Source organism: Oleiagrimonas sp. MCCC 1A03011, assembly GCF_003267965.1.
Lineage (GTDB): Bacteria > Pseudomonadota > Gammaproteobacteria > Xanthomonadales > Rhodanobacteraceae > Oleiagrimonas > Oleiagrimonas citrea.
On the sequence record NZ_MSPY01000004.1, the window covers coordinates 1 to 55503 of the forward strand.

General features: G+C 66.3%; 56 protein-coding genes, 2 tRNA genes and 1 pseudogene (1 of these 59 only partly in view). 26 read left to right on the forward strand and 33 right to left on the reverse strand.

The features are described from left to right. Window positions 1-59: 59 nt before the first annotated feature. From BTJ49_RS09275 to murJ, 7 genes are all read right to left on the reverse strand, one after another. Window positions 60-1109 (reverse strand): site-specific integrase, encoded by a 1050-nt coding sequence (locus BTJ49_RS09275; RefSeq protein WP_113065124.1) that lies wholly within the window; start codon window positions 1107-1109, stop codon window positions 60-62. Window positions 1110-1242: 133 nt separating this feature from the next. Beyond that, window positions 1243-1318: transfer RNA gene (locus BTJ49_RS09280), tRNA-Thr, on the reverse strand. Window positions 1319-1396: 78 nt separating this feature from the next. Further along, entirely contained in the window at window positions 1397-2341 is a 945-nt protein-coding gene (ispH, locus tag BTJ49_RS09285; protein WP_113065125.1) for a 4-hydroxy-3-methylbut-2-enyl diphosphate reductase, read from the reverse strand. Window positions 2342-2451: 110 nt separating this feature from the next. After that, a complete protein-coding gene (gene lspA, locus BTJ49_RS09290; RefSeq protein WP_113065126.1) occupies window positions 2452-2952 on the reverse strand; it encodes a signal peptidase II in 501 nt (166 codons plus the stop codon). A 79-nt stretch (window positions 2953-3031) separates the two neighbouring features. Continuing rightward, window positions 3032-5896: an isoleucine--tRNA ligase gene (ileS, locus tag BTJ49_RS09295; RefSeq protein ID WP_113065127.1), complete on the reverse strand. Its 2865-nt coding sequence runs from the start codon at window positions 5894-5896 to the stop codon at window positions 3032-3034. A gap of 137 nt (window positions 5897-6033) precedes the next feature. Further along, the gene (locus BTJ49_RS09300; RefSeq protein ID WP_113065128.1) at window positions 6034-6984 is read right to left on the reverse strand and encodes a bifunctional riboflavin kinase/FAD synthetase; all 951 of its coding nucleotides are present in this window, start codon (window positions 6982-6984) and stop codon (window positions 6034-6036) included. A 67-nt stretch (window positions 6985-7051) separates the two neighbouring features. Further along, on the reverse strand, window positions 7052-8659 hold the full coding sequence (murJ, locus tag BTJ49_RS09305) for a murein biosynthesis integral membrane protein MurJ (RefSeq protein ID WP_113065129.1): 1608 nt from the start codon (window positions 8657-8659) through the stop codon (window positions 7052-7054). Between the two features lie 113 nt (window positions 8660-8772). Here murJ and rpsT point away from each other — a divergent pair, with 113 nt between their 5' ends. Next, window positions 8773-9036 (forward strand): 30S ribosomal protein S20, encoded by a 264-nt coding sequence (gene rpsT / locus BTJ49_RS09310; protein ID WP_113065130.1) that lies wholly within the window; start codon window positions 8773-8775, stop codon window positions 9034-9036. 98 nt (window positions 9037-9134) lie between these two features. Here rpsT and cgtA read toward each other — a convergent pair whose 3' ends face one another. From cgtA to BTJ49_RS09330, 4 genes are all read right to left on the reverse strand, one after another. Then, window positions 9135-10220: an Obg family GTPase CgtA gene (gene cgtA / locus BTJ49_RS09315; protein ID WP_113065131.1), complete on the reverse strand. Its 1086-nt coding sequence runs from the start codon at window positions 10218-10220 to the stop codon at window positions 9135-9137. Window positions 10221-10466: 246 nt separating this feature from the next. Next, window positions 10467-10724 carry a 50S ribosomal protein L27 gene (gene rpmA, locus BTJ49_RS09320; RefSeq protein WP_113065132.1) on the reverse strand — a complete coding sequence of 86 codons (258 nt, stop codon included), beginning with the start codon at window positions 10722-10724 and terminating at the stop codon, window positions 10467-10469. Window positions 10725-10739: 15 nt separating this feature from the next. Beyond that, window positions 10740-11060, reverse strand: coding sequence for a 50S ribosomal protein L21 (gene rplU / locus BTJ49_RS09325; RefSeq protein ID WP_113065133.1), 321 nt, complete (start codon window positions 11058-11060; stop codon window positions 10740-10742). A 176-nt stretch (window positions 11061-11236) separates the two neighbouring features. Then, complete coding sequence (locus tag BTJ49_RS09330; RefSeq protein WP_113065134.1) at window positions 11237-11755, reverse strand: DUF2059 domain-containing protein; 519 nt, start codon at window positions 11753-11755, stop codon at window positions 11237-11239. Window positions 11756-11884: 129 nt separating this feature from the next. Between BTJ49_RS09330 and uvrA the strand changes: the two genes are divergently transcribed. From uvrA to BTJ49_RS09350, 4 genes are all read left to right on the forward strand, one after another. Then, window positions 11885-14776: an excinuclease ABC subunit UvrA gene (gene uvrA / locus BTJ49_RS09335; protein ID WP_113065371.1), complete on the forward strand. Its 2892-nt coding sequence runs from the start codon at window positions 11885-11887 to the stop codon at window positions 14774-14776. After that, the gene (locus tag BTJ49_RS09340; protein ID WP_343125526.1) at window positions 14773-15189 is read left to right on the forward strand and encodes a thioesterase family protein; all 417 of its coding nucleotides are present in this window, start codon (window positions 14773-14775) and stop codon (window positions 15187-15189) included. The genes uvrA and BTJ49_RS09340 overlap by 4 nt, the downstream gene beginning before the upstream one ends. Before the next feature lie 123 nt (window positions 15190-15312). Then, window positions 15313-16755: a DUF4139 domain-containing protein gene (locus BTJ49_RS09345; protein ID WP_113065135.1), complete on the forward strand. Its 1443-nt coding sequence runs from the start codon at window positions 15313-15315 to the stop codon at window positions 16753-16755. Between the two features lie 31 nt (window positions 16756-16786). After that, window positions 16787-17542 carry an enoyl-CoA hydratase/isomerase family protein gene (locus BTJ49_RS09350; RefSeq protein ID WP_113065136.1) on the forward strand — a complete coding sequence of 252 codons (756 nt, stop codon included), beginning with the start codon at window positions 16787-16789 and terminating at the stop codon, window positions 17540-17542. A 62-nt stretch (window positions 17543-17604) separates the two neighbouring features. On the opposite strand, the gene BTJ49_RS09355 is transcribed toward BTJ49_RS09350, so the two are convergent. From BTJ49_RS09355 to BTJ49_RS09370, 3 genes and pseudogenes are all read right to left on the reverse strand, one after another. Beyond that, complete coding sequence (locus BTJ49_RS09355) at window positions 17605-18453, reverse strand: sulfurtransferase (RefSeq protein WP_113065137.1); 849 nt, start codon at window positions 18451-18453, stop codon at window positions 17605-17607. Next, window positions 18450-19252: pseudogene (locus BTJ49_RS09360) on the reverse strand (CoA pyrophosphatase). The gene BTJ49_RS09355 and the pseudogene BTJ49_RS09360 overlap by 4 nt, the downstream one beginning before the upstream one ends. A gap of 44 nt (window positions 19253-19296) precedes the next feature. Next, window positions 19297-20010 (reverse strand): FKBP-type peptidyl-prolyl cis-trans isomerase, encoded by a 714-nt coding sequence (locus BTJ49_RS09370; protein ID WP_113065139.1) that lies wholly within the window; start codon window positions 20008-20010, stop codon window positions 19297-19299. Window positions 20011-20166: 156 nt separating this feature from the next. Here BTJ49_RS09370 and BTJ49_RS09375 point away from each other — a divergent pair, with 156 nt between their 5' ends. After that, a complete protein-coding gene (locus tag BTJ49_RS09375) occupies window positions 20167-20949 on the forward strand; it encodes an enoyl-CoA hydratase-related protein (protein ID WP_113065140.1) in 783 nt (260 codons plus the stop codon). 27 nt (window positions 20950-20976) lie between these two features. Here the strand turns inward: BTJ49_RS09375 and BTJ49_RS09380 are convergent, their stop codons facing one another. The 6 genes from BTJ49_RS09380 to BTJ49_RS09405 all read right to left on the reverse strand — a co-directional run bounded on the left by BTJ49_RS09380 (window position 20977) and on the right by BTJ49_RS09405 (window position 28058). Beyond that, window positions 20977-21594 carry a class I SAM-dependent methyltransferase gene (locus BTJ49_RS09380; RefSeq protein ID WP_206098390.1) on the reverse strand — a complete coding sequence of 206 codons (618 nt, stop codon included), beginning with the start codon at window positions 21592-21594 and terminating at the stop codon, window positions 20977-20979. Window positions 21595-21613: 19 nt separating this feature from the next. Next, window positions 21614-22519, reverse strand: coding sequence for a DUF1684 domain-containing protein (locus tag BTJ49_RS09385; RefSeq protein WP_113065141.1), 906 nt, complete (start codon window positions 22517-22519; stop codon window positions 21614-21616). 181 nt (window positions 22520-22700) lie between these two features. Continuing rightward, a complete protein-coding gene (gene mutL / locus BTJ49_RS09390) occupies window positions 22701-24530 on the reverse strand; it encodes a DNA mismatch repair endonuclease MutL (protein WP_113065142.1) in 1830 nt (609 codons plus the stop codon). Window positions 24531-24590: 60 nt separating this feature from the next. Beyond that, the gene (locus BTJ49_RS09395; protein WP_113065143.1) at window positions 24591-25988 is read right to left on the reverse strand and encodes an N-acetylmuramoyl-L-alanine amidase; all 1398 of its coding nucleotides are present in this window, start codon (window positions 25986-25988) and stop codon (window positions 24591-24593) included. 143 nt (window positions 25989-26131) lie between these two features. Next, window positions 26132-26611 carry a tRNA (adenosine(37)-N6)-threonylcarbamoyltransferase complex ATPase subunit type 1 TsaE gene (tsaE, locus tag BTJ49_RS09400; RefSeq protein ID WP_113065144.1) on the reverse strand — a complete coding sequence of 160 codons (480 nt, stop codon included), beginning with the start codon at window positions 26609-26611 and terminating at the stop codon, window positions 26132-26134. Continuing rightward, complete coding sequence (locus BTJ49_RS09405) at window positions 26595-28058, reverse strand: NAD(P)H-hydrate dehydratase (protein ID WP_240601796.1); 1464 nt, start codon at window positions 28056-28058, stop codon at window positions 26595-26597. The genes tsaE and BTJ49_RS09405 overlap by 17 nt, the downstream gene beginning before the upstream one ends. Window positions 28059-28161: 103 nt before the next feature. Between BTJ49_RS09405 and queG the strand changes: the two genes are divergently transcribed. Beyond that, the gene (gene queG / locus BTJ49_RS09410) at window positions 28162-29256 is read left to right on the forward strand and encodes a tRNA epoxyqueuosine(34) reductase QueG (protein ID WP_113065374.1); all 1095 of its coding nucleotides are present in this window, start codon (window positions 28162-28164) and stop codon (window positions 29254-29256) included. A 1-nt stretch (window position 29257) separates the two neighbouring features. Here the strand turns inward: queG and BTJ49_RS09415 are convergent, their stop codons facing one another. The 6 genes from BTJ49_RS09415 to pcnB form a co-directional block, all read right to left on the reverse strand. Further along, window positions 29258-29596, reverse strand: a complete 339-nt coding sequence (locus BTJ49_RS09415) for a hypothetical protein (protein WP_113065146.1) — start codon at window positions 29594-29596, stop codon at window positions 29258-29260. A 102-nt stretch (window positions 29597-29698) separates the two neighbouring features. After that, window positions 29699-30079 carry an aspartate 1-decarboxylase gene (panD, locus tag BTJ49_RS09420; protein WP_113065147.1) on the reverse strand — a complete coding sequence of 127 codons (381 nt, stop codon included), beginning with the start codon at window positions 30077-30079 and terminating at the stop codon, window positions 29699-29701. An 83-nt stretch (window positions 30080-30162) separates the two neighbouring features. Next, window positions 30163-31008 (reverse strand): pantoate--beta-alanine ligase, encoded by an 846-nt coding sequence (gene panC, locus BTJ49_RS09425; protein WP_113065148.1) that lies wholly within the window; start codon window positions 31006-31008, stop codon window positions 30163-30165. A gap of 18 nt (window positions 31009-31026) precedes the next feature. Next, a complete protein-coding gene (gene panB, locus BTJ49_RS09430) occupies window positions 31027-31848 on the reverse strand; it encodes a 3-methyl-2-oxobutanoate hydroxymethyltransferase (protein ID WP_113065149.1) in 822 nt (273 codons plus the stop codon). Window positions 31849-31945: 97 nt separating this feature from the next. Next, a complete protein-coding gene (folK, locus tag BTJ49_RS09435; RefSeq protein WP_193568359.1) occupies window positions 31946-32434 on the reverse strand; it encodes a 2-amino-4-hydroxy-6-hydroxymethyldihydropteridine diphosphokinase in 489 nt (162 codons plus the stop codon). 2 nt (window positions 32435-32436) lie between these two features. After that, window positions 32437-33795, reverse strand: a complete 1359-nt coding sequence (pcnB, locus tag BTJ49_RS09440) for a polynucleotide adenylyltransferase PcnB (protein ID WP_113065151.1) — start codon at window positions 33793-33795, stop codon at window positions 32437-32439. 82 nt (window positions 33796-33877) lie between these two features. Between pcnB and BTJ49_RS09445 the strand changes: the two genes are divergently transcribed. Beyond that, a tRNA-Glu gene (locus BTJ49_RS09445) sits at window positions 33878-33953 on the forward strand. A gap of 150 nt (window positions 33954-34103) precedes the next feature. Next, window positions 34104-34427 carry a ferredoxin FdxA gene (gene fdxA, locus BTJ49_RS09450; RefSeq protein WP_113065152.1) on the forward strand — a complete coding sequence of 108 codons (324 nt, stop codon included), beginning with the start codon at window positions 34104-34106 and terminating at the stop codon, window positions 34425-34427. Window positions 34428-34512: 85 nt separating this feature from the next. Here fdxA and BTJ49_RS09455 read toward each other — a convergent pair whose 3' ends face one another. Next, window positions 34513-35079, reverse strand: coding sequence for a hypothetical protein (locus BTJ49_RS09455; RefSeq protein WP_113065153.1), 567 nt, complete (start codon window positions 35077-35079; stop codon window positions 34513-34515). A gap of 23 nt (window positions 35080-35102) precedes the next feature. Further along, window positions 35103-35996, reverse strand: coding sequence for a 4-hydroxy-tetrahydrodipicolinate synthase (gene dapA, locus BTJ49_RS09460; protein ID WP_113065375.1), 894 nt, complete (start codon window positions 35994-35996; stop codon window positions 35103-35105). Window positions 35997-36198: 202 nt separating this feature from the next. Here dapA and BTJ49_RS09465 point away from each other — a divergent pair, with 202 nt between their 5' ends. From BTJ49_RS09465 to BTJ49_RS09500, 8 genes are all read left to right on the forward strand, one after another. Continuing rightward, a complete protein-coding gene (locus BTJ49_RS09465) occupies window positions 36199-36678 on the forward strand; it encodes an ACT domain-containing protein (RefSeq protein WP_240151558.1) in 480 nt (159 codons plus the stop codon). 28 nt (window positions 36679-36706) lie between these two features. Further along, complete coding sequence (locus BTJ49_RS09470; protein WP_113065155.1) at window positions 36707-37168, forward strand: peroxiredoxin; 462 nt, start codon at window positions 36707-36709, stop codon at window positions 37166-37168. A gap of 94 nt (window positions 37169-37262) precedes the next feature. Beyond that, the gene (locus tag BTJ49_RS09475; RefSeq protein WP_113065376.1) at window positions 37263-38642 is read left to right on the forward strand and encodes a PhoH family protein; all 1380 of its coding nucleotides are present in this window, start codon (window positions 37263-37265) and stop codon (window positions 38640-38642) included. A 429-nt stretch (window positions 38643-39071) separates the two neighbouring features. Next, a complete protein-coding gene (locus tag BTJ49_RS09480) occupies window positions 39072-40004 on the forward strand; it encodes an aspartyl/asparaginyl beta-hydroxylase domain-containing protein (protein WP_113065156.1) in 933 nt (310 codons plus the stop codon). Window positions 40005-40036: 32 nt separating this feature from the next. Continuing rightward, the gene (locus BTJ49_RS09485; RefSeq protein WP_206098391.1) at window positions 40037-40468 is read left to right on the forward strand and encodes a GNAT family N-acetyltransferase; all 432 of its coding nucleotides are present in this window, start codon (window positions 40037-40039) and stop codon (window positions 40466-40468) included. Window positions 40469-40471: 3 nt separating this feature from the next. Next, window positions 40472-40963 carry a VOC family protein gene (locus BTJ49_RS09490; protein WP_343125527.1) on the forward strand — a complete coding sequence of 164 codons (492 nt, stop codon included), beginning with the start codon at window positions 40472-40474 and terminating at the stop codon, window positions 40961-40963. After that, window positions 40960-41481: a hypothetical protein gene (locus BTJ49_RS09495; protein WP_113065158.1), complete on the forward strand. Its 522-nt coding sequence runs from the start codon at window positions 40960-40962 to the stop codon at window positions 41479-41481. The genes BTJ49_RS09490 and BTJ49_RS09495 overlap by 4 nt, the downstream gene beginning before the upstream one ends. 85 nt (window positions 41482-41566) lie before the next feature. Then, window positions 41567-42463, forward strand: a complete 897-nt coding sequence (locus BTJ49_RS09500) for a prohibitin family protein (RefSeq protein WP_113065159.1) — start codon at window positions 41567-41569, stop codon at window positions 42461-42463. Window positions 42464-42690: 227 nt separating this feature from the next. Here BTJ49_RS09500 and BTJ49_RS09505 read toward each other — a convergent pair whose 3' ends face one another. Beyond that, window positions 42691-43761, reverse strand: coding sequence for an aldehyde reductase (locus BTJ49_RS09505; RefSeq protein WP_113065160.1), 1071 nt, complete (start codon window positions 43759-43761; stop codon window positions 42691-42693). A 109-nt stretch (window positions 43762-43870) separates the two neighbouring features. Between BTJ49_RS09505 and BTJ49_RS09510 the strand changes: the two genes are divergently transcribed. Beyond that, window positions 43871-44467 (forward strand): TetR/AcrR family transcriptional regulator, encoded by a 597-nt coding sequence (locus BTJ49_RS09510; protein WP_113065161.1) that lies wholly within the window; start codon window positions 43871-43873, stop codon window positions 44465-44467. An 89-nt stretch (window positions 44468-44556) separates the two neighbouring features. Here the strand turns inward: BTJ49_RS09510 and BTJ49_RS15515 are convergent, their stop codons facing one another. Further along, window positions 44557-44814 carry a hypothetical protein gene (locus BTJ49_RS15515; protein ID WP_146742313.1) on the reverse strand — a complete coding sequence of 86 codons (258 nt, stop codon included), beginning with the start codon at window positions 44812-44814 and terminating at the stop codon, window positions 44557-44559. Window positions 44815-44912: 98 nt separating this feature from the next. Here BTJ49_RS15515 and BTJ49_RS09520 point away from each other — a divergent pair, with 98 nt between their 5' ends. From BTJ49_RS09520 to BTJ49_RS09540, 4 genes are all read left to right on the forward strand, one after another. Further along, window positions 44913-45266: a metalloregulator ArsR/SmtB family transcription factor gene (locus tag BTJ49_RS09520; protein WP_113065163.1), complete on the forward strand. Its 354-nt coding sequence runs from the start codon at window positions 44913-44915 to the stop codon at window positions 45264-45266. Continuing rightward, complete coding sequence (locus tag BTJ49_RS09525) at window positions 45253-45753, forward strand: SRPBCC family protein (RefSeq protein WP_113065164.1); 501 nt, start codon at window positions 45253-45255, stop codon at window positions 45751-45753. Before BTJ49_RS09520 ends, BTJ49_RS09525 begins: the two co-directional genes overlap by 14 nt. A 401-nt stretch (window positions 45754-46154) precedes the next feature. Next, on the forward strand, window positions 46155-47060 hold the full coding sequence (gene sigJ, locus BTJ49_RS09535) for an RNA polymerase sigma factor SigJ (RefSeq protein ID WP_113065166.1): 906 nt from the start codon (window positions 46155-46157) through the stop codon (window positions 47058-47060). Window positions 47061-47099: 39 nt separating this feature from the next. Next, a complete protein-coding gene (locus BTJ49_RS09540; protein ID WP_113065167.1) occupies window positions 47100-47555 on the forward strand; it encodes a carboxymuconolactone decarboxylase family protein in 456 nt (151 codons plus the stop codon). Window positions 47556-47833: 278 nt separating this feature from the next. On the opposite strand, the gene BTJ49_RS09545 is transcribed toward BTJ49_RS09540, so the two are convergent. The 3 genes from BTJ49_RS09545 to grxC all read right to left on the reverse strand — a co-directional run bounded on the left by BTJ49_RS09545 (window position 47834) and on the right by grxC (window position 49605). Continuing rightward, window positions 47834-48844, reverse strand: coding sequence for an isocitrate dehydrogenase (locus BTJ49_RS09545; protein WP_113065168.1), 1011 nt, complete (start codon window positions 48842-48844; stop codon window positions 47834-47836). Between the two features lie 144 nt (window positions 48845-48988). Beyond that, window positions 48989-49345, reverse strand: coding sequence for a carboxymuconolactone decarboxylase family protein (locus tag BTJ49_RS09550; RefSeq protein ID WP_113065169.1), 357 nt, complete (start codon window positions 49343-49345; stop codon window positions 48989-48991). Then, a complete protein-coding gene (gene grxC / locus BTJ49_RS09555) occupies window positions 49342-49605 on the reverse strand; it encodes a glutaredoxin 3 (protein WP_113065170.1) in 264 nt (87 codons plus the stop codon). The genes BTJ49_RS09550 and grxC overlap by 4 nt, the downstream gene beginning before the upstream one ends. A gap of 189 nt (window positions 49606-49794) precedes the next feature. On the opposite strand from grxC, the gene BTJ49_RS09560 reads away from it, so the two are divergent. The 4 genes from BTJ49_RS09560 to ppk1 form a co-directional block, all read left to right on the forward strand. Continuing rightward, on the forward strand, window positions 49795-51474 hold the full coding sequence (locus tag BTJ49_RS09560) for a M48 family metalloprotease (RefSeq protein ID WP_113065171.1): 1680 nt from the start codon (window positions 49795-49797) through the stop codon (window positions 51472-51474). Window positions 51475-51550: 76 nt separating this feature from the next. Beyond that, window positions 51551-52240 carry a phosphate regulon transcriptional regulator PhoB gene (gene phoB, locus BTJ49_RS09565; RefSeq protein WP_113065172.1) on the forward strand — a complete coding sequence of 230 codons (690 nt, stop codon included), beginning with the start codon at window positions 51551-51553 and terminating at the stop codon, window positions 52238-52240. 226 nt (window positions 52241-52466) lie between these two features. Next, on the forward strand, window positions 52467-53507 hold the full coding sequence (gene phoR, locus BTJ49_RS09570; protein ID WP_113065378.1) for a phosphate regulon sensor histidine kinase PhoR: 1041 nt from the start codon (window positions 52467-52469) through the stop codon (window positions 53505-53507). A 65-nt stretch (window positions 53508-53572) separates the two neighbouring features. Next, window positions 53573-55503, forward strand: the 5' portion of a protein-coding gene (ppk1, locus tag BTJ49_RS09575) for a polyphosphate kinase 1 (RefSeq protein ID WP_240601797.1). It continues 166 nt past the right edge of the window; 1931 of the gene's 2097 nt are visible here — the first part of the coding sequence; the start codon lies at window positions 53573-53575; the stop codon falls past the right edge of the window.

Below are 55503 nucleotides of genomic sequence, written 5' to 3' on the forward strand. Positions count from 1 at the left end.
TTCATGGAACCTCCTGGTGGGTGAACCATGCCAGAAAGTTCTACTTTTGCGGTGTCTCGCTAGAGGGGAAGCTTACGGGTGTACCGCCTCAGCATCTGCATGGATTTGTGTCCGCTGATGGCAGCCACTTCCTGGTCGCTCAATCCCTGTTCGACAAAGCGACTGACAGCTTCGTGTCGCAGGTCATGAAAGTGGAGATCTTCCCGACCGATCTCGATACGGGCCGCTTCCCAGGCCTTCTTGAAGTTGTAGGGGCGGCGTACACCGTCCCTGCCCGGCTCGCCGAAAAACACCAACGCACAGCCCCTGTGTCGAGTTGGGTTGGCAAGAGCATCCTCCAACACACGGGTAGCGCGCCTCGAGAGGGGCACCGTCCTCGATGTGCGGTTCTTGGTGTCCCTGAGGCGCACCACACGCTTCCTGAGGTCCACCTGGTCCCGACGCAGCCCGAGTATCTCGGATGAGCGCATACCGGTCTCCACGGCGATCTGGACGATCCAGAGCGCCATGGGATTGGACTGCCTCGCCAAGGCGGCGAGTAGCGCCTCCTCTTCGCCCTTGGTGATCCGCTTGTCCCGGCCCTCGCTCGGCGAGGGCTTGCGTATGTTGGCTACCGGATTCTGATGCAGCCCGAGGCCCCACTCGCGGATGGCGGTGGTGAACAGATGACTCAGGAGCGCCAGTTCGAGCCGGACCGTCGAAGGGGACAGGGTCGGCGTGGGCTGCCCGGGCGCGGCCTTCCTGCGGGCATGCGGCGTGGCCAGGCGCATATCCCTGTACCTCGCCACGAGATCCGCATTGATGGCCGCCAGGGAGTACTTGCCGAAGTACTCCCTCAACGGCACGGACCGCTCGCGCTCGGTTCGTTGGGTCGCTGGACGCTTGGTCGGCGTGACTTCGCTCAGGTAGCGGTCCAGCACCGAGGCGAAAACTGTACGTTCGGAAGACCCACGCTCGATGAAAACGCCGCGAACCATTTCGTCTTCGGCTCGCCTGGCCCAGTCCTCGGCGTCACGCTTCGTGCGGAACGTCTTGGTCGTGGTGGGCCAGCCCTGCTTCCGTATGACGGCTTTCCAGTGCTTTGCCGGCGTTCGAACGATGGTCGCCATGCGAGCCTCCGCTGCGTTGAACTGTACCTAAATTGTACCTTTCACCCTCTCACGCCCCGCTTTGTCTAGCAAGGCCTGATGCTGCGGATTAGAAAAAAATAAAGGCCCACAATGACTTGCAGGCCTTTTCGGGTGGTGCCGTTGAGAGGAGTCGAACCTCCGACCTACTGATTACGAATCAGTTGCTCTACCAACTGAGCTACAACGGCAGCGGCAAAGAGGCGAAATTCTAGGCGGACCGGCGCGATGACGCAAGCCGGAATCGCACGAATCCACCTGTTTTCTTGCTATGCGCTGATCTGGCGCAGTTCGCGCGGCAGCGCGAACGTGATGCTCTCCGGCTCACCGTCCAGTTCCTGCACGCTGTCGCCGCCGTGCGAACGCAGCCAGGCGATGACTTCCTGTACCAGATTCTCGGGTGCCGAGGCGCCGGCAGTGACCCCGACGCGCGAGACACCCTCGAGCCAGGACAGCTCGATGTGCTCCGCGCCGTCGATCAGGTACGAGGGCGTGCCCTCCTTCTGGGCCAGCTCGCGCAGGCGATTGGAATTGGAGCTGTTGACCGATCCCACCACCAGCATCACATCGACGGCGTCGGCCAGCCGACGGACCGCATCCTGTCGATTCTGCGTGGCGTAGCAGATGTCGTCCTTGCGCGGCCCCTCGATGTCGGGGAAGCGCTCGCGCAGGGCGGCGATGATCGCCTTGGTGTCGTCGACCGACAGCGTCGTCTGCGTGACGTAGGCCAGGTTCCCGGGAGTCTTCGGCGCCAGCGCCTGCACATCGCCGACCGATTCCACCAGCAGGATCTCGCCGGTGTTGGCCGGATTCCACTGCCCCATGGTGCCCTCGACCTCGGGATGACCGGCGTGACCGATCAGCACCACGCTGCGCCCCTGCCGCCCCAGCCGCGCGACCTCCATGTGCACCTTGGTAACCAGCGGACAGGTCGCGTCGAACACCTTCAGCTTGCGCGCGTCGGCCTCCTCGCGCACGGCCTTGGACACGCCGTGCGCGCTGAAGATCACCGTGGCGTCGTCCGGCACTTCGTGCAGCTCGTCGACGAACACCGCGCCCTTGCGCTTGAGGTTGTCGACCACGTAGCGGTTGTGCACCACTTCGTGACGCACGTAGATCGGCGCGCCGTAGGATTCCAGCGCGCGTTCGACGATGGCGATGGCACGGTCCACGCCGGCGCAGAAGCCGCGTGGATTGGCGAGAAGAATGTCCATGAAACAACCTGGATCGTGATGGCCGATTGACGCCGCACACACCGGAACGGGCATGCCCTAGTGTACTGCAGCCACAGAGGGAGCCGGATGCGGCCGTTCAGCCTCGCGGACTATTTGGAGCGGTGCGCGGGACCGCCGAACATGCCGAAACCGATCAGCAGCACCGCCCCGACGAAGATCGACGAATCGGCCAGATTGAACGCGGGGTAGGCCCAGCGTCCGAAGTACAGCAGCACGAAATCCGTCACCTGCCCGGCATGCAGACGGTCGATGAGGTTGCCCAGCGCTCCGCCGATGATCAACGCCAGCGGCAGCGCCGTGCGCCAGTCGCGGCGCGGCGTGCGCGCCATCCACACCGCCAGCACGGCACTGATGACCAGCGCCAGCCCGGTGAAGAACCAGCGCTGCCAGCCGCTACCGTCGGCCAGGAAGCTGAAGGCCGCCCCCTTGTTGAAGGCCAGCGTCCAGTACCAGAACCCGGAAATCACCGGCACCTGCTGGCCAGGATGGATGCTGGAAAGCACCCAGTACTTGCTCAGCTGGTCGAGCACGATGACCGCGGCGGTCAGCCACAGCCAGCTCAGCGCATTGGGTTTGGGCAGTTTGCTCATCGCCTGTCCTGCATGGTCCTTGCGTCACGGGCACGCACTGCACGCCCGCATCGTTTCATCCGTTCACTTCGTGCACTGGTCAGAACCAGCGCCGCTCCTCGCCGCCGGCGTCCACGTTCTGCACGCAGCGCCCGCACAATTCCGGATGCTCCGCGTGGCTGCCGACGTCCTCGCGGTGGTGCCAGCAGCGCACGCACTTCGCGGCCGTGCTCGGCGCAGCCGCCACCCAGGCCTCACCCTCGTCCAGCTCCACGCGCACGGCGCCCTCGCCGCGCGCATCCAGCGCCGCCAGCTTGACGTCCGAGGTGATGAAGAAGAAACGCAGCTCCTTGGCCATGTCCGCGTAGCGATCCAGTAGATCGGCATCCAGATACAGCGTGATCTCGGCCTGCAGCGAAGCGCCGATGTCACCGGCCTTGCGCATGCCTTCGAGCACGCGCGAGGCGGTCTCGCGAATATCCAGCAGGTCGCTCCAGAAGCGGCGCTGCTCGGCACTGCCCTGCTCCGCCGCCAGACTGTCGTACCAGGTCTCGAACAGCACGCTCTCGCCGCGCTCGCCCGGCATGTGCTGCCACACTTCCTCGGCCGTGAAGCTGAGTACCGGTGCCAGCCAGCGCACCAGCGCCTCGAGGATGCGGTACATCGCGCTCTGCGCCGAACGGCGGCCCAGGCTGTCGGCCTGCATGGTGTACAGGCGGTCCTTGGTCATGTCCAGGTACAGCGCGCCCATCTCGTTGGTACAGAAATTCTGCACGCGCTGCACGATCTCCGGGAAATCGCAGCGCTCGTAGGCGCCGGTCACGGCCTGCTGCACGTCGTGCGCCACCTGCAGCGCCCACTGATCCAGTGGCAGGCACTGCGTCACCGGCAGCAGATCGTGCTTCGGATCGAAGCCGGCCAGGTTGCCGAGCAGGAAGCGGCAGGTGTTGCGGATACGGCGGTAGCTGTCGGCGACGCGCTTGAAGATCTCGTCGGAGACGGCCATCTCGTTGCGGTAGTCGGCCGCGGCCACCCACAGGCGCAGGATGTCGGCGCCGAGCGAGTCAGACACCTTCTGCGGCGCCACAACGTTCCTCTGCGATTTGGACATCTTGCGGCCGTTCTGGTCGACCGTGAAACCGTGCGTGAGCACCAAGTCGTACGGCGCACGACCGTGCATCGCCGCCGAGGTCAGCAGCGAGGACTGGAACCAGCCGCGATGCTGATCCGAGCCTTCCAGATACATGACGCGGTATTCCTCGGCATCGCCGGCCTGCAACTCGGGCCGCTGGTCGATCACGCAGGCGTGGGTGACGCCGGAATCGAACCACACGTCGAGCACGTCCGTGACTTTCTCGTACTCGCTCGCCTCGTCGCCCAGCAACTCGGCCGGATCGAGCGTATCCCACATGTCGATGCCGTCCTTTTCGACACGCTGCGCGACCTGCTCCAGCAGTTCGATGCTGTCCGGATGCGGTTCCTGCGTCTGCTTGTGCACGAACAAGGCGATCGGCACGCCCCAGGTGCGCTGGCGCGAGATGCACCAGTCGGGACGGCCCTCGACCATGCCGGCGATGCGCTCCTGACCCCAGGACGGCACCCAGCGCACGCCCTTGATGGCGGTCAGCGCGGTGTCGCGCAGACCTTCCTTGTCCATGCTGATGAACCACTGCGGCGTGGCACGGAACGCCACGGGCGTCTTGTGCCGCCAGCAATGCGGATAGCTGTGCTCGATCTCGACGAAGGCCAGCAGCTTGCCGCGTTCGCGCAGCAGCTCGACGATGCCCGCATTGGCCTTCCAGATGTGCTGCCCCTCGAACAACGGCGTGCCCGGCAGGTACACGCCGCGCGCGTCGACCGGGTTCAGCACGTTGGCCGGGTAGCGGTCGACCAGACCGTAGCGGCGCGAGACGCTGAAGTCGTCGGCACCGTGGCCGGGGGCGGTATGCACCGCACCGGTGCCGTCCTCGGCCGACACATGGTCGCCGAGGATGACGGGGATCTCGCGCTCGTAGAACGGATGCGCCAGCAGCTGATTCTCCAGTTGCGCGCCGTTCGCCCGGCCGAGGATCGTCACAGACTCGACGCCATAGCGGGTCGCGACCGATTCGGCCAGCGCCTCGGCGACGGCCAGCAGCACGCGACGGCCGTCACGAGCCGCGCCCTCGATCAGCACGTAGTCCAGCTCGGGACCGACGCTGACCGCCAGACTGGCCGGCAGCGTCCACGGCGTGGTGGTCCAGATCGGCATGGCGACGATGGCATCGCCCGATTCGACGCCGAACAGCGCAGCGAAGCCCTTCGGGTCCAGCGCATCGTAGGCCACGTCGATGGCCGGCGAGCGCTTGTCGGCGTATTCGATCTCGGCCTCGGCCAGTGCCGAGCCGCAGTCGAAGCACCAGTGCACCGGCTTGAAGCCCCGCACCACGTGATCGTTGCCGTAGATGCGCGCCAGCGCGCGCAACATGTCCGCCTCGAAGCGGAAGTCCATGCTGCGGTACGGCTTGTCCCAGTCGCCCAGCACACCCAGACGCTTGAAGCCCTCGCGCTGCTGATCGACCTGCTCGGCCGCGTACTCGCGGCACTTCTGGCGGAAGGCGGCGGCATTGAGCTTGTCACCCGGCTTACCGTGCTTCTTCTCGACTGCGATCTCGATGGGCAGGCCGTGGCAGTCCCAGCCCGGCACGTACGGCGCTCGGTAGCCGGCCAGCAGATGCGACTTGACCACAATGTCCTTGAGCACCTTGTTGACGGCGTGACCGATGTGAATCGCGCCGTTGGCGTACGGCGGGCCGTCGTGCAGCACGAACACGCGCTTGCGATCCGCGGTGTGCTGCTGGATCTGCGCGTAGCGGTCGACCTTCGCCCATTCGTCCAGCCAGGCCGGCTCGCGCTTGGGCAGGTTGCCGCGCATCGGGAAGTCCGTCTGCGGCAGATGGATGGTGCTCTTATAGTCCTTGCTCATCGACAACTCGAATCCGGGTCGGTGTGATTTGTGCTCAATCAGGGCAGATTCCTGCATCGTCGACAACGGACAATGTGGAATAAACGAAACGGCATCTTTGACGACGCGCCTGCGCAAGGCAAGCCCGATCGTGGGTTTCAGGCTCCTTCGACCGGCGCGATGCCGAGCGCGGCACGTGCCGCGGCGGCGTCGCGATCCATCTGCACGACCAGCGCATCGAGGTCGTCGAACTTCTCCTCGTCGCGCAGGTGCGTCACAAACTCGACGCGGATGCGATGCCCGTAGATCTCCTCGTCGAAGTCGAACAGATGCGCCTCCAGCAACGGTTGCGGCAGGCGGTTCACGGTCGGTCGCACGCCCAGACTGGCCACGCCCGGCAAGCCGGAGCGGCCATCGGGCAGATCCACGCGAACCGCGAAGATGCCCTGCAACGGCGTCACACGCCGGCCCAGCGGCACGTTCGCCGTCGGATATCCGAGCGTGCGGCCCAGCTTCTCGCCCTCGACCACATGCCCGCTCATCGCGAACGAGCGACCCAGAAGCCGCCCGGCGTGGGCGAAATCGCCGTCCGCCAGCGCCTTGCGAATTGCGCTCGAGGAAACCTGCAGGCCGTCGATCTGCTGCACCGGCATGGCCCGCGCCGCAAAGCCGTGCTCCGCACCCATGCGCTCGAGCAGCGCGAAATCGCCGCCGCGCTTGTGTCCGAAGCGGAAATCGCCGCCGACCCAGACTTCGCGCGCGGCCACGCGCCGCACCAGCACGTCCCGCACGAACTGCTCGGCCGGCATCGCCGTCAACGCCCGGTTGAAGCGCAGCAGCAGCACACGATCCATGCCCGCATCCCGCAGCCCCTCCAGCTTCTCGCGCATCGAGGCCAGGCGCGGCACCGGCTCGGGCGAGAAGAACGCGCGCGGCAGCGGCTCGAAGCTGATCGCCACGGCCTCCACGCCGAGCGCATCCGCACGCTCGCGCACGCGCGCGAGCAGCGCGCGATGGCCGCGATGCAGCCCGTCGAACGCGCCAACGGTGACGACACTGCCGCCCGGGGCCACGCACGGCCCGGCGACATCCCGGTGATGCTCAGTCATCGAGCCAGTATAGCGGCCCTGTCCAGCCCGGCGCATGCCGGAACCGCGCCCGGAAATGATTCGCCCCTCATGCACCGCGCAGGTCGCGCAGACGGAAGCCCGCCACGAACAGGCTTCCCGCGTAGGCCGCCGCGCCCGCCGCGACCAGCGCCGCCAGATGCCAGATACGCATCCAGGACGACTCAGTCGTCCACCCGGCCCAGTGTTCGCGCCCCAGCCACAACACCACTCCCATGACCGCGCAGGCGAACACCACGCGCCCCAGATGCCGCAGCCAGCCCGGCTGACGCTGGAAGACTCCCGCGCGACGCAAGCCGCGCCAGAGCAGCGCCAACTGGATGTAGCTCGACAACGCACTGGCGATACCCAGCGCCATGTGCAGGCCCGGCACCTGCGCGATGCCATCAAGCCAGCTGCCCTGCTTCAGGCTCACCGGCGCCCACCACTGGTACAGCACGGCAATGAACGTCAGCGCGAACGCCATGTTGGCGACCAGCACCACCACACTGATGCGCATCGGCGTGCGCGTGTCCTGGCGCGAATAGAACGCCGGCAGCATCACCTTGACCAGCGCGAACGCCGGCAGTCCGGACACGAAGGCCATGATCGACAGCGTCGCCATATGGGTGTCGAAGGCGTTGAACTTGCCGTGCTGGAACAGCGTCGCGATCAGCGGCATGGCCAGCAACAGCAAGGCCAGCATCGCAGGGAGCGCAATCAGCAGGGCGATGCGCAGCCCCCAGTCCAGCGAGCGCGAGTAGCCATCGCCGTCCTTGTCGACGAAATGACGCGAAAGCGCCGGCAGGATCACCGTTCCCAGCGCCACGCCGAACACACCCAGCGGCAACTCCAGGAAGCGCGTGGACAGCGACAGCCAGCTCTGCGAGCCGGTCAGCAGAAACGAGGCGATCACCGTGTCCAGCAGCAGATTGACCTGGTAGATCGACGAGCTGAACAGCGTCGGCAGCATCAGCCGCATGATCTTGCGCACGTCGGGATGCCCCCAGCCCCAACGTGGCCGCACCAGCAGACCGATCCGGCGCAGCGAGGGCACCAGGAACGCCAACTGGACCACGCCGCCGGCCATCACCGCCCAGCCCATCGCCATGATCGGCACCTGCAGCCGCGGCGCCAGCCACACCGCACCGGCGATCATGCACAGATTCAGCAGCACCGGCGCGAAGGCCGGCATGGCGAACCGGTCGAAGCTGTTCAGCGCGCCCGCCACCATGGCTGTCATCGACACGAACCACAGGAACGGAAACGTCAGCCGCAGCAGATCGATGGTCAGGTCCAGCTTGTGCGGCTGGTCGATCGAACCCGGCGCGAACAGCGCGGCCACCTGCGGCGCGAAGAACATGCCCAGCGCGGTCACCACCAACAGCACGCCGCCCAGCGTGCCCGACACGCGCCGAACAAGGGCCTGCAGATCCTCGTGCGAACGGGTTTCCTTGATTTCGGTGAACACCGGCACGAAGGCCGTCGAGAACGAGCCCTCGGCGAACAGCCGGCGCATGAAATTGGGAATGCGGAACGCCACCCAGAACGCATCCGTGGCCGCATTGGCGCCGAAAGCCGTGTTGATGGCGATGTCGCGGATCAGGCCGAATACGCGCGACAGCATGGTCACGCTGCTGAACGAGAGCACGCCACGCAACAGACTATGCTTTTTCATGCCAGCAGCTCCCCTGCCGCGCACACGGAAGTAGCCACCAAGCCATTGACGGCACTATAATCTCGCCCCATAATTAGCGTCTTTTTCCACGCCAACAGATTCGGAGTCATCCCTTGGCCAACATCAAGTCCGCAAAGAAGCGCGCGCGTCAGTCCGAGCAGTCGCGTATGCGCAACGCCAGCGCGCGCTCCATGATGCGCACTGCCCTGAAGAAGGTCGTCAAGGCGATCGAAGCCAACGACAAGGCGGCTGCGACCGAAGCGTTCCAGAACGCCGCGCCGCTGCTGGATCGCTACGCCTCGCGTGGCCTGATCCACAAGAACAAGGCCGCTCGCCACAAGAGCCGCCTGAACGCGAAGATCCACGCTCTGGGCTGATTCAGCCTTCAGCACGCGTGCGAAAAAGCCGGCTTGCGCCGGCTTTTTTGTTGCCCGGCGCACGGGCAGAATCTGACGACCACGCACCGAAACCAGGCTCACGAACGCGGCTCCGCACCACCCTCGCCGCGCATGCGCACATCATCGCGCGCCTCGGCGGCCTCGCGCTCCTGCTCGCGCCGTGCATCGAAAAAGCGCTGCGCCTGCAGGCAGACCTCACGCGTGCCTTCGCGACCCACGGCGGAAATCAGGAACCACGGCTGCGTCCAGCCCAGCGCATCGACGATCTCCTGCGCACGGGCCGCGCGCTCGTCCTCCGGCAACAGGTCGGCCTTGTTCAGCACCAGCCAGCGCGGGCGCTGCAGCAACTCGGGATCGAACTGCTCCAGCTCGGCCTCGATGGCGCGCACCTGCTCCACCGGGTCGCTGCCATCCATCGGCGCCATGTCGACCAGATGCAGCAGCAGGCTCGTGCGCGCCACGTGACGCAGGAACTGCATGCCCAGCCCCGCACCCTCGGCCGCGCCCTCGATCAGGCCGGGAATGTCAGCCACCACGAAGCTGCGGTCGGCCTCGACGCGCACCACACCCAGCCCGGGATGCAGGGTCGTGAACGGGTAGTCGGCCACGCGCGGCGTCGCCGCGGAGACGGCGCGAATGAAGGTCGACTTGCCGGCATTGGGGAAGCCCAGCAGGCCGACGTCGGCCAGCAGCTTCAGCTCCATCTTCAGCTCGCGCTCGTCGCCCACGGTTCCCGGCGTGGACTGCCGCGGCGCCCGGTTGACCGAGCTCTTGAAATGCATGTTGCCGAGGCCGCCCTTGCCACCCTGCGCGACCAGCAGGCGCTGCTCGTGCGTGGTCAGATCGCCGATGACCTCGTCGGTCTCGACGTTGGTGACGACGGTGCCGACCGGCACACGCACGACGATGTCCTCGCCGCCCTTGCCGTACATCTGGCTGCCCATGCCGTCCTGGCCGCGCGGCGCCTTGAACACGCGCTGATGGCGGAAGTCGATCAGCGTGTTCAGGCCTTCATCGGCCTCCAGCCACACCGAGCCGCCACGGCCGCCATCGCCGCCGTCTGGACCGCCGAAGGGAATGTACTTCTCCCGGCGGAAGCTGACGCAGCCGTTGCCGCCGTTGCCGGCCTTGACCCGAATTTTGACTTCATCGACGAATTTCATTGGACGGCTGGGAATGCTCAATCGGGAAAGGGGAATCCGCCGACATGCGCCACGGAACCGAATGCACAAGCTTCGATCATAGGGCACACGTGACGCGAACACATCGGGACCGCGGAACTGTTCGGAAGCCGGTGCTCGCGAAGCCGGTCTCGCCGACTCCCCGCCACTCATGCTCCTCGCAGGACCTGCAAACAAAAGCCCCGCGCATGGCGGGGCTCTGTCGCGTCGATGGCGATGTCCGGGCAATCAGCCCTGGACGACGCTCACGAACTTGCGATTCTTCTCGCCGCGGGTCTTGAACTCGACCTTGCCGTCGACCAGCGCGAACAGCGTGTGGTCGCGGCCCAGGCCGACGCCGGTGCCGGCGTGGAACTTGGTGCCACGCTGACGCACGATGATGTTGCCGGCCTCGACTGCCTGGCCGCCGTAGATCTTCACGCCCAGGTATTTCGGGTTGGAGTCGCGGCCGTTACGGCTGGAACCTACGCCCTTTTTATGTGCCATGGTGTCTGACTCCTCTTACTTCGAGCCGCCGGCGATGCCGGTGATCTCGATTTCGGTGTAATACTGACGGTGGCCCTGCTGCTTCATGTGGTGCTTGCGGCGGCGGAACTTGATGATACGGACCTTCTTGCCACGGCCGTGCGAAAGAACCTTCGCGCTGACCTTGGCGCCGTCAATGACCGGCGCGCCGACCGTCACGTTCTCGCCTTCGCCGACCAGCAGGACCTGGTCGAATTCGATGGTGCTGTCCACTTCGGCGTCGAGCTTCTCCACGCGCAGGTATTCGCCCTGCATCACGCGGTACTGCTTGCCGCCGGTCTTGATGACTGCGTACATGATGGGATCCTTCTGTAGTTTTTCTTCCGGGGTCTCGCGGATCGCTTTGCCCCGTTTGGTTGGTTTCGCGTCTTGCGCGAACCCGCGATTCTAGCGTTTCACCACATTCGCGCGCAAGCCCCTGATTCCCGTGGGCATGTCGTCCGCCGCCCAGGGACGACGGACGACGCCGCGGGTCACTTGCCGGTCTTGGCGTCCGGCTTGGTCGCCGGGCACTTGCCGTCGGCGGAGATGGTGCCGTCCTTCTTCAGCTGGGCGACCATCGCCTGCATGCGATTCTTGCCCCAGGACTGGCCGATCTGCATGGATTCGCGCATGGTCTCGGGCATCTCGTGGATGACCTTCTGGCCCAGCGGGGTGCGGTAGAACTTCAGCAGACCGGTCATGTCGCTCTGCGTGAAGTGCTTCTGGTAGACCGGCACCAGCTTGTTGATCATGTCCTGCTCGGCCTTCGGACCGGCAAAATCCTGCCAGTAGCTGGCCGGCACGCAGGGCAGCGCCTGTTCCATGAACGAGGCCATGCGGCTGTTCATCTGCTCCATCATGCCGTGCATCATCTTGCCGCTGCCGGTGACTTCCAGCAGCTGGCGCACCTGCGCGGCCGTGGCCTGCTTGGGCTGGGCCTGGGCCACGCCGGCCGTCGCGAGGGAAAGGATCAGGGCGGCGGCCATGCCGGACGCGGAAAAGGCTTTCATGCGGTCTCTCCATTGAGTGAATTCGGCTGCATCGTCGCAGAACGTGCGACGACATCGCGTTGATATAGTACCGGTTCGGCCGCATCTCCGGTGTCGGCCATCACCTACTCCACCTTTCCGGAACACCGCATGAGTCCCATCCGCATTCGCGGTGCGCGCACGCACAACCTGAAAAACCTGGATCTGGACCTGCCTCGCGACAAACTGATCGTGATCACCGGTCTGTCCGGTTCGGGCAAGTCCTCACTGGCTTTCGACACCGTGTATGCCGAAGGCCAGCGTCGCTATGTCGAGTCGCTGTCGGCATACGCACGGCAGTTCCTGTCGATGATGGAGAAGCCCGATGTCGACAGCATCGAGGGCCTGTCGCCGGCAATTTCCATCGAACAGAAGGCGACCTCGCACAACCCGCGCTCGACCGTCGGCACCATCACCGAGGTGCACGACTATCTGCGCCTGCTGTTCGCCCGCGTCGGCAGCCCGCGCTGCCCGGACCACGGCACGCCGTTGGAGGCGCAGACCGTGAGCCAGATGGTCGACGCCACCCTGGCACTGGACACCGGCAAACGCTGGATGCTGCTGGCGCCAGTGATCCGCGAGCGCAAGGGCGAGCACGCGCAGATCTTCGAGCAGCTGCGCGCCCAGGGCTTCGTGCGCGCCCGCGTCGACGGCCACGTCCACGATCTGGACAGCGTGCCGCCGCTGGAACTGCGCAAGAAGCACACCATCGAGGCGGTGATCGACCGCTTCCGCCCGCGCGAGGAACTCAAGCAGCGCCTGGCCGAATCGTTCGAGACCGCGCTGCGCCTGGGCGACGGCCTGGCCATCGTCGCCGATCTGGACGACCCCAAGGCCGACGAGCACCTGTTCTCCTCGCGCTACGCCTGCCCGATCTGCGACTACGCCCTGCCCGAGCTGGAACCGCGCCTGTTCTCGTTCAATTCGCCGATCGGCGCCTGCCCGGCCTGTGACGGCCTGGGCGTGAACCAGGTGTTCGATGCCGCGCGCGTGGTGCGCCACCCCGAGCTGTCGCTGGCCGGCGGCGCGGTGCGCGGCTGGGATCGCCGCAATGCGCACTACTTCCAGCTGATCCTGTCGCTGGCCAAGCACTACGGCTTCGACGTCGACACGCCCTGGAGCGAACTGCCGAAGAAGGTGCAGGACGCCGTCATGCATGGCTCCGGCGGCGAGTCCATCGCCTTCCGCTACCTCACCGAGCGCGGCGGCAAGGTCACCCGCGAGCACGCTTTCGAAGGCATCCTGCCGAACCTGGAGCGCCGCTACCGCGAGACCGAATCCTCGGCCGTGCGCGAGGAGCTGTCGCGCTACATCGCCGAGAAACCCTGCGCCGAATGCGGCGGTCAGCGTCTGAACCGCTCCGCGCGCAACGTGTTCGTCGACGAACGCACGCTGCCCGAGATCGGCGCCGATTCCATCGAGGCCGCCGAACACTTCTTCGACCAACTGAAACTGGACGGCTGGCGCGGCGAGATCGCGACCAAGATCGTCAAGGAAATCCGCGAGCGCCTGAAGTTCCTGGTCGACGTCGGCCTGGACTACCTGACCCTGGACCGCAAGGCCGACTCGCTGTCCGGCGGCGAAGCCCAGCGCATCCGCCTGGCCAGCCAGATCGGCGCCGGCCTGGTTGGCGTGATGTACGTGCTCGACGAGCCCTCCATCGGCCTGCACCAGCGCGACAACGAACGCCTGCTCGGCACGCTGACGCGCCTGCGCGATCTGGGCAATACCGTGATCGTGGTCGAGCACGACGAGGACGCCATCCGCGCCGCCGACCACATCCTCGACATCGGACCGGGTGCCGGCGTGCACGGCGGCGAGATCGTCGCCGAGGGTCAGCTCGAGGACGTGCTCGCATCCGAGCGGTCCGTGACCGGTCAGTTCCTCTCCGGACAGCGCGCCATCGAAGTGCCCGAACAGCGGCGGCAACCGGATGACGAACTGTGGATGCGCCTGCGCGGCGCGTCCGGCAACAACCTGCAGAAGGTCGATCTGGACATCCCCGCCGGGCTGTTCACCTGCGTCACCGGCGTGTCCGGCTCGGGCAAGTCGACACTGATCAACGACACCCTGTTCCGCCTCGTCGCCGCCGAACTCAACGGCGCCAGCACCGAACCGGCGCCGTACGAAAGCGTCGAGGGGCTGGACCTGTTCGACAAGGTGGTCGACATCGACCAGTCGCCGATCGGCCGCACGCCGCGTTCCAACCCGGCCACCTACACAGGCCTGTTCACGCCGCTGCGCGAACTGTTCGCGCAGGTGCCCGAATCACGCGCGCGCGGCTACAAACCGGGCCGCTTCAGCTTCAACGTACGCGGCGGCCGCTGCGAGGCCTGCCAGGGCGACGGCCTGATCAAGGTCGAGATGCACTTCCTTCCCGACGTCTACGTGCCCTGCGACGTCTGCCACGGCAAGCGCTACAACCGCGAGACGCTGGAGATCCTCTACAAGGGCCACACCATCGCCGACGTGCTGGAGATGACCGTCGAGGATGCCCTGGAGCTGTTCGAGCCGGTGCCGGTGATCGCGCGCAAGCTGCAGACGCTGCGCGCGGTAGGCCTCGATTACATCAAGCTGGGCCAGAGCGCGACGACGCTGTCGGGCGGCGAAGCGCAGCGCGTGAAGCTGTCGCGCGAGCTGTCCAAGCGCGACACCGGACGCACCCTGTACATCCTCGACGAGCCGACCACCGGCCTGCACTTCCACGACATCGAGCAGCTGCTAGACGTGCTGCACCAGCTGGTCGACAACGGCAGCACGGTGGTGGTGATCGAGCATAACCTGGATGTCATCAAGACCGCCGACTGGATCGTCGACCTCGGCCCCGAGGGCGGCGCCGGCGGCGGACGCATCATTGCCGACGGTACGCCCGAGGACGTCGCCGCGAACAAGGCCTCGCACACGGGCCGCTTCCTCAAGCCGTACCTGAAGAAAGCGCCCGCGGCGAAGAAGACCGCGAAGAAAGCCGCAAAGAATACCGCAAAGCCACGGAAACGCGCATGACCGAAGCCACCCCCACCCCGCTGTTCACCGCCCCGATCGAAGTGCGCTGGCGCGACCTGGACGCCTTCAACCACGTCAACAACGCGATGTACCTGACCTACCTGGAGCAGGCGCGCCTGGACTGGCTGCGGCACATCCCCGGCAACTGGATGAACGACCACGCCAAACCGGTGATGGCGGCCAGCGAACTGAACTACCGCGCGCCGATCCACTGGCCGGCCAAGGTCGAGATTCAGCTGTTCTGCGAACGCGTGGGCAACAGCTCGATGACCCTTGGACACCGCATCGTCGACGGCGAGGACCAACGCCTGTACTGCGACGGGCGTGTCACACTGGTATGGATCGATCCCGCCAAGGGCACTTCGGTGGCGCTGCCCGACGCCCTCCGCAAGGCGGTCGAGAATCCTGCCTGAGAACACCTCGATCCGCGCGGCCCGCAGCGCCGCGCCCGGAGCCTGCGGACCCGCCCATCGGCACACCCCCGATTCAGCCCGGCCCGCTATGATGGGCGCCGGTCCACATCGGAGGTTGCCATCATGCATCGCGCCCTGCTCTCGCTGGCTCTGGCCGGCGTGCTCGTCACCCCCGTCGCGCTGGCCGCAAACGGCCCGGACATCACGCTCTACCGCAGCAACGACAATAACCTCTTCCAGGCCGGGCAGAACGCCGTCAACAGCGGGTACGCCGTCGTCCGCGAACAACGCAACATCGGCTACGCCAAGGGCACGCAGGATCTTGCCATCGGCAATCTGCCCAGCTACATCGAGCCGGAAGCCGTCACTCTGAGCTTCGGTTCCGGCCACGTGAAAGTGCTGTCCCAGCGCCTGCTGCTCGCGCAGGGCCACAACGGTGCGCTGATCGGCCAGATTGGCAAGCGTGTCACCGTGATCGGCGACAACGGACAAACCCTGGTGCAGGGGCAACTGGAAAGCGTCGGCGAGGATGGAAGCCTGGTCATCGGCGGCGATGTGTTCGGCCCGACCGTGGTCCGGCAGTACAGCGCGGTCAAACTGCTCAACGGCGAGATCGGCGGCGGCTCGCGCCTGATCGTGCGCACCCAGGCCGACGACGATGGTCACAGCGACGCCGTACTGACCTACCCCACTCACGGCCTCGGCTGGCGCGCCGCCTACACCGCGACCCTGCAGTCCGGCAACAGCTGCCGCATGCGCCTGCGTGCGCAGGCCAGCATCGCCAACCGCAGCGGACGCGACTGGGACGATGCCGACATCAAGCTGATCGCCGGCCAGCCGAACATCGGAAACAACCGCTATATCGGACCACGCCCGGCCATGATGAGTGCCCGCGCCAAGGAAGCACCCATGCCGCAGCAGGGCACGCTGGACGCCTACCGTACCTTCACGCTTCCCGGCGCTGTCGATTTGCCCGACAACAGCGTCACCCTGACACCGCTCTACGCGCCCCGCATGATCGATTGCGAGCGCACCTGGACGTTCGAGAACGGCAATGCCTGGACGCCTTCGCGACCGATGACCAACCCCTCGATAGGCGCGGGCACCACCGAGGGAAGTATTCTCAGCGTGCTGCAATTCCAGGCACCCGACACCCTCCCCGAAGGGCACATGCGCGTCCTGACCGCCGACAAAGACGGCGCTCTGGAATTCATCGGCGAAGGCACCGTGGCCGACACGCCCAAGCACGCGCAGGTACGCCTGACACTCGGCTCGGCATTCGATCTGCGCGCGAAGCGCGAGCGCACCTCGTTCGAGTATTCGAAGTCCCAGCGACGCATCGACGAAAGCTTCCACGTCACCCTGACTAACACCGGCGACCACGCCCGCACTGTCAGCGTGATCGAACATCCCAATCGCTGGACGCAATGGACGCTGACTTCGTCGAGCGAGAAGCCCGCGCGGCAGACGCCGGACACGCTCGAATTCCGTGTCGACGTGCCCGCCAACGGCACCGCGACGCTGGACTACGCCGTGCGCTTCCAATGGACATCGGCGGACGACTGAACGCATCCGCCGGCCCTTTCAGGAGAACGACATGCTCGACATCACCACTCGCGAAGGCGTCACCGAACTTCGCCTCAACCGACCGCCCGTGAACGCGCTTGACCCGGCCCTGGTCACGCGCCTGCGGACCGGCATCGAGGAGGCCGTGGCCGAAGGCGCGCAGGGTCTGCTTCTCACCGGCAACCAGGGCATGTTCTCGGCCGGTCTCGACGTGCCGACCCTGCTGACGCTGGACCGCGATGGCATGCGTGCGTTCTGGCGTGAATTCTTCGCCCTGTGCGCGACGCTCGCGCGCCTGCCGATTCCGTCGGTCGCGGCGATCTCCGGCCACAGCCCAGCCGGCGGCGCGGTGCTGGCGCTGTTCTGCGACTACCGCGTGATGGCGCGCGGCCCATTCCGCATCGGCCTCAACGAAGTGCAGGTCGGCCTGACCGTACCCGACTGCATCCAGTTGGCGCTTCGCCGCGTGGTCGGCGCCTATCGCGCCGAACGCCTGCTGGTGGCGGGAACCATGCTGACTGCCGAGGAGGCCCTGGCCTGCGGTTTCGTCGACGAACTGACGCCGGTCGAAGAGGTCACGGTACGCGCACAGCATTGGATGCACGAACTGCTGGCGTTGCCGCAGCAAGCCATGCGCAGCACCCGCGCCCTGGCCCGCGCCGACCTGGCCGATGCCTTCGCCGACCTCGACGCCCTGCCGGTCGAGGATTTTCTCGACGGCTGGTTCAGCGAGGAAACGCAGGGCGTGATGAAGGCGCTGGTCGCGCAACTGAAGAGCAAGAAATAAGTCGCCGACAGCAAGGGCGGCGGCACATGCCTCGGCCGCCCCGACTGCTTAGATCCGAGGTCTCACGCTTCGTCTTTCGCCACCGGCCGCTCGGGATCGCTGACCCAGCCGCTCCACGACGGCGTGTAAAGCCGCGCACCGGACAGACCCGCGTGCTCCATCGCCAGCAGATTGTGGCAGGCGGTCACGCCGGAGCCGCACATATGCACGACCCGCTCGGGCGACACGCCCTGCAGCAGCTGTTCGAACTCTGCACGCAGGGCCTCGGGAGCGCGAAAACGGCCTTCTTCGTCCAGATTGCCAGCGAACGGACGATTGACCGCGCCCGGCACATGTCCGGCAACGCGGTCGAGCGGCTCGGTCTCACCGCGATAGCGCGACGCGGCGCGCGCGTCGACCAGGGTCACGCTGCCCGCGTCCAGTGCTTTTCGCAGCGCACGGGTCTCCATGTATGCCTGCGGATCGAATTGCAGCCGAACCTCGGTCGGCGTCACTTCGACCAGCCCCGTCTCCAGCGCGCCACCGGCTTCGCGCCACGCGGCCAGACCGCCATCCAGCACCGACGCCGACGCGCCGATGCTGCGCATCATCCACCACAACCTTCCCGCGATCGCGCCACCGGCCGTGTCGTAGGCGACCACGGTCCGCTGCGACGTCCAGCCCCAGCGTCCCAGCGTGCGCGCAAAGGCGTCCGGATCGGGCAAGGGGTGCCGGCCGAGTCCCTGCGGAATCTTGCCCAGGTCGGAAAGATCCTCGTCCAGACTGGCGTAGATCGCGCCGGGAAGATGGCCCTGCAGATAATCGCGCCGCCCCTGCTCCGGATCGGACAGCTCGAAGCGGCAGTCTACGATCAGCAGATCCTCGCCGGCACGGTCCATCAGGGTACGGGCATCGATCAACGGTCGGTTCATGGCTGGATTCCCATGCGGTCGAGCAGATTGGTCAACATGGCGGCGGTCGCGCCCCAGATGCGGTGCGGACCGTAGTGGAATTCCGCCATCTCGCGCTGATGTCCGCGGTACTGCATGGTGTAGCGGCACAGATTCGCGGGGTCGAGCAGAAATGCCAACGGCACCTCGAATACTTCGTCGACTTCGCCGGGCTCGGGCCGCCAAGGCGGTCGCTGCGCCGAAACCATCGCCACCACCGGAGTCACGGCAAAGCCGCTGACGGTCTCGAAGCAGTCGAGAAATCCGACCGGCTCGACATGGTGCCGCGGCAAGCCGATTTCTTCCTCGGTCTCGCGCAGCGCGGCATCGACCACATCCGTGTCGGTATCGTCGACACGGCCGCCAGGAAAGGCCACCTGGCCCGCGTGACGCGCCAGATGCTGCGTCCGGCGCGTCAGCACCACCCTGGGTTCCTCGACATCGAGTATCGGCACCAGCACCGCGGCAGGCGTCAGCGGCGCATCACCGATCAGATCGCGCATCATGGCGTGATTCCAGCCCGGCAGGCGCGGCGGAGCGGCCAGCGGCAGCAGCGCCTCGCGCCATTCGTTAGTCTGTGTGCGCATCATGCGGGCCAACGCTTGGGCAACTCCTCGCGCATCAGCCGCAGACGTTCGGTCTGGGACATCGTTCCCCAGCGCATGATCTCGTCGACGCTGCGCTTGCAGCCGACGCAGAACCCGGCCTCGTCCAGCCGACACACCTTCACGCAGGGGGTCAGCGGTTCACTTTCGTCGAGGAGTCGTGCTTGGAAAACCATCCCGACATGCTAGCGCAGTTGCGCATCGCGCAGGCGTGCGCCGTTCACTTCACGCCCAGCAGTTCGATCTCGAACACCAGCACCTCGTTCGGACCGATACGCGGCAGCTGCCCCCGCGCGCCATAGGCCTGATTGGGCGGAATCCAGACCTTCCACTTGCCGCCCACGCGCATGCGCGGCAGCACGTCCTTCCAGCCCGGAAGCATGCGCTTGACCGGAAACGTCACCGGGCGGCCGTGCGCATAGGAGCTGTCGAACTCCATGCCGTCGATGAGCGCGCCGCGGTAGTTGGCGACCACCGTGCTGCCCAGCGACGGATGCGCTCCGTTGCCCTTGCGCAGAATCTTGTACTGCACGCCCGACGGCAGCGTGACCACCCCGTCTTGCGTGCGATTCTGCGCCATGAAGCGACGGGCTTCGGCCGCGTTGGCCACGGCCTGCTTGTGGAAACCCTCCTCGGCACGCTTGTGCAGCTGCTGGCCGAGCAGATTCAGCTGCTCGCGCATCTGCGCGGCAGGCACTTTGGGCGCGCGACCGGCATACGCGTCGCGCAGCGCGCGCACCAGCGTGTCGATGTCGAACGTGCGCTTGCCCTGGGCCACTCGCGTACCGATCTGATAGCCCACCGCATACGATGCCTTGGTCCGGTCGAGACCGGCGGCCGGCTTGGACGACTGCGCTTTCTGCGCACCCCCGCCCTGCGCCCACGCCAGAGCCGGCGTGGCGAGCAGTGCAATCAGGGCAAGACGTGGATTCATCGATGCATTCGCCTCGGGCGTTTCATTCCGCCCACCATGGTAAGCCATGCGTATCGCCACCCGCATGCGCAGGACAACGACTCTCTGTTCAGATCACCATGGCGGGCGGATGGTTCCCCGCTGGTACCATGCGCCTTTTCTCCACGGAGTCCGCACATGGCCTACCGCAACCTGCTCACCCGCGACGACGGCGCTGTCCGCACCATCACGGTCAACCGTCCCGACAAGCTCAACGCGCTCAATCTCGACACGCTGAACGAGCTGACCCTGGCCTTCAGCCAGGCCGCGCACGACAGCAGCATCCGCGCGGTTGTGCTGACTGGCGCCGGCGACAAGGCCTTCGTGGCTGGCGCCGACATCGCCGAGATGAACACCTACACGCCGACCCAGGCGCTGTCATTCTCCCGCGTCGGCCAGGCCTTGATGCTGACCATCGAACGTCTCGGCAAGCCCGTCATCGCGCGCATTCCCGGCTACGCGCTGGGCGGCGGCATGGAACTGGCGATGGCCTGCCATCTGCGCATCGCCTCCGCCAAGGCGAAGTTCGGCCAGCCGGAGATCAATCTCGGCCTGATTCCGGGCTTCGGTGGCACGCAGCGCCTGCTGCGCCTGGCCGGACGCGGCGCGGCGCTGGAACTGTGCCTGACGGGCAAGCAGATCGACGCCGCCCGCGCGCATGCCCTGGGCGTGGTGACCGACGTGGTCGAACCGGAACAGCTGGACGACGTCGTGAAGGACCTCGCCGAGCAGCTGGCCGCGAGCGCGCCGCGCGCCGCGGCGGGCATCCTCGACGCCGTGCTCAGCGGCGGCGAGTGCGCCATCGAACAGGGGCTGGACTACGAAAGCCAGGGCTTCGCGCTGTGCTTCGCCACCGAAGACATGCGCGAAGGCACCAGCGCCTTCCTGGAACGCCGCAAGCCCGCATTCAAGGGCCGCTGAACATCACCGACGGCATCGCGCGCCGCGTCAGGTTTCCAGGGCATCCAACCGGCGCGCGAGCCAAATCGTCAGTCCGCCGCACGAAGTATCTTCGGGGCAATGATCCACCACCTCGAAGCCGTGCTCATGCAGCAGCGCGCGGTAGGCCTCGGTATCCAGGCTGGCGTGGTACAGCGGCTCGCCACGGAACGTTCCCATCGCCACGCCGTGCTCTGTGCCGCTGGTGAACATCAGCGGCGCACCGGGCGCGGCATGGCGGGCGAACACCGCGAACATGGCGCGCTGATCCTCGTGCGCGAGATGAAAGAAGCTGTTCCAAGCCAGCACGCCATCGAAGCGGCGCGCGAGATCCAGGCCGCGCATGTCGGCCTGCACCCAGGTCTGCGTCGGCAAGCGCGCTCGGCTCAACGCGACCATCGCCGCGCCATCCACGCCGGTCACGGCGCGGCCCTGCTCGACCAGATACGCCGCCACCGGCTCGCCGCAACCGCAGCCCAGGTCGAGCACCTCGCCCGACGCCGGCACCATCTCCAGGAAACGATCCATCCAGCTACGCTCGTCGAAATGCGTGCGCAGACGGTCGCTTTGCCAGGCCGCCGCGTGGCGCTGGTACAGGTCGAGAATGCGGTCGGCGTCCTTATTCACGGCGACGGCGCGCGGCGGCTCAGCCCTCGCCGCCCTTGTAGACCTTCTCGCCGGCCGTGACGCGGAAACCGAGCCGGTTCTCCGGCGGTGCCAGCGGACAGGTCGCGTACGGCGTGAAGGCGCACGGCGGGTTGTAGGCCTTGTTGAAGTCGATCACGACGTGGCCGTCCTTCGGCTTGTCGATGTACAGGAAGCGCGCCGCGCCGTAGGTCTCCTTGCCGCTGGTGGCGTCGGCGAAGACCAGGAAGTACTGGCTGTCGCCCGGCACTTCGATCACCGGATACAACGTGTAATCGTGACCCTGGTAAGTGAATTCGGCCTTGCCCGGCACCGGAAAGGTATCCACCGCGCCGATCTCGTTGCCCATCTTCAGCGTGTGCGGTTTGGTGTACGGCACCCACTTGGCCACGATGCGCAGCGACGGGTCGACCGGGAAATGATCGATGCCGGCGAAATGCGTGCGCGTGGGCGATTCGCTGTCCTTCACGCGAAGACCCTTCCGGCCGTTGCGCGCGATCAGGTAGAACTCGGTGGTGCCGAAACGCACGACGGTCGGCTTGTCGTGGCTGTCGTCCAGCAGCGTGGCGCGGCGTTCGTGCTTGCCGTCGATGGTGGCGTGCGCGTCCGGCGCCAGCTCGATCGTCACCGTGCCGTCCTTGCGCCAGTCCACCGTACCCAGATGCGCAGGCGCCGTATCGATGACAATGGCGTTGTCCTTGGCGCTGCCGACTGTATTGGCGCCCTGCTCCAGCCACGGCAGTCCGATCAGGCTGAGCCAGCCGTACGGTGCAGTCAGCCGCTCCACGCGCTGCGTGCGCCAGTGTTCGATCTGCTGGGTGTAGGACGAGACGTCGGCGGCTTGCACGGTGGCGACTCCGGAAAGAGCGATGAGGAAGACAGCGAGAAGCGGACTGGCGCGAAACATGGACGATCTCCGAGAACGACTTCCGAAAAATGGACTCCGTCGCAGGGTGCCCGACGGCGCATGGGACGTATACGAAATGTACGTCATGAGCTTATTGCCAACATGCCGAAAAGCATTCCCGCCCTCTTTCGTATACACAACGCGATGCCTTTCGCGAAACCCTTGAATGCCGACCGCCGACTCAGCGGCCACGGTTGAACAGACGGTCCAGTTCGTGCATGCCGAGCTGCACCCAGGTCGGGCGTCCGTGGTTGCACTGGCCGGAACGCTCGGTGGCCTCCATGTCGCGCAGCAGCGCGTTCATCTCGGCCACGGTCAGGCGGCGACCGGCGCGCACGGAACCGTGGCAGGCCATGGTCGACAGCAGCTCGTTCTCCAGCTCTTCCAGACGGCGGGAGCTGCCGTGCTGGGCCAGTTCGCCGAGTACGTCGCGGGTCAGCTGGGCCACGTCCGCACCTTCCAGCAGCGCGGGAATGCGGCGCACGGTGATCTGGTTCGGGCCGCTGCGGGAGAGTTCCAGCCCCCAGCCGGCCAGCGCTTCGGCGTGCTCCTCGGCCGCCTCGGCCTCGCGCGCGGAGACCGCCAGCGCCAGCGGCACCAGCAGCATCTGCGTGCGCAGACCGCTACCGCTGCGCGCGTTCTTCATGCGCTCGTAGGTGATGCGTTCGTGCGCGGCGTGCATATCGACCAGCACCAGCCCGTGCGCGTTCTCGGCCAGCACGAAGATGCTCTTGAGCTGCGCCAGCGCGTAGCCGAGCGGCGGAATGTCCGCCTCGTCCGCCGACTCCGGCAGACCGCGCTGCGGCGCGTCGCCGACCAGCGCCTGATAGTCGGCCAGCGGCGCATCGCGCACGCCCAGCGACAGACCGGCCTGACTGCGCCAGACACCGCCATTGTGCGACCCGCCACCACCTCCACCGAACATCGCGGGCGAGGCGGCAGGAGCCGTGCCTTCGGGCGAGGACTGCGTTCCGGCCAGCGGGGCGACCGGCTGCGAAGTGATACTGCCCGCGCGCGTCTCCGACAGCGCCTCGTGCAGCGTACGGAACAGGAAATCGTGCACCAGCCGCTGCTCGCGAAAGCGCACCTCGCTCTTGGCCGGATGCACGTTGACGTCGACGCCGGCCGGGTCCAGTTCCAGAAACAGCACGAACGCCGGATGACGGCCGTGGAACAGCACGTCCGCATAGGCCTGGCGCACGGCATGCGCGACCACCTTGTCGCGCACCATGCGGCCGTTGACGTAGAAATACTGCTGATCGGCCTGGCTGCGCGCCGCCGTGGGCAGACCGACCCAGCCGGACAAGCGCATGCCCGCCGCCTGATGATCGATGCGCAGACTGGCCTCGGTGAAGCCCTCGCCCAGCACTTCGCCCACGCGCGCCAGTGCCGCGCGCTCGTCGTTCGCCGGACGCAGCATGCGCACTTGCCGGCCGTTGTGGCTGAGGCGGAATTCGACGTCCTCGTGCACCAGCGACAGCGTCTTCAGCAGTTCGTCGATGCGGCCGAACTCGGTGCGTTCGGTACGCAGGAACTTGCGCCGTGCCGGCACGTTGTAGAACAGGTCGCGCACGTCGACGCTGCTGCCCGGCGGATGCGGTGCGGGGCGCGAGTCGCCGATCGCGCCGCCGTCGACCTCGACACGGAACGCGGCTTCGGCGTCGCGCGGCCGCGAAGTCAGCGTGAAGCGCGACACCGAGGCGATCGAGGCCAGCGCCTCGCCACGGAACCCCATGGTGGCGACGTGCTCGAGATCGTCGAAGCTGCCGATCTTGCTGGTCGCGTGCGAGGCCACCGCCAGCGGCAGCTGCTCCGGGGCGATGCCGCCGCCGTCGTCGCGCACGCAGATGCGCCGTGCGCCACCGGCCTCGATCTCCACTTCGATGCGGTGCGCGCCGGCATCGAGGCTGTTCTCGACCAGCTCCTTGACCACCGATGCCGGTCGCTCGATGACCTCGCCGGCGGCGATCTGGTTGATGAGTTCGGGTGGAAGCGGACGGATATCGGACATGACGGACTCGCGGCTACGAGTCGCCAAGGATACCAGCGCGAACTCCGTGACCGGCGGGGATCAGCCGGTCGGAATCGCCAGCATGCTGCCGGCGCGAACCATGTTCGAGTCCATGTTGTTGGCGTTCTTGATGGCATCCATGCTGACGCCGTACTGATGCGCGATGCCCGACAGCGTCTCGCCGTTGCTGACCTTGTGCAGGTCCTGCACGCCGGAGTCGGCACTCGCCACACCCGAGGACGAAGACGCCGCTTCGGTCGAGGCGATCTTCACGCCGTGTTTCTTCGCCCACTGCGCAGCGAACCAGGTGCCTTGCGGCGGCGTGGTGGTGAAGTAGTGCTCGACGCCTTTCAGGATCGCACGCGCCATCTTCTGGCGATATCTCGGCGAGCGCAGCAGGCGTTCGTCGTGGCGATTGCTGATGAAGGCGGTCTCGACCAGGATCGACGGCACGTCCGGCGAACGCAGCACCACGAAGTTGGCGTGCTGTACCCGCGGCTTGTACAGCGGAATGATGCCCTTCAACGCGCCGAGCACATCGTGCCCGACCTGCTTGCTGGCCTGCATGCTGGCGCCCTGGGAGAGATCCAGCAACACCGCGGCCAGCGTGTGGCTGCGGTTGTCCAGCGACACGCCGCCGACCAGATCGGATGCGTTCTCGCTGCGCGCCAGCCACTTGCCGGCTTCGCTTTCCTTGCCGTGCGTGGACAGCACCCAGACCGAGGCGCCGCGCGCCGAGCAGTGGTTCGGGCAGGAGTTGGCGTGGATCGAAACGAACAGATCGGCCTTGTGCTGACGCGCGATCTCGAAACGGCGCTCCAGCGGAATGTAGGTGTCGTCGTCGCGGGTCAGGATGGCCTGCATGCCCGGCTGCTTGTCGACCAGCGCGGCCAGCCGCTTGGCGATGGCGAGCGTGACGGTCTTCTCTTCCAGTCCGCCCGGACCGTGTGCGCCGGAATCCTTGCCGCCGTGACCCGGGTCGATCGCGACCAGTACCTTGCGCTGGCTGACCGGCGCAGTACGGCGCACGATGGCGCGTCCGGCGTCGGACGACGGATACATGTCCAGCACCAGCCGATAGCCGTTGCCGCCGGACGGATCAAGCAGAAAGCTCTTGGGCCGCACGCCGGCCTTCATGTCCAGCACCACGCGCACGCCGTGCCGGCCGTGTTTGCCGGTGCGGACGTCCTTCAGCAATCCGCCGCCGTCCGGCGACTGGAATCCCTTCGCCAGATGGGCGCGGCTGAAATCCAGCACGACGCGGTCCGGGTTCTTCAGCTGAAACAGCTTGTAATCCACCGGACCGGACAGATCGAACACGGCGCGAGTGTGCTGGTCGCTCGTCGACATGCGTACGGCACGCACCTGCGTCGACGACGCCGCATACGCCGGACACAGGGCGACCGTCGCCGCAACGGCGAGCAGAAAAACAAGCAGTGGCCGGCAGAGTTCGCGCATGGTGGGTGTGATACCCCAATTTCTTTCGCGAAGCAAGACCTTTTCCCTTTTGAATCCGCGACCTGCACGACCTTTGTCAGAACTTACCTTCGTTCCAGTCGCGACCGAAAGAGCCCCAAAAAGTCGACGTTATTTCTTTCTATTCAAAAGGTTAACGATTCGATCAGGCGTTCACCCCGCGCGCTCGACGGCTCCATGCGCAATCGCCGGGCGGTATCGGCATGCTCCAGATGCAAGGAAAGATCCGCGGCCGGCAGCGCGCCCGCCCCCCGCTGCGGCCATTCGATCAGGATCACGGCGCGCGGATCAGCCAGCGCATCCAGGCCCAGCCATTCCAGTTCGCCGGGATCGGCGATGCGGTACAGATCCAGGTGCCAGGCCGGACGCCCGTCGTCCAGCGTGTACGGTTCGATCAGGCTGTAGGTCGGACTCTTGATGCGGTCGCCAGCGCCCAGCGCCGAGAGCCAGGCGCGCGCCAGCGAGGTCTTGCCGGCACCCAGATCACCGTACAGGTAGACCACCAGACCGTCCGCGCCGGAGGCGGCTGCCAGCTGTCGTCCGAGCGTCTCGGTGGCTTCCGGGTCGGCCAACAGCAGAGACGGCGATTCAGTTCGGGTCGGCATTGAGCAACTCGCGCAAGGGAAGGAAAAGATCGGACGCCAGCAGACCGCGCTCGCCGTGGGCCGCCGCGGCGTGGTCCCCAGCGCGTGCATGCAGGCCGACGCCGAGTCCGGCCGCTTCCCAGGGCGAGAGGCCCTGCGCCAGCAGCGCCGCGATGACGCCGGTCAGCACGTCGCCCATGCCGCCGGCGGCCATGCCCGGATTGCCCCAGGGACAGACGGCCACGTGACCGTCGGGGGCGGCGATCAGGCTGCCGCTGCCCTTCAGCACCACCACGGCACCGTAGCGCTCGGCGAGGGCGCGCGCCGCCGCGAAGCGGTCGGCCTGAATGCTTGCCGTGTCGGTCTGCAGCAGACGCGCGGCCTCGCCCGGGTGCGGCGTGAGTACGGCATGCTCGGGCAACTCGACACGCTGGGCCGCCAGTAGATTCAGGGCGTCGGCATCGATCACGCACGGAAGCTCGCGGGTTCGCGCCGACTGCCACAGAGCACGCCCCCAGTCGTCCTGCCCCAGGCCGGGGCCGATGGCCAGCACGCTGGCCTGCCGTATCAGGGGTTCCAGATCGGCCTGCGCCTCGACGGCGTGCGCCATCAATTCGGGCCGCGCAGCGTTCAACGCGCCGATGTGCGCGGCCCGCGTCGCCACGCTGACCAGGCCGGCGCCCGCACGCAGCGCGGCCTCGGCGCACAGCCGGATCGCACCGCCCATGCCGGCGTCGCCGCCCAGCGCCAGCACGTGACCATTCGCGCCCTTGTGGCTGTTGCGACGGCGCGGTGGCAGACCGTGTGCGTGTAGCAGTTCAGCGTCAGGCGACTGAAAACCGGGTGGCGGCAGTTCGAGGCGATCCAGGTGCAGCGCGCCGCAGCAATCGCCGGCGTCGGCCGTGAACAGACCCCGCTTATGCGCCACGAACGTGACCGTGGCCGCAGCGCGCACGCAGGGTTCGCGCGCAACGCCGGTATCCGCGTCCAGACCCGAAGGAAGATCCAGAGCCAGCAACGGACGACCGCTGGCGTTGACCTGCTCGATGAGCCGGGCAGCCGCGCCCTCCGGCGCACGGCTGAGTCCGGTGCCGAACAGGCCATCCACGATCACGTCGAACGCGCTCAGATCCGGCGCATCGCCCGCGCTCCCGCATGCCCCGCCGGCCTCTTCGTAAGCCTTCCTCGCGCGCAGCGCATCGCCCTCTGAAGTCGCGCTCAACGCCAACGCATGAGCGCGGAAACCGGCCTGCAGGGCCAACGCGCCAAGCAGGAAGGCATCGCCACCGTTGTTGCCCGGCCCGCACAGCAACAGCAACGACCGCGCCTGCGGCCAGCGCGTGCGCAGGACACCGAGCGCGGCGTGGGCCGCGCGCGTCATCAGGGTGAACCCGGGCACGCCGAGTTCCTCGATGGCGTGCCGATCCTGCGCACGCACCTGTGCTGCCGTGAACAGCGCGCGTTGCATGAGGAGCTTCATGCCGGAAGAAAGCGTCGGATCATGCGCGAAGCGTAGCAACGATGGCGCCCGCGCGGCAGTCCGTAGCGACGCGAACCACTACAATGCCACCATGTCCGCCCTGCCCGACCACATCGATCCGCACGCCCTCATCACCGACATCCGCGGCTGGGCGAAGGAACTCGGATTCAGCGCGCTCGGCGTCACCGGCACATCTTTGCGCGAGGACGAATCCCACCTGGAAGACTGGCTCGACCAGGGCATGCACGGCGAGATGGCCTACATGCGCAGGCACGGCCGCAAGCGCAGCCGTCCCGAGGAACTGGAACCGGGCACGCAGCGCGTGATCTGCGTGCGCATGGACTACATGCCGCCCGGCGTGCGCGGCGCCTGGAGCGTGATCGAAGATCCCGCTCTCGGCTACGTGGCGCGCTACGCGCTGGGCCGCGACTACCACAAGCTGATGCGCAACCGCCTGCAGAAGCTGGCCGACCGCATCGCTGGCGTCGTCGGACCGTTCGGCTACCGCGCCTTCGTCGATTCCGCCCCGGTGCTGGAAAAAGCGCTGGCGCGCAACGCCGGCCTCGGCTGGATCGGCAAGCACACGCTGCTGCTCAGCCGCGACGCCAGCTCCTGGTTCCTGCTCGGCGAACTGTTCACCGACCTGCCCCTGCCGCTGGACGAACCGGCCAGCGCGCACTGCGGCTCCTGCCGGCGCTGCATCGACATCTGCCCGACCCAGGCCATCGTCGCACCCTACCGGCTGGACGCGCGCCGCTGCATCTCCTACCTGACCATCGAACTGAGGGGATCGATTCCCGAACCACTGCGCGCGCCGATGGGCAATCGCATCTTCGGCTGTGACGACTGCCAGCTGGTGTGCCCGTGGAACAAGTTCGCGCAGCAGGCCACGGAGCCGGACTTCGCGCCAAGACACGGGTTGGACGGCGCGAAGCTGACCGAGCTGTTCGCCTGGGACGAGGACACGTTCCTGCTGCGCACACAGGGCATGGCGATTCGTCGCACCGGCTACGAGGGCTGGCTGCGCAACATCGCCGTGGCGCTGGGCAACGCCGCACCCTCACCCGCCGTGGTCGATGCGCTGAAGGCGCGCGCCGACCATCCGTCCGCGCTGGTGCGCGAGCATGTCGCCTGGGCGCTGCGCGAACAGGACAAGAAAGCGGGGTGTGCCGGAACGGCCGGATGAATCAGGCGCCGATCAGCCAGCCCGGCATGCCCTCGGGCGCGCCGTACCAGCCCCAGGTGCGCAGCCGTTGCATGATCGCTTCATGGCTTTCGGCAACGTCGCGCTCGAATCCGAGCACGGTGTAGGCCCAGGCCTCGCGCATCAGCTCCTCACCGTAGTCCCCAATCTGTCCGGACTGCCCGAACAACAGCATGCCGCGCGGCGAGCCGAAGCCTTCGACCCACAGATCCGCGACCAGACACTTCGCCGAAGGAAGCAGCACCACGCGCCACGGCGTGACGTGCAACTCCAGTTCACGAGCAGCTTGCTGCCAGGTCTGTACGAAGCGGGTTCCGGGCATGCGCGGATGCACTCATCCAACGGGCGTCGAGTTCAGTACACGGCGCCACGCGGGGAATTGCAAGTTTTTTGTCGCCCCCCCGCATGGGCAACGGAGTGCCGGTCAGGCCGCCTGCTTCGGAATCGACGTGTTGGTATGGCTGATGCGGTTGTCGGCGTCGACGTAGACCAGCTGCGGCTTGTAGTCGGCCAGCTCGGCCTCGTCCAGGGTCACGAACGCGGCGATGATGATCAGATCGCCCGCCTGCGCGCTGCGCGCGGCGCTGCCGTTGACCGAGATGATCCCGGAGCCTTCTTCGGCACGCAGGGCGTAGGTCGTGAAGCGCTGCCCGCTATTGATGTTCCAAGCGTGGATCTGCTCGTACTCACGGATGCCGGACGCATCCAGCAGATCGCCGTCGATGGCGATCGAACCTTCGTAGTGCAGCTCCGCGTGCGTGACGGTGGCGCGGTGGATCTTGGCCTTGAGCATGTTCAAATGCATGGCGTCGCCTCGACGGATGCGATGTGGGTGAAAGGGGAAATTATAGCGGCTGGGCGCGTTCGCTGCTGTATCCGCGTGCCGGACTAGTTCAGCAGCAGGTTGTCGATCAGTCGGGTCGCGCCCAGCCGGGCGGCGATCAGCGCGATGCGTTCCTCGCCCGGTTCGACACCCGGCTCACCCAGATCGATGCTGCGCCGGACCGCCGCATAGTCGGGCTCGAAGCCCAGTTCACGAAGCTGTGCGACGGCCTCCAGCTCGATTTCCTGCGGCGCGCGTCCCGCCTCGTGCGCGGTTTTCATCGCCAGCAGGGTGCGATGGATGCCTGTCGCACGCTTGCGTTCCTCGGGAGACAGGTACTGATTGCGCGAACTCATCGCCAGGCCATCCGCCTCGCGCACGATCGGCGCGGCCAGGACGGTCACCGGCAGGCCGAGATCGCGCACGAAGCGCTCGATCACGCGCAACTGCTGGAAATCCTTCTGTCCGAACACCGCGACATCCGGCTGCACCAGGTTGAACAACTTGCAGACCACGGTGGCCATGCCGTCGAAGTGCCCAGGACGATGCGCGCCCTCCAGCGACTCGGTCAGACGCGGCACCTGCACGCGCACGGACTGTTCCGGCCCGAACGGGTACATGGTTTCCACGCTGGGCGCGAACACCACATCGCAGTCGTGATCGGCCAGTCCGGCCTGATCCTGCGCCAGCGTGCGCGGGTAGCGCTCGAAGTCCTCGCCCGGCCCGAACTGGGTCGGGTTGACGAACACACTGGCGACCACGCGATCGCAACGCGCGCGCGCCTGCTTCAGGAGCGAATAGTGGCCCGCATGGAGATTGCCCATGGTGGGCACCAGGCCCACGGCCTGGCCGCTCTCGCGCCAGCCACGCACGACGGCGCGCAGGGCCTGGATTTCGGTCACGGTCTGCATGCTTGGCGTCGCGCTCGCTCAGTACTGATGTTCGGCCGCGGGGAAGCTTCCCTCGCGCACATCGGCAGCGTAGGCAGCCATGGCTTCGACCACGGAGCCGCGACCAGCCAGGAAATCCTTGCTGAACTTGGGCCGTTTGCCGGGCGTGATCCCGAGCATGTCGTACACCACCAGCACCTGCCCATCGGTGTCCGCACCGGCACCGATGCCGATGGTCGGAATGTCCAGTTCTTCGGTGATGCGTGCAGCGAGCGCGGCCGGCACGGCCTCCAGCACCAGCAACTGCGCGCCGGCGGCGGCCACGGCATGCGCATCGGCCAGAATCTGTTCGGCGACGGCTTCCTCGCGCCCCTGCACACGATAGCCGCCTAGGCGATGCACCGACTGCGGCGTCAGACCCAGATGCGCACACACGGGGACGTTGCGTTCGACCAGCGCCTCGATCACGCCGCAGATGTGCCCGGCGCCCTCCAGCTTGACCATCGCCGCGCCGCCTTCGGCCATCAAGCGGCGTGCGGCCTCCAGCGCGAACGCGGGATCGCGATCGGCCATGAACGGCAGATCCGCCACCAGCAGCGCCTTGGACAGCCCGCGCGAGACCAGCGTGCTGTGATAGACCGCCTGATCCAGCGTCACCGGCAGCGTGCTGGCATGTCCCTGCACCACCATGCCCAGCGAATCACCGACCAGCACCACATCGACGCCAGCCATGTCCGCGCAGGTCGCGAAACTCGCGTCGTACGCGGTCAGCATGACGATCTTGCGGCCTTCGTTCTTCATCGCACGCAGACCGGGCACGGTCACGGGCTTGCGGTCGGCATGGGCGTTTTCGGTGTACACGTGAGGCGTTCTCGCGCAAAGAGTTCGATTATCGGGGGTGCGCCGTCCAGCGCTCAAGCGCGCGCGGCGCGAACCGTGAAGACGGCCGGCCCCGCAGTCATGTGGGCGACGCCAGTCGCTTGCAAGCACTGGCGTCGACTTTTTCCAACAGTGCGTCCACCCGGCCCCGTCCTGGAATATGCAGCGCAGACGCGAGTTCGGACAGCGGCAGCAGTACGAAGGCGCGTTCGGCGATGCGTGGATGCGGCACCGTCAGGTGCGGCTCGTCGATCTCACGTTCGCCGTAGACCAGCAGATCCAGATCCAGCGTGCGCGGCCCCCAGCGCCGCCCCTCTCGGGTGCGCCCGGCCAGGAGCTCGACTTCGAGCAGGGCCTGCATCAACGCCTGCGGCGGCAACGCGGTCTCCAGTTCGGCGACCGCGTTGATGAAGTCCGGCTGGTCGGTCACGCCCCAGGGCGGCGTCCGATACAGCGACGAACGCCGCTGCATCGTCGTCTGCGGCAGCGCATGCAGCGCGTCGAAGGCGGCGAGCACACGCGCCTGCGGATCGCCCTGATTGCTGCCCAGGGCCACGTATGCACGCATCGTCAATCCGCCTGATCGCCGCCACCGGCCTTCTTGCGCCCACCGCGGCGACGGCGACGCTTGCGCGTGCCACTGCCGGCGCTCTTGCCGCCGCGCGACGATGGCCCCAGTTGCTCGGCCAGTTGTTCGGCAGGCAGTTCCTGGGCCTCGGTCCACCATTGCCCCTGTTCGCGCAGCTCCTCGGATTCGCCCGCGCGCAGCAGCAGAAAATCGTAGGCAGCGCGAAAACGTGGATGCTCCAGCAGCCGGAACACACGCTTGCGGGTGCGCTGACCGAACCGCGACTGCAAGATCCAGATGTCTTCCATCACGTGCGTGAAGCGACGCGGGATCGCCACGTGCTGCGTCTGGTTCGCGAGCACGCGATGCGCCGCCCGCTGCCAGGCCAGCGCCGGCGACGTGCCGTCGTCGATCAACGCCTGCGCCTGGTCGCGCACATCACCCCACAGCAACACGGCGAAAAGGAACGCGGGCGTCACCGGCTTGCCCTCGGCGATGCGCGCATCGGTGTTGGCCATGCCCTGCTCGATCATAGCCAGCAGGCTTTCATCACCCGCATCCAGCGCGCGCGCCGTGGCCGGGAACAGCGGCGCCAGCAGACCGTGACGGCGCAGCATGCGGAAGCTCTTCAGCGCGTAGCCGGCCATGAACAGCTTCAGCGACTCGTCGAACAGTCGCGCTGGCGCGGCGTCCTGCAGCAGCGGCGCCAACTCGGCGAACGGCGCCGAAGCGGACGGGTCGATGTCGAAGTCCAGCTTCGCCGCCAGCCGCGCCGCGCGCAGCATGCGCACCGGGTCCTCGCGATAGCGGGTCTCCGGATCGCCGATCAGGTGCAGCACGCGGTCGTGCAGGTCCTGCATGCCGCCCACGTCGTCGCGCACGCTGAAATCGGCAATGTCGTAGTACATCGCGTTGACGCGGAAGTCGCGGCGCAGCGCGTCCTCCTCGATGGACCCCCAGATATTGTCGCGCACGATGCGGCCGTCGACGATGTGTCGGTCGCCGTCGCTATCGCCATCGCCGGATTCGCCGCTGCCGCGGAACGTGGCCACCTCGATGATCTCGCGGCCGAACACGACATGCGCCAGCCGGAAGCGTCGGCCGATCAGGCGGCAGTTGCGGAACAGCTTGCGCACTTCCTCGGGCGTGGCATCCGTGGCGATGTCGAAATCCTTCGGCTGCACATCAAGCAGCAGATCGCGCACAGCGCCGCCGACCAGCAGGGCGCGGTAGCCCGACTCGTGCAGGCGATACAGCACCTTCAGCGCCGCCTTGCTGATGTTGCGCCGTGAAACACTGTGCTGGTCACGGGGTATGATGCGCGTGGGGTGCGCGGAAAGGTTCGGTTTTTCTTGGTTCAAGCGGTCGGTTTCCTCATTGGCCGCAAATCAGGCATTGCCCGGCGGCATATTTCCGTTATACTACCGCGCCTCGCGCTACAGCGCTCCCTTCGTCTAGCGGTCTAGGACGTCGCCCTCTCAAGGCGAAAACACGAGTTCGAGTCTCGTAGGGAGCGCCACTTAACTTTTGCGATCATCCCTGATCGCCGCTGAAAGCCTCTTGCGGCCAGTTTCAGGATGCGCGCAATGGATGCCACTCTGGAAGCGTCCATCCCTGGACGCGCTCCTTGAGAAGCGTCGTTACCATCTGCATCACCGGGGCAAACTTCATGACCTTCGTCGTTGTCGACAACTGCATCAAGTGCAAGTACACCGACTGCGTCGAAGTCTGTCCGGTCGACGCCTTCCACGAAGGCCCGAACTTCCTGGCCATCAACCCCGACGAATGCATCGACTGCACCCTGTGCGAGCCGGAGTGCCCCGTCAACGCCATCTATCCCGAGGACGACGTGCCGGCGGGACAGGAGGCGTTCACCGAGCTCAACGCCGAGCTGTGCAAGACCTGGCCGGTCATCACCGAACGCAAGGATGCTCCGGCCGACGCGGCCGAGTGGGAGAACAAGCCCAACAAACTTCCGCTGCTGGAGCGCTGATCCGGCAGCAGCACGATCGCCGGCCCCGCGACGAAAATCAAAACGCCGCCCGATGGGCGGCGTTTTCGTATCCGGACGAATGATCTCAGCCGCCCAGCCGCGCTCGCAGCGCGCCGATCAGACGACCGACCTGCTGCGGATCGCCCGTGGCGCTGACGATGCTCCCACCGTCCGCGGCCGGCTTGACCTGGACCATGACGGTCGGCGCAGCCTTGTCGCCCGACGTGGGCGATCCGGACGAACCGGGCGCGTCCTGAGTGTTGCTGAAGTGGCGCTGCAGGAAGCCCTGCTTCGAGCCCAGCTCCATCTTCGGCGCCATCTTCACCTGATAGGTATGTTCGGCATCGCTCTGGCTGGCAATGGCGCCGATGTCGCCGTTGCCCAGCGCCAGGCCGACGCGCTTGTAGGCGCTGTCGACATCGTTGGGCAGATGCAGCGAATTCGGGCTGACCGTCGTCGCGGCGGCCTGCTCGTGCTGGGCGTTCACGGTCGGGATGGTCAGCGCATCGCTGACGTTGGGCCGATCCATGTTGGGCGGAATCTCGAGCGGGTTCTCCTGCTTGGCTTTCTCCCATGCCTTGCTGGAACGGAACATGCCGCAACCGGAAAGCATCACGGTGCTCAGCACGAGGGCGACGAGGATCTTCTTCATGTGGATATCCGTTGAAAGTCGTGTCAGTCCGCCAACGCCGCAGGCGTCAGACGGGCCAGTGTATCGCGTATGGCCTTGCGGTCCGAGTCATCTTCCAGCGCATGCAATGGAAGACGCAGGCTGCCGTCACCCAGCCCCAGCGTGGCCAGCCCCGCCTTGACCGGAATCGGGTTGGGCGCGCAATCCAGCGCCTGCAGCAGCGGCTGGATGGCCTGCGCCCGCTCGCGGGCCAGTGCGTGATCGCCATCGGTCGCCGCATCGCACAGGGCGCGGAAGGCCTCGGGAATCAGGTTCACCACCACCGAGATCGTGCCGGCGGCGCCCGCCAGCATGGCCTCGACGGCGCTGCCGTCATCCCCGGACAGATAGACGAAATCCTCGCCGGCAAGTTCCGCCATCGCATGAATGCGGGCGACATCCGCGCGCGCTTCCTTGATGCCGACGATACGCTCGTGACCGCGCAGCGCCGCGACCGTGTCCGGCAGCATGTCGCAGGCCGTGCGCGTGGGCACGTTGTACAGGATCACCGGCAGACCGCCCTGATCGGCCACTTCGTTGAAATGCCGGATCAGACCCTGCTGAGTCGGACGCACGTAGTACGGTGTGACCACCAGTGCCGCATCCGCGCCCAGATCCGCCGCATGCCGAGTCAGACGAACGGTTTTCGTCGTTCCGGCCTCACCGGTGCCGGCGATGACCGGCACACGGCCGTTCACGCGCGCCACGGCGCACGTCAGCAGGCGATCGTATTCATCGGCTTCGAGAAAGTGCGCCTCGCCGGTCGAGCCGGCCACCACGAGCGCCTGGGTACCGCCCTCGATCTGCTGTTCGATCAAGCGTTCGAAGGCTTCGATATCGAGTTCGCCGCCGGCGCGAAAAGGCGTCGCCAGGGCGCAAATGCTTCCACTGAGTTTCAACACGCGAACCTTGAGAAGGAATGTCGGCGATGTTACTTGCGGGTTCCGGTTGCGGGCAAGTAAGCTCGAACCGTGCGCGGCCGTCGGGCCGCGCCCGCTGACTCAGGTGTCCATGGTCTTGAACCGCAGCATCACGCAGCGCCCCGGGGGCGACAACCAACTGCTCGTGCAGACGCTTTCGCCGGCCTCTCGCTCGCCCTTGATGCCCCTCGTCCGTCGCATCGCCGACGCCGGATGCAATCTGGCCGACACGCGCGTGTCCACGCTCGGCAGCGACGTCTGCGTGATCCTGCTGGCGCAGGGTAGCTGGGACGCCGTGGCCAAGCTGGAAACGACGCTCGACAAGCTGGCCCGCGAGGACCGCGACCTGCACCTGGTGCACTACCGCACCCAGGCGCGCGCCGCGCAGACGCACCTGCTGCCGTACCTGGTCGAGGTGATCGCCGCCGACCGCAGCGGTGTGCTGGCCGACGTGATCGAGTTCTTCACCCGCAACGGCATCAGCATCGAGCAGCTGACCTCGATGCGCTACCAGGCCATGCAGACCGGCGCCGGCATGTTCCAAGCGCAGATCACCATCGGCATTCCCGCCGACAGCCACATCGCGACCCTGCGCGACGACTTCCTGGAACTGTGCGACCGCCTCAACCTCGATGCCATCATGGACCCGGTGAAATTCTGACCTTCCACGCCGTATCAAGGAGCACGCAATGATCGAAGTCGGCAAGACCGCCCCCGCACTCGAAGGCCCCACCGGCGACGGCGGCACGCTGTCGCTGAAGGACCTTCGCGGCAAGTGGGTGGTGGTGTACTTCTACCCGAAGGACAACACCCCGGGCTGCACCAACGAATCCAAGGACTTCCGCGACCTGTACGCCAAGTTCAAGCGCCGCGGCGCCGAAGTCGTCGGCGTGTCGCGCGATTCGGTCAAGTCGCACGCCAACTTCGCCGCCAAGCACGAACTGCCGTTCCCGCTGATCTCCGATCCGGACGAAACCTGGTGCAAGGCCTTCGACGTGATCCACGAGAAGAATCTCTACGGCAAGGTCCACATGGGCGTGGTGCGCAGCACCTTCCTGATCGACCCGAAGGGCAAACTGCAACACGAATGGCGCAAGGTGAAGGTCCCCGGCCATGCTCAGGCCGTGCTGGACGAAGTGCCCACGAAGTGACTATCCGCTCTTTCCGACCCGTCGCCTGCCGCGGTTGCCGCCGCGGCCGGGCGGCGTGGTGCTGTCCATCTTCCGACCCAAGCGAGGTTCGTGCATGACCCGAGGCAAGCGCATCTACGCCCTGGACACCAACGTGCTGCTGCATGACCCGACCGCCCTGTTCCGCTTCGAGGAACACGACGTGTTCATCCCCATGACCGTGCTGGAGGAGCTGGACGAGAAGAAGAAAGGCGGCTCGGAAGTGGCCCGCAACGCGCGTCAGGCCAGCCGTTTCCTCAACGAACTGATCGAACGCGGCAACGGCAGCGGCATCGCCGGCGGCCTGGAGCTGAGCAGTCCCGAGGGCCTGAACCTGCGTCGCGACAACAAGGTCGGCCGTCTGTACTTCCAGCATCGCTCCGAACGCACCCACGGCAAGGCGGACAACCAGATCCTCTCCGCCGTGGAGGAAGTCCGCGAGCAGCACCCGGACGCATCCGTCGCGCTGGTCACCAAGGACATCAACCTGCGCATCAAGGCGACCATTGCCGGCATCCACGCGGAGGACTACGAGAACGACCGCGCACTGGACGATTTCGCCCTGCTCTACACCGGTTCCACCGAACTGCCCGAGGACTTCTGGGACCGCCATCCCGAATTGCGCTCGTGGACCGAGAAGGGGCAGACCTGGTACGAGGTCGCGCCCGCCGAAGACGAACGCTGGCACCCCAACCAGTGCCTGTACCTGCCCGGCGAAAACAGCGTCGAGATGCGCGTGTTCGAGGTCGCCGACGACAAGGTGCGCATGGTGCTGATGAACGACCACACGCACGCCAGCCACAGCGTCTGGGGCATCGCCGCGCGCAACCGCGAACAGAACTTCGCGCTGAATGTGCTGATGGACCCGGAGATCGATTTCGTCACCCTGCTCGGCAATGCCGGCACCGGCAAGACCCTCATCACCCTCGCCGCGGGCCTGGCGCAGGTGATGGACCAGCAGCGCTACCGCGAAATCATCATGACCCGCGCCACGGTCTCGGTCGGCGAGGACATCGGCTTCCTGCCCGGCACCGAGGAAGAGAAGATGACGCCTTGGATGGGCGCGCTGACCGACAACCTCGAAGTGCTCACCGACGGCGAGGAAGGCGGCAGTTGGGGCCGCGCGGCGACCAACGACCTGCTCGCCTCGCGCATCAAGATCCGCTCGCTGAACTTCATGCGCGGACGCACCTTCCTCAACCGCTACCTCATCATCGACGAGGCGCAGAACCTGACCTCAAAGCAGATGAAGACGCTGATCACGCGCGCCGGCCCCGGCACCAAGATCGTCTGCCTGGGCAACGTCGAGCAGATCGACACACCGTACCTGACCGAGACCACCTCGGGCCTGACCTACGCCGTCGACCGCTTCAAGGACTGGCCGCATTCGGCGCACGTCACCCTGCGTCGCGGCGAGCGCTCGCGCCTGGCGGACTTCGCGGCCGAGGCGCTGTAAACGAGAGCGACCACCAATAGCCCAATAAACCCCACCACCGTCATCCCGACGAAAGCCGGAACCCAGCGCCTCCGATGCAAGTCACTGGGTTCCCGCTTCCGCGGGAATGACGGCAGGGCAACAAAACATCACGCCAGTATGTTCGACTGCAACAACCCCACCCGCTAACGCTGCATCATCAAAAGCTTCAGCACCAAGCAACAGCCAACAACACAACAGGCCCACCGTCGTCATCCCGGCGAAAGCCGGGACCCAGCGCCTCCGATGCAGGCACCGGGTTCCCGCTTCCGCGGGAATGGCATCCTGGATCAACCAACACCCAACCAGCGTGCTCGAACGTATCCAAGCTTCCACAACGTCGCAGCCGTATCCGCACACCGGCAGCAGGCGTAAAATGAACGCGGATATCCGCATTTTCAGGCCACGCCCGTGACCCCGCGCCTCATCATCTTCCTGATTCTCGCCGTCTTCGTGCTGTGCGTGCTGCTGGTGCACCTGCGCGGTCGCGCGAAGCTGCGCTTCGACCGCCAGCTGGTGGATCACTCGGCGCTCTTCGCACCGTACAACCTGCTGATGTACGCGTTCTCCGCGGTGCCGGCCACGCCGATTCTCGACCGCGCCGGATTTCCGCAACTGGACCTGCTGAAGGACAACTGGCGCAGCATCCGCGAAGAGGCCGCGCACCTGTTCGACCAGGGCTTCATCCGCGCCGCGGAAAAGAAGAACGACGCCAGCTTCAACTCGTTCTTCAAGCAGGGTTGGAAGCGGTTCTACCTGAAGTGGTACGGCGAGGCGCTGCCCTCGGCCGAGGCGCTGTGCCCGCACACCGTGGAACTGCTCAACCGCCTGCCCAACGTGAAGGCGGCGATGTTCGCGCTGCTGCCGCCAGGCAGCAAGCTCAACCCGCATCGCGACCCGTTCGCCGGCTCGCTGCGTTATCACCTAGGCCTGATCACGCCCAACTCCGACGACTGCCGCATCTTCGTCGATGGTCAGGTCCACGCCTGGCGCGACGGCGAGGACGTGGTGTTCGACGAAACCTACGTGCACTGGGCCGAGAACAAGACCGACCAGACCCGCGTGATCCTGTTCTGCGACGTGGTCCGCCCGCTGCGCACGCGCGTGATGGAAGCGATCAACAAGCGCGTCAGCGCTTTCATGGGCCGCATCACCGCCTCGCCCAACGAGGAAAGCGACAGCACCGGCATCATCAACCGGCTGTACGCGTTCAACCACAGCGTCGGGCAGCGCAGCAAATCGCTGAAGAAGCGCTGGCCGCGCGCTTTCCGGCTGAGCAAGTACGCGCTGATCCTGATCGTGCTGTGGCTGATCTTCCTGGCGCCGTGGCCCTTCCGTGGCTGAACCCGGCCACCGAACCATAAGGATGTGATGCCGTGTCCCGCGCTCCCGAACTGATCTTGACCGACACGCCGAGCAGCGCCGAGATCGACCTGATTTCCGAGCAGTTGGACCGGTTCAACACCGACGCGACCGACATCGAGGATCGCAGGCCACTGGCCGTGCTGGTCAAGGACCCGGAGAGCGGCGACGTCCTCGGCGGCCTGACCGGGCGAACCTCGCTGGGCCTGCTGTTCGTGGACCTGTTCCACCTGCCCGTATCGCTTCGCGGCAGTGGCCTAGGCAGCCGCATCCTGCAGATGGCCGAAGCGGAAGCGAAACGCCGCGGCTGCAAGGCGGGCGTGCTCTACACCATCAGTTTCCAGGCGCCCGACTTCTACCGCCGCCACGGCTGGCAGGCCTTCGGCGAGGTGCCTTGCGACCCGCCGGGCACGAGCCGAATATTCATGACCAAGACCCTCGGGTGACGCATGGTTGAAGAGCGCACCACACCGGTTTCCCGCACACCCGCGTCCGCTGTAACAACCGGCGCGGCATCCACGCACGGGGAACGGCCACCATTCCACCTCGCCTTCCCGGTGACTTCGCTGGCACAGGCCCGCGCGTTCTACGGCGAGTTGCTTGGCTGCCCCGAGGGCCGCAGTTCGGAGCACTGGGTCGACTTCAATTTCTTCGGCCACCAGATCGTCGCGCATCTCGCCCCACCGCAGGCGACGCCGCACCGCAACGCCGTGGACGGTGACGACGTGCCGGTGCCGCACTTCGGCGTGGTGCTGGACATGGCCGCCTGGGAGACGCTGGCCGAACGCCTGCGCGATGCCGGCACCGACTTCGTGATCGAGCCGCACATCCGCTTCCGCGGTCAGCCCGGCGAGCAGGCCACGATGTTCCTGTTCGATCCCTGCGGCAACGCGCTGGAGTTCAAGGCGTTTGCCGATCGCGGCCGGCTCTTCGCGAAATGAAGCATCTGCGTACTTTTGTAAGCACGCTGCTCGCGATACTGGCCGCTGCCGCCGTCCCGGCGCTTCTGTTCGGCATCGAAAGCGACGCGGCATGCCTGGCCTTCATCTTGGCATTGGCCTGGATCCTCGTTCTGGGCCTGCCCACGTTTCTCATCCTGAAAGGGCGCGGTTGCGTGCGCTGGTGGTCGGCGCTGTTCAGTGGTTTTCTGCTCGCCGCGATACCCATCGCACTGCTGGGATGGCCCTACCATCCCGGCGGCGGCATGTCTTTCAGCGCATGGGACGGGCATCGCATGGTCGACTACGTCGTGAATGGCATACCGACTCGCGCAGGCTGGAGACAATTTCTCACCAGCACATTCGGCTTCGGCGCCCTGGGCAGCGCCTCCGCGCTGGCCTTCTGGCTGGTCTGGCGGCTGTGCGGACATCGCGAACCGGTCGTGCCGGGCACGCCACCGGAAACCCTTTCACTGGCATCGTGCCAGGGTGCCGCGCAGACGCGTGCTCGCAACGCCTGATATGGTTCGCGGCTGAGGCCGGCACGGTGCCGGTCGCCAGGGGGTGGGTCTTCGTCCTGAAGCCCCAAGCAAGGAGTTCAACGCCATGTCTCAACCACTTCGCCGAGTCGGCAGTCAGCTGCCGGTCGGCAAGCTCGCGATCGCGCTGATCGTCGTCATCCTGCTCTACAACAGCTTCTTCGTGGTCAAGCCCAGCGACGAAGCCGGCGTGCGCTGGCTCGGCGGCACGGTCATCACCAAGCAGCCGCTGGATACCGGCCTGCACTTCAAGGTGCCGTTCCTGGAAGACGTCGACCGCCTGCAGACCTCACGCAGCGTGTACACGCTCAACAACCTGTCGGTCTACACCAACGACAACCAGTCGGTCGAACTGAGCATCAGCGTGATCTACGAGATCCCCAGCGCTTCGGTGCTTAACCTGCTCTATCACGTGGGCCGGTCCGGCAACGTCGACATCGACGACACCATCTTGCCGGTCGTCCGCGACCGCGCGCTGGCGGCGTTCGCGCAGTACAACACGCTGAACATCTCCGACGAGCGCGCCAAGATCAGCGCCAAGATGAAGTCGGAAATTTCCGAGGCCCTGCGTCGGCTGTTCGGCATCCAGGTGATCGATGTGCAGCTGACCGGCATCAAGTATTCGCCGGTGTTCGTCGCCTCGGTCGAAGCCGCGGTCAAGGCCAAGGCCGACGCCGTGCGTGCGCAGAACACCGTGTTGCAGAAGAAATACGAAGGCGAGCAGAAAACCGTCACCGCCACTGCCGAGGCGCAAGCGCGCATCGCCCAAGCCAAGGGCGAAGCCGAATCGACCATCCTCGAAGCCAACGCCCAGGCCAAGGCCATCAAGACCGTCGGCGACGCCCTGCGCACCAACCCGCAGTACGTGCGCTACTACGGCATCAAGCACTGGAACGGCGTGATGCCGCAGGTGGTCGGCGGCAAGGGCACCTTGCCGATGATCGATCTGGGCAAGAATCCCTGACCCGCCCCGGCACCGTGACGGCGGCGGCCGTCACGGTGCCGGACATTTCCCGGTAACCTGATGCTGGCATCCGTGCGGCGGCTCTTCCGGCAAGGTTGCTCAGCACGACGTCGGCGAGTTCGATAACGCTCCGAATCCGGTATCGCCACCGATCATCGAATCGACCGCCCCGGATCGAGGGGCGAGCGATTTCCGCAAGCCTTCTTACGCAGAAGCTCCGGCAAGGATTACTTCGCGGCCTTGGCATCAGGCTCACCCGCGGCCGAATCGAGCCCCTGGACCAAACCCAGACGCACCAGACTCTCCGCCGTCGCCACGATCGCTTCCTCGCGCGGGCGCGGCGACCAGCCGAGCAGCCGTATCGCCTTTTCGCTGGTGGCATTCAGGTTGCGCCCCAGCAACGGCAACGCGCCGCGTAGTGTCGGATCCTTCACGGCCCCCTCACGGATCACCGCATCCGGCAACTCGCGTGTATCCACGTTTCGCCCTGCATCGCCCATCCGCTGCTTCAGCACCTTGGCGACATCGGACAGCCAGAGACTCTCGCCAGCGATCGCCAGAAAGCGTTCACCGTTCGCCTCCGGTGCAGTCATGGCGCGCACATGCAGGTCCGCCACATCGCGCGCGTCCACGAAACCGCTGTTGATCCTGGGGCTGCCCGGCTGCCCTTCCAACAGGTTCTTGATCAGACGGATGGAATGCGCGTAATCCGCGCCCAGCACCGGACCGAGAACGGCTGTCGGGTTCACCGCCGACAGTTCCAGCCCCCGGCCATCGCGCGCGATGAAATCCCATGCGGCACGCTCGGAGAGCGTCTTCGATTTCTGATACGGCCAGACGTTGTCGGCCGTCAGGTCGCTCCAGTCGGTCTCGTCGAACGGCCGCTCCATGTCACCATGACCCGCGCAGATCGCACCGAAGGCCGAGGTCAGGACGACCCGCTTGACGCCCGCGTCCCGCGCCGCACGCAATACGCGCAGATTGCCGTCGACCGCCGGCCGGACCCATTCGTCTTCGGACGTCTGCGTACCGGTCGGCGTAGGCGAGGCACCGTGCAGGACATAACTGCAACCTGCGACCGCCTCGCTCCAACCTTCGTCGGATACGAGGTCGGCTTCGACAAAGGACAAACGCTCGCCCGGCTCGGCTCCGCCGACGTTCAGCTGTTGCCGCACTTCACTTTCACGCGTCATCGTACGCACCGTGGTTCGCACCCGATAGCCCGCTTCGAGCAACGCGAGGATGCAGTGCTGCGCGATGAAACCCGTGCCGCCGGTGACCAGAACCGTGATGTTCATGCTTCCTGTTCTCCAACCCGCCTCACCGGGGATTCAGTGATCCAAACGAGTTTGTATACATCTGTATACATGCGTTTGCGAAACATGTCTACGGGCGTATACTTCAGCCATGAACACATCCCCCGGAAACACCGCGACACCGCGACGCAGAGACGCCGAAGCCACCCGCGAGGCGATCCTGGTTTCCGCGCGCAAGGCCTTCTCCGCGTCCGGCTACGACGGCGCCGGGCTGCGGGAGATCGCGGCAGGCGCCGGCGTCACGGCGATGATGGTGAACCGCTATTTCGGCTCCAAGGAACATCTGTTCGCGGAAGTCGTGGAGCAGACCATGACCCAGGGCAGCCTGATCGCTGGCGGCATCATGGATCACCCCCGTCCCGGCCATGCCCTGGCAGAAGCCCTGGTGAAGATGACCCGTGCCGATGTCACGCCAGTCGATGGCTTCCTGATCACGCTGCACTCGGCATCGAGTGCCGAGGCCGCCGACATCGGTCGCGAGAAGATCAGCACGCACCATCTGAAAACCGTCACCCGCGCGCTGCACGGGAAACGGCAGGCCGAGCGCGCGGCGTTGATCCTGGCGGTGATCGCGGGCTTCCAGGTCATGCGGCAGATGATCGCGCTGCCCCCGCTGGCAAACGCCGATGAAGACGACCTGGTCCATTTGCTCGCGGGCGTGTTCGATCAGCTGATCGCTCCGGCCTGAGCATCTTGCCTGTGCATGCGCTCGCGACCTTGCGCGCGTGCAGGACCGCGGCATGGCCGTGATGACGAACCACAGCCTTTCCGCCTGTATCAAGCGCATCGAATCGATACATGACGCGCTCGAGCAACCATCGGAAAGCCGCCTGTGACGCCGCTCGCATCTAAGCCTGAAAGCCCGTGGTCATCGGCGGTGAAAGCTCGTGGCCACGGCGGACCCAAACGCGCCGCCGCACTCTGATGGTCGAGCATGAAAATGACCGCTTGGAACAGCACATCAGGATCGACCACGTTGTCGTCTGCGAGGCCGATCACCGGACCGTCGGGCGGAACATCGCCCACGCCGTGCATGCGCCCGTCTAGGTCCATAGCCGAAGAGAGATATCGTGGGATTCGCACCTGCGAGGCCCCTCTTGCAAATCAACGATGAGCGGCATACAGTGAACCACATGGTTCACCATAAAGCCCGCCTCGACGCCACCTTCGCCGCACTCTCCGATGTCACGCGACGCGGGGTGCTGGAACAACTCGGTCATTCGGACGCCTCCATCAGCGATCTGGCGCAACGGTTCGAGATGACCCTCACGGGCATGAAGAAACACGTCAGCGTCCTGGAGAAGGCGGGACTGGTGACCACGGAGAAGATCGGGCGCGTGCGAACCTGCAAGCTCGGACGCTACCGGCTGGAAGAGGAAGCCGCCTGGATCGAGCGGCACCGCGAATTGTGGAGCGCACGCTTCGATGCGCTGGACGAAATTGTCGAACAGTTGAAACACAAGGAGAAGGCAGATGTCCGAACGTAAACAAGCCAGCCACGCCGCCAAGCACCGCACGGTCGTGGAACGCAAATCCGACCTCGAACTCGTGGTGACTCGAACCTTCGATGCCCCGGCGCACCTCGTCTTCCAGGCGTGGAGCAAGGCCGAACTGTTCCAGCGTTGGTGGGTGCCAACATCGGCGGGCCTGACACTGCTCTCGTGCGAGATGGATGTGCGCACCGGGGGCACGTATCGCTTGGTGTTCCGCCACCCGATGTCCGATCAACCGATGGCGTTCTTCGGCACGTACAAGGAAGTGACGCCGAACGAGCGCATCGTCTGGACGAACGAAGAAAGCGACGAAGGCGCCGTGACCACGGTGACGTTCGAGGAAGACGCCGGCAAGACGCACGTCACCTTCCACGAACGCTACCCGACGAAGGCGGCCCTCGAAGAAGCCATCGCCGGCTCGGCGGAAGGCCTGCCCGAGCAGTTCGCGCAACTGGATGCGCTGCTCACAGACGGGTTCTGAACCAACTGCGGCCAGCAGCGCAGGATCATCGCCGCAAGCCTGTTCGATGTCAGGTGGGGACGGTATGTCCCGACGCGATTTCTTGAAAGCCGCCAACGCGAATGCCGCAGTGACCGCCGCCAGCCCGATGCGAATTCCGCGGACGCCAATGGCCGGCACATCTTTTACAGCACGCACAGGACCGGCAAGCCAGCCGCTCTTCTTCACGGCGGCGCCGACAAAGTGTGACGCGCGATGTCCAACTTGTGGTCCATGGCCAAAAGGGGTTTCGCACGCGGTTCATGGACAGCCATCGGAGCCCAACCTTCACCCACGAGATCGCCAAGACCAGGCCTCCCGGTTCCAGTCACAACTCCACCGACTCGCGCGTCCTTGCGGTATGTTCGCACCGAGAATCGTCCATGGACCCGAAGACCGCCCAATTCCAGCAGTTCCGCCCGCGCCTGTTCGGGCTGGCGTATCGCATGCTCGGTACACCGGTCGATGCGGAAGACGTGCTGCATGAAGCCTGGCTGCGCTGGCATGCGCAGAAGGTGTCGGCGCTGGACGATGCCGAAGCATGGCTGGTCACAGTGACCACGCGGCTGGCGCTGGATCGGCTGCGGCGCGCGCGGACGGAGCGCGAGCGCTACACCGGACCCTGGCTGCCCGAGCCGGCGAGGATGGACACGGGATCGCCGGACGAGCGCATCGAGCGCGACGAGACGCTGACGCTGTCGTTCCTGCTGCTGCTCGAACGTCTGGCGCCGGAGGAGCGCGCGGTGTTTCTGCTGCGCGAGGTGTTCGACTACAGCCATGCCGAGACCGCCGCCATGCTGGGGATCGGTGAGGCCGCCTGCCGTCAGCGCGTGCACCGCGCGCGGACGCGGCTGCGCGAGGGACGTCCGCGCTTCCAGGTCGATGCGGATACACAGCGGCGTCTGCTGCAACGTTTCGTGGCGGCGCTGGAACAGCCCGATCTGGACACGCTGCGCGCACTATTCGCCGAAGACGCCGTGCACATCGCCGACGGCGGCGGACGCGCCAGCGCCACGCGGCGACCACTGTGCGGCGCGGATCGTCTGGCGCGGCTGTACCGGCAGATCGCACGCAACATCGGCGCGCAGCGTCCGCGCTACGAACTCGCCACACTCAATGGCCTGCCCGCCCTGCTGACCTGGATCGACGGACAGCTGGTCACGGCCACCTGGATCGACATCGAGGCCGACGGCGAACACATCGGCGCGATCCACGCCCTGCGCCACCCCGACAAACTCGCGCGCCTGCGGGCGGTCACGAAACCGACGGCGGCGGCGTCCTTGCACTGAACGGTCCGTTGCGACCGCCCACCCCGCAAGGAGTCCCCCATGCCCCGCTTCGCCATCCGCGATCATCTCGACGCACTCGCGCCCCTGCTCACGCTGGGCCGGAATATCCGTACCGGCACACTGGAAGCGCCGCTCACCGAACTCGTCCTCGCCCGCGCCTCGCAAATCAACGGCTGCGCGTTCTGCCTGGACATGCATACCCAGGACGCGCGCAACGCCGGCGAGACCGAACAGCGTCTGCACCTGCTTCCCGCCTGGCGCGACACGGACCTGTACAGCCCGCGCGAGCGTGCGGCGCTGACCTGGTGCGAGGCGCTGACGCAACTGGGTCACGATGCGGTGCCCGATGCGCTGTACGAAACCGTGCGCGCACACTTTGACGAGAGTGAACTGATTGATCTGACGCTGCTGATCACGCTCATCAACAGCTGGAACCGGGTCAATATCGCGGCCGCCACGCGCGGCGGCGACTACCGCCCGGGGATGTTCGCCTGACGCCCCGGCTGATTGACGGGGAGCATCCGTGCCACGGACGCTTGCTACGGTCGCGTACCAGAGGCACCTCCTGCGGTCGCACCACGGGCACTTCCTACGGCCGTCATTCCTGCGCAAGCAGGAATCCAGCGCCTTGCCGCCTCGCGCAATAGTCACTGGGTCCCGGCTTTCGCCGGGATGACATGCAAGAGTGGTTTTTCGAAACAGTCGGAGAGCAGGCACGAAAAAGGCCGCGGTAACGAACCGCGGCCTTTTCATGTTCACGCAGCGCGTCGGCTTCAGGCGGTGACGCGCTCCACCAGCGCATCGGCGAAGCTGTCCGTGGTGCCGGTGCCGCCGAGGTCCGGTGTGGTGCGGTCGCCCGCGGCCAGAGTCTCGCGGATGGCGGTGCGGATCTTGGTGCCCTTCTCGGCCATGCCCAGATGGTCAAGCATGTCGGCCGCCGCCAGCAGCAGCGCGCTGGGGTTGGCCACGCCCTTGCCGGCGATGTCGGGGGCCGAACCGTGCACGGCCTCGAAGATCGCCGCCTCGGCGCCGATGTTGGAACCCGGGGCTAGGCCCAGGCCGCCGACCAGACCGGCGCACAAGTCGGAGATGATGTCGCCGAACAGGTTGGTGGTGACGATCACGTCGAACTGCTCCGGACGCATCACCAGCTGCATGCAGGTGTTGTCGACGATCAGCTCGTTGAACTCGATGTCCGGATATTCCTTGGCGATCTCGCGCGCCACGTTCAGGAACAGGCCCGAGGTGGTCTTCATGATGTTGGCCTTGTGCACCGCGGTGACCTTCTTGCGGCCCTTGCTCTTGGCCATCTCGAAGGCGTAGCGCACGATGCGGTTGCAGCCGCGGCGCGTGGTGCGAATCATCGAGGAAGCGGTCTCGCCGTCCTCGGACAGGGTCTGACCCTCGGCCAGGTAGGCGCCTTCAGTGTTCTCGCGCACCGTGATGATGTCGATGTTCTCGAAGCGCGCCTTGGTGCCCGGGAAGCTGATCGCCGGACGCACGTTGGCGTACAGGTCGAAATGACGGCGCAGCTGCACGTTGATCGACGAGAAGCCGCCGCCGACCGGCGTGGTCAGCGGGCTCTTCAGCGCGATGCTGTGCTTGGCGATGGTGTCCAGCGTGGCGGTCGGCAGCAGTTCCCCGTGCTTGTCCAGCGCCTCCATGCCGGCCTCGACGAACTCGTAGTTCAGATCGCAGTCCAGGGCGTCGAGGACGCGCAGGGTGGCGTTCATGATTTCGGGGCCGATACCGTCCCCTCGAATCACGGCAATGGTCTTGCTCATGGGAAACTCCTTGACGACGCGCCGTCACGCGCGTGGTTGCGACATGGGACCGCGCGTAACGGAGTGCGGCAGGCGGGGGAGTTGCCTGCTGCGCGCGGCATCAGCCGCCCATTATAGCGTGCTTGCGTGAACGCGCGCCGACATTCAGGATTCGGCGCCGCCCTGCTCCAGTTCGTCCAGTGCATCCACGGCCCGCCGCAGGTGCGGAATCACGATCGATCCGCCCACCACCAGGCCGACCTGGAACACTTCGAAGAACTCGTCGCGGGTGACGCCGGCCGCATGCGCCTGGTTGACGTGATAGCGGATGCAATCGTCGCAACGCAGCACCATCGAGGCGACCAGGCCGAGCATTTCCTTGGTCTTCACGTCCAGCGCGCCGTCGCGGTAGGTCTGCGAATCCAGCGAGAAGAAGCGCTTCACAACCTGGTTGTCCTGCTCCAGGATGCGCTGATTCATGCGTTCGCGAAAATCCGCGAATTCGTCGTTCTTGCCGCTCATGCATCCGGTTCCAGCAGGGTCGCCAGCTTGCCACTGCGATCAGCGGCGGCGAGATCATCGAAACCGCCCACGTGTGCGCCGTTGACGAAAATCTGCGGCACGGTGCGGCGGCCGGAACTGCGTTCCAGCATCTCGCTCAGACGCGCCGGATCGGTATCAATGCGGATTTCCTGCCATTCCAGCCCCTTGGACTTCAACAGGTTCTTGGCCGCGACGCAGTACGGGCACACGGCCGTGGTGTACATCTGGATGTCAGGCATCTCGCAAGGTTCCTCGGTTCGGACTCGAAAGCACACAAGATGCGGATATCGTGGCCGATTAACAAGGGTGAACCGGCAACACGGCTCCTGCTGGCCGGTGAACCGGGCGTGGGGTATCGTGGTCGAACATCAGGACAACCCGCGCCGTTCGCGGCACGCCCGGCCCGTTCACGACCTTCGCGACCGTACATGTCCCTACGCTCTCCGCTGCTCGCCCTGTTCATCGCCAGCCTCAGCTTCGCCGCCGGGGCGCAGAATCGCGACGTGCGTCTGCCGGATCTGGGCAGCTCCGCCGGTGCGCTGATCTCGCCGCAGGAGGCCTCGCAGTACGGCTCCGCGATGCTGCATCAGATGCGCGCGCTGCACATGGTGCTGGACGACCCGCAGGCCAACGAATACCTCAACAGTGTCGGCTACCGCCTGGTCGCCGCCAGCGACGATCCGAAGCAGAAGTTCACGTTCTTCGTGGTCCGCGACAAGGAAATCAACGCCTTCGCCGCGCCCGGCGGCTACATTGGCGTGAACGCCGGTCTGATTACCATCGCCCAGGACGAGAGCGAACTGGCCGGCGTGATGGCGCACGAGATCGGCCACATCTCGCAGCATCATCTGGAACGCGCCTTCGAGGCCTCGAAGAAGGATGCGCCGCTGATGGCGCTGGTGCTGCTCGGCGCCATCGCCGCCGGCGCCTCCGGCCACAACAGTGGCGATGCCGGCATGGCCGTTCTGGCCGGCGGTCAGGGCCTGATCGCGCAGCGGCAGATCAACTTCACCCGCTCCGACGAGGCCGAGGCCGACCGCGTCGGCATCCAGACCCTGGCGCGCGCCGGCTACGACCCGGAGGCCATGGCCGACTTCTTCCAGCGCATGGAGGACACGCTGCGTCCCGGCAGCGGCGGGGTCTCCGTGCCCGAACTGCTGCAGACCCACCCGGTCACCGCCTCGCGCATCAGCGATGCCCGCGCCCGCGCGCGTACGCTCGAACAGCAGATGAAGAAGCAGCCTCATCCCACGCTGAACCGCGCCGCGCTGGAGAACAGCACCGTGCCGTTGCCGTTCGTGAAGGACCCGAGCACGCTGACTGCCCGACCGACATCGAACGGTCACAAAGGCATCGCGGGACTGTCATTGTTCAAGCTCATGCGCGAGCGTGTCCGTGTGCTCAGCGGCGACCCCAACAAGCTGCTGGACTACTACGCCGGCAATTTCTCGCGTCCGGGCTTCGACACACCCTCCAACCGCTACGGCTACGCGCTGACCCTGATCCAGACCGGCCAGCCGGCGAAGGCCATCCGCCAATTGCAGCCGCTGCTGAAACAGCATCCGGGCAACACCACGCTGCGCCTGGCACTGGCCCAGGCGGAATTCCAGAACGGCGAGCACGCCGCCGCGTTCGATCTCTACGCGGCCCTGTCCGCGAACGCGCCGGACGACCACGCCATCGCCATGGCCTACGCCCACGCGCTGACCCAGGCTGGCACGCAGAAGCAGGCGCGCAAGGCCGAGGACATGCTGCGTCCGATGCTGGACGACAGCGAGGACCCGGACCTGTTCACCAGCTACGCGCGCGCCAGCGAGAAAGCCGGCATGCCGATCCGCGCCGGCGAAGCCTTCGCCTACGCCAGCTACCTGTCCGGACGCCCCTTCGACGCCATGCAGCAATTCCGCCGCCTGCTGGACCGCCCGAACCTGGACTACTACCAGCGCGCACGCATCAACGCGCACATCGCCCAGTTGACGCCCCTTCTGCTGGAACTGCGCAAACGCAAGGTCGACACTCCCGACCGCGACGATGGCAGTCATTCGCTGCCGGATCGCAGCAAGGAAGGCTCCGCATCGCAGTTATGTTTCAGTCTGACATGCGGATGAACCGGGTTGTCATCGCCCGGTAACACTGGGACGCTGCAATAATCGTGTCACAGCCCAACAAGGCAGGGAACGAGGCGTGCACAAGCGCATCCTGATCGTCGAAGATGAAGCCTCCATCCGCGAGATGGTGGCATTCGCTGTCCGCAAGGCGGACATGGAACCGATTCACGCCGAAGACGCGCAGGCCGCTCACCTGGCCATCGCCGACACGGTGCCGGACCTGATCCTGCTGGACTGGATGCTCCCCGGCACCAGCGGCCTGGAATTCGCCCGTCGACTGCGACGCGAAGAACTGACCCGCGAGGTGCCGATCATCATGCTCACCGCGCGCGGCGAGGAGATGGACCGCGTCAGCGGTCTGGAGGCCGGCGTCGACGACTACGTGGTCAAACCGTTCTCGACCCGCGAACTGATCGCCCGCATCAAGGCCGTGCTGCGCCGCAGCCACGGCGACGACGAGGCCGGCATGATCGAGATCGGCGGCCTGCGCCTGGACGGCCCCGCGCACCGTGTGTTCGCCGGCGAGGAACCGGTCCGCATCGGCCCGACCGAGTACCGCCTGCTGTACTTCTTCATGACCCACCCCGAGCGCGTCTACTCCCGTTCGCAGCTGCTGGACCACGTCTGGGGCGGCAGCGTCTACGTGGAGGAACGCACCGTGGACGTGCATATCCGCCGCCTGCGCAAGGCGCTGGAGCCGTGGCAGCTGGACGGCCTGGTGCAGACCGTGCGCGGCGCCGGCTACCGTTTCTCCTGCAACGTGTAACGTGAAGCGCGCTGTGTCCGCACCGGGGTTCACCACGACCGTGCTCGCCGTCGGCGGCAGCCTGCTGCTGGCCGGCCTGCTCGGCGCGGCGATCGGCCAGACGCTGCTGTGCCTGACGCTGGCGGCGCTGATCGCGATCATCGTGCTTCTGGTGCGCGTGTACCGGCTGGCCGTCACCGTCGAGAACAACCGCTTCATCCCCGACGCCCGCTATGAGCGCCTGCGCATGCGTTCGCGGCGCCTGTCGTTGCAGCTGCGCGATCTGCGCAGCGCCGCCGCTGCCCTGCCCGACGCCGCGGTGCTGCTCGATGGCGAGGGCCGCATCCGCTGGTTCAATCACGCCAGCGAGGATCTGCTCGGCTTGCGCCGCCCGCAAGACCGCGGCGTGCCGCTGATCGAACGCCTGCGCGAAAGCACGCTGGGGCCGTGGCTGGAGAGCGGCGCCAGGGAACCGCTCAACGACGTGCCCGCGCCCAACCGCCCGGCGCTGCGCCTGGGCATGGTGATGATGCCGTTCGGCCAGCACCAGCGGCTCATGCTCGGCCGCGACATCAGCGACCTGATGCGTCTGGAGCAGGTCCGCCAGGACTTCGTCGCCAACGTCTCGCACGAACTGCGCACGCCACTGACCGTGATCCACGGCTACCTCGAACTGCTCGACCCCGGCGAACAGCCGGAACTGGCACCGGTGATCGCCGAGATGCGCGTGCAGTCCGAACGCATGGGCCAGATCGTCGAGGACCTGCTGATGCTGTCGCGCCTGGAAACGCACCAGCCGCTGCAGGAAGAACACGTCGCCATGCGTCCGCTGCTGGCCACGCTGCGCAAGGAGGCCCTCGCGCTGAGCCACGGCCGCCACCACATCGAACTGCAGGAACGCACCGAGACCGACCTGTACGGTTCGGTGCGCGAGCTGCACAGCGCGTTCTCCAACCTGGTCTCCAACGCCGTGCGCTACACGCCCACGCAGGGCCGCATCACGCTGATCTGGGAACGCACCGAGGACGGCGCGCGCTTCACCGTCGAAGACACCGGCTACGGCATTCCCGCCAATCACCTGGCGCGCCTGACCGAACGCTTCTACCGCGTCTCGTCCAGCCGCTCGCGCGACACCGGCGGCACCGGCCTGGGCCTGTCCATCGTCAAGCACGTGCTGAACCGCCATCAGGCACAATTGCACATCGAGAGCGAGCCGGGCCAGGGTTCGCGCTTCAGCTGCCTGTTCGGTTCCATGCGCCTGCTCAAACCGGTGCGCATGGACGCCTGAACGGCGCGCCATCCCCTCGTCATCATCCCGGGTCTATCATGGACCCGAGCCGCCAGGATTCCGCCGTGAACGCCTCGCCCGAACACGCCCACTCCAAGCCCGCGCCCGATCTGCTGCAGCCGGAGCTGTACATCAACCGCGAACTGGCCGCGCTGGAATTCAATTTCCGCGTGCTGGCGCAGGCGCGCGACCCGGACGTGCCGCTGCTCGAACGCCTGCGCTTTCTGTGCATCACCAACACCAACCTCGACGAATTCTTCGAGGTGCGCGTGGCCGCGCTGCGTCATCACTACGCGTTCGGCGACGCCATCCCCGGCCCCGACCGCATGGCCGCGCGCGAGGTGCTGGACCAGATCCGCGAACGCGCGCTGGAGCTGACCGCCGAGCAGTACGTGGTCTGGCACGAGGAACTGCTCCCGGCATTGGAGGCCGAGGGCATTCGCTTCGTCAGCCGTCGCGACTGGAGCGACAAGCAGCAGCGCTGGCTGAAGGGCTACTTCCAGAACGAGATCCTGCCGGTGCTGTCGCCGCTGGGTCTGGACCCGGCGCACCCGTTCCCGCGCATCCTCAACAAGAGCCTGAACCTGGCCGTGACGCTGGAAGGCCGCGACGCCTTCGGTCGCGAAGGTCACATGGCGCTGGTACGCGCGCCGCGTTCGCTGCCGCGCATCATCCGCCTGCCGGACGAAGTCGCCGGCGGACCGCACGATTTCGTGTTCCTGTCCGGCCTGCTGCACCACTTCGCCGATGACATGTTCCCCGGCTTCGAGGTCAAGGGTTCGTACCAGTTCCGCGTCACCCGCAACAGCGAGCTGATCGTCGACGAGGACGAAGTCGAGAACCTGGCCTCCGCGCTGTCCGAGGAACTGGCCGGACGCGGCTACGCCATGCCGGTGCGACTGGAAATCGCCAGCGACTGCCCGAAGCCGATCACCGACCTGCTGACCGCCAACTTCGGCCTCGGCGAACACGACGTCTACCGCTGCGACGGCCCGGTCAACCTGAACCGTGTCATCGCCATCTACGACATGATCGAGCGGCCGGACCTGAAGTTCGCGCCGTTCACCCCGCGCCTGGCGCCGGCCCTGGCCCAGCACACCAGCCTGTTCGAGGCCGTGGCGCATCGTGACATCCTGCTGCACCAGCCCTACGACGCCTTCCAGACCGTGGTCGAACTGCTGCGCCAGGCCGCGCAGGACCCGCAGGTGCTGGCGATCAAGCAGACCCTGTACCGCGTCGGCATCGAGTCGCCGCTGATCGACCTGCTGGTGCAGGCCGCGCGCAACGGCAAGGACGTCACCGTCGTGGTCGAGTTGCGCGCACGCTTCGACGAAGCGGCCAACATCGAACTGGCCACACGCCTGCAGGAAGCCGGCGTGCAGGTCGTGTACGGCGTGGTCGGCCACAAGACCCATGCCAAGATGCTGCTGATCGTGCGCCGCGAGGAAGGCCGCCTGCGCCGCTACGCGCACCTGAGCACCGGCAACTACCACACCGGCACCTCGCGCGTGTACACGGACCTGTCGCTGATCACCGCGCATCCCGAGATCGGCGAGGACATGCACAACATCTTCCAGCAGCTGTCGGGCCTTGGACAGATGGCCCGGCTCAAGCGCCTGCTGCAATCGCCCTTCAGCCTGCACCAGGGCCTGCTCGAACGCATCGACCGCGAGATCGCGCATGCCCACGCCGGCAAGCCCGCGCGCATCATCGCGCGCATGAACGCCATCAACGAGCCCAGCGTGGTCGAGGCGCTGTACAAGGCGTCCTGCGCCGGCGTCGAGATCGACCTGATCGTGCGCGGCGCCTGCACGCTGCGCCCGGGACTGCCCGGCATCTCCGAGACCATCCGCGTGCGTTCCATCGTCGGCCGCTTCCTCGAACACAGCCGCGTGTACTGGTTCGGCAACGGCGGCGAACCGGAGCTGTACTGCTCCAGCGCCGACTGGATGGAACGCAACCTGCGCCATCGCATCGAGGTCGCCTTCCCGATCCT

What these genes read in the sequence shown, in the direction of transcription:
- BTJ49_RS09275 (WP_113065124.1), bottom strand. Translation starts at nt 1,109, where the DNA reads ATGGCGACCATCGTTCGAACGCCGGCAAAGCACTGGAAAGCCGTCATA.
- ispH (WP_113065125.1), bottom strand. Translation starts at nt 2,341, where the DNA reads ATGGACATTCTTCTCGCCAATCCACGCGGCTTCTGCGCCGGCGTGGAC.
- lspA (WP_113065126.1), bottom strand. Translation starts at nt 2,952, where the DNA reads ATGAGCAAACTGCCCAAACCCAATGCGCTGAGCTGGCTGTGGCTGACC.
- ileS (WP_113065127.1), bottom strand. Translation starts at nt 5,896, where the DNA reads ATGAGCAAGGACTATAAGAGCACCATCCATCTGCCGCAGACGGACTTC.
- BTJ49_RS09300 (WP_113065128.1), bottom strand. Translation starts at nt 6,984, where the DNA reads ATGACTGAGCATCACCGGGATGTCGCCGGGCCGTGCGTGGCCCCGGGC.
- murJ (WP_113065129.1), bottom strand. Translation starts at nt 8,659, where the DNA reads ATGAAAAAGCATAGTCTGTTGCGTGGCGTGCTCTCGTTCAGCAGCGTG.
- cgtA (WP_113065131.1), bottom strand. Translation starts at nt 10,220, where the DNA reads ATGAAATTCGTCGATGAAGTCAAAATTCGGGTCAAGGCCGGCAACGGC.
- rpmA (WP_113065132.1), bottom strand. Translation starts at nt 10,724, where the DNA reads ATGGCACATAAAAAGGGCGTAGGTTCCAGCCGTAACGGCCGCGACTCC.
- rplU (WP_113065133.1), bottom strand. Translation starts at nt 11,060, where the DNA reads ATGTACGCAGTCATCAAGACCGGCGGCAAGCAGTACCGCGTGATGCAG.
- BTJ49_RS09330 (WP_113065134.1), bottom strand. Translation starts at nt 11,755, where the DNA reads ATGAAAGCCTTTTCCGCGTCCGGCATGGCCGCCGCCCTGATCCTTTCC.
- uvrA (WP_113065371.1), top strand. Translation starts at nt 11,885, where the DNA reads ATGAGTCCCATCCGCATTCGCGGTGCGCGCACGCACAACCTGAAAAAC.
- BTJ49_RS09340 (WP_343125526.1), top strand. Translation starts at nt 14,773, where the DNA reads ATGACCGAAGCCACCCCCACCCCGCTGTTCACCGCCCCGATCGAAGTG.
- BTJ49_RS09345 (WP_113065135.1), top strand. Translation starts at nt 15,313, where the DNA reads ATGCATCGCGCCCTGCTCTCGCTGGCTCTGGCCGGCGTGCTCGTCACC.
- BTJ49_RS09350 (WP_113065136.1), top strand. Translation starts at nt 16,787, where the DNA reads ATGCTCGACATCACCACTCGCGAAGGCGTCACCGAACTTCGCCTCAAC.
- BTJ49_RS09355 (WP_113065137.1), bottom strand. Translation starts at nt 18,453, where the DNA reads ATGAACCGACCGTTGATCGATGCCCGTACCCTGATGGACCGTGCCGGC.
- BTJ49_RS09370 (WP_113065139.1), bottom strand. Translation starts at nt 20,010, where the DNA reads ATGAATCCACGTCTTGCCCTGATTGCACTGCTCGCCACGCCGGCTCTG.
- BTJ49_RS09375 (WP_113065140.1), top strand. Translation starts at nt 20,167, where the DNA reads ATGGCCTACCGCAACCTGCTCACCCGCGACGACGGCGCTGTCCGCACC.
- BTJ49_RS09385 (WP_113065141.1), bottom strand. Translation starts at nt 22,519, where the DNA reads ATGTTTCGCGCCAGTCCGCTTCTCGCTGTCTTCCTCATCGCTCTTTCC.
- mutL (WP_113065142.1), bottom strand. Translation starts at nt 24,530, where the DNA reads ATGTCCGATATCCGTCCGCTTCCACCCGAACTCATCAACCAGATCGCC.
- BTJ49_RS09395 (WP_113065143.1), bottom strand. Translation starts at nt 25,988, where the DNA reads ATGCGCGAACTCTGCCGGCCACTGCTTGTTTTTCTGCTCGCCGTTGCG.
- tsaE (WP_113065144.1), bottom strand. Translation starts at nt 26,611, where the DNA reads ATGCCGACCCGAACTGAATCGCCGTCTCTGCTGTTGGCCGACCCGGAA.
- BTJ49_RS09405 (WP_240601796.1), bottom strand. Translation starts at nt 28,058, where the DNA reads ATGCAACGCGCGCTGTTCACGGCAGCACAGGTGCGTGCGCAGGATCGG.
- queG (WP_113065374.1), top strand. Translation starts at nt 28,162, where the DNA reads ATGTCCGCCCTGCCCGACCACATCGATCCGCACGCCCTCATCACCGAC.
- BTJ49_RS09415 (WP_113065146.1), bottom strand. Translation starts at nt 29,596, where the DNA reads ATGCCCGGAACCCGCTTCGTACAGACCTGGCAGCAAGCTGCTCGTGAA.
- panD (WP_113065147.1), bottom strand. Translation starts at nt 30,079, where the DNA reads ATGCATTTGAACATGCTCAAGGCCAAGATCCACCGCGCCACCGTCACG.
- panC (WP_113065148.1), bottom strand. Translation starts at nt 31,008, where the DNA reads ATGCAGACCGTGACCGAAATCCAGGCCCTGCGCGCCGTCGTGCGTGGC.
- folK (WP_193568359.1), bottom strand. Translation starts at nt 32,434, where the DNA reads ATGCGTGCATACGTGGCCCTGGGCAGCAATCAGGGCGATCCGCAGGCG.
- fdxA (WP_113065152.1), top strand. Translation starts at nt 34,104, where the DNA reads ATGACCTTCGTCGTTGTCGACAACTGCATCAAGTGCAAGTACACCGAC.
- BTJ49_RS09455 (WP_113065153.1), bottom strand. Translation starts at nt 35,079, where the DNA reads ATGAAGAAGATCCTCGTCGCCCTCGTGCTGAGCACCGTGATGCTTTCC.
- BTJ49_RS09465 (WP_240151558.1), top strand. Translation starts at nt 36,199, where the DNA reads ATGCCCCTCGTCCGTCGCATCGCCGACGCCGGATGCAATCTGGCCGAC.
- BTJ49_RS09470 (WP_113065155.1), top strand. Translation starts at nt 36,707, where the DNA reads ATGATCGAAGTCGGCAAGACCGCCCCCGCACTCGAAGGCCCCACCGGC.
- BTJ49_RS09475 (WP_113065376.1), top strand. Translation starts at nt 37,263, where the DNA reads ATGACCCGAGGCAAGCGCATCTACGCCCTGGACACCAACGTGCTGCTG.
- BTJ49_RS09490 (WP_343125527.1), top strand. Translation starts at nt 40,472, where the DNA reads ATGGTTGAAGAGCGCACCACACCGGTTTCCCGCACACCCGCGTCCGCT.
- BTJ49_RS09495 (WP_113065158.1), top strand. Translation starts at nt 40,960, where the DNA reads ATGAAGCATCTGCGTACTTTTGTAAGCACGCTGCTCGCGATACTGGCC.
- BTJ49_RS09500 (WP_113065159.1), top strand. Translation starts at nt 41,567, where the DNA reads ATGTCTCAACCACTTCGCCGAGTCGGCAGTCAGCTGCCGGTCGGCAAG.
- BTJ49_RS09505 (WP_113065160.1), bottom strand. Translation starts at nt 43,761, where the DNA reads ATGAACATCACGGTTCTGGTCACCGGCGGCACGGGTTTCATCGCGCAG.
- BTJ49_RS09510 (WP_113065161.1), top strand. Translation starts at nt 43,871, where the DNA reads ATGAACACATCCCCCGGAAACACCGCGACACCGCGACGCAGAGACGCC.
- BTJ49_RS15515 (WP_146742313.1), bottom strand. Translation starts at nt 44,814, where the DNA reads ATGCACGGCGTGGGCGATGTTCCGCCCGACGGTCCGGTGATCGGCCTC.
- BTJ49_RS09520 (WP_113065163.1), top strand. Translation starts at nt 44,913, where the DNA reads ATGGTTCACCATAAAGCCCGCCTCGACGCCACCTTCGCCGCACTCTCC.
- BTJ49_RS09525 (WP_113065164.1), top strand. Translation starts at nt 45,253, where the DNA reads ATGTCCGAACGTAAACAAGCCAGCCACGCCGCCAAGCACCGCACGGTC.
- sigJ (WP_113065166.1), top strand. Translation starts at nt 46,155, where the DNA reads ATGGACCCGAAGACCGCCCAATTCCAGCAGTTCCGCCCGCGCCTGTTC.
- BTJ49_RS09540 (WP_113065167.1), top strand. Translation starts at nt 47,100, where the DNA reads ATGCCCCGCTTCGCCATCCGCGATCATCTCGACGCACTCGCGCCCCTG.
- BTJ49_RS09545 (WP_113065168.1), bottom strand. Translation starts at nt 48,844, where the DNA reads ATGAGCAAGACCATTGCCGTGATTCGAGGGGACGGTATCGGCCCCGAA.
- BTJ49_RS09550 (WP_113065169.1), bottom strand. Translation starts at nt 49,345, where the DNA reads ATGAGCGGCAAGAACGACGAATTCGCGGATTTTCGCGAACGCATGAAT.
- grxC (WP_113065170.1), bottom strand. Translation starts at nt 49,605, where the DNA reads ATGCCTGACATCCAGATGTACACCACGGCCGTGTGCCCGTACTGCGTC.
- BTJ49_RS09560 (WP_113065171.1), top strand. Translation starts at nt 49,795, where the DNA reads ATGTCCCTACGCTCTCCGCTGCTCGCCCTGTTCATCGCCAGCCTCAGC.
- phoR (WP_113065378.1), top strand. Translation starts at nt 52,467, where the DNA reads ATGCGTTCGCGGCGCCTGTCGTTGCAGCTGCGCGATCTGCGCAGCGCC.